General features: G+C 61.7%; 51 protein-coding genes and 1 pseudogene. 16 read left to right on the forward strand and 36 right to left on the reverse strand.

Annotation, left to right across the window (positions count from 1 at the left end):
• Positions 1-81 precede the first annotated feature (81 nt).
• The 4 genes from NKI39_RS27540 to NKI39_RS27555 all read right to left on the reverse strand — a co-directional run bounded on the left by NKI39_RS27540 (position 82) and on the right by NKI39_RS27555 (position 4,276).
• On the reverse strand, positions 82-1,119 hold the full coding sequence (locus NKI39_RS27540) for a phosphatidylglycerol lysyltransferase domain-containing protein (RefSeq protein WP_352766549.1): 1,038 nt from the start codon (positions 1,117-1,119) through the stop codon (positions 82-84).
• Positions 1,120-1,394: 275 nt separating this feature from the next.
• A complete protein-coding gene (locus NKI39_RS27545; protein WP_352448862.1) occupies positions 1,395-2,117 on the reverse strand; it encodes a glycosyltransferase in 723 nt (240 codons plus the stop codon).
• A 108-nt stretch (positions 2,118-2,225) separates the two neighbouring features.
• Positions 2,226-2,999, reverse strand: a complete 774-nt coding sequence (locus tag NKI39_RS27550) for a glycosyltransferase family 2 protein (RefSeq protein ID WP_352502417.1) — start codon at positions 2,997-2,999, stop codon at positions 2,226-2,228.
• A 113-nt stretch (positions 3,000-3,112) separates the two neighbouring features.
• The gene (locus NKI39_RS27555) at positions 3,113-4,276 is read right to left on the reverse strand and encodes a glycosyltransferase family 4 protein (protein ID WP_352766553.1); all 1,164 of its coding nucleotides are present in this window, start codon (positions 4,274-4,276) and stop codon (positions 3,113-3,115) included.
• A 221-nt stretch (positions 4,277-4,497) separates the two neighbouring features.
• On the opposite strand from NKI39_RS27555, the gene NKI39_RS27560 reads away from it, so the two are divergent.
• On the forward strand, positions 4,498-5,478 hold the full coding sequence (locus tag NKI39_RS27560; RefSeq protein ID WP_352835810.1) for a glycosyltransferase family 2 protein: 981 nt from the start codon (positions 4,498-4,500) through the stop codon (positions 5,476-5,478).
• Positions 5,479-5,508: 30 nt separating this feature from the next.
• Here the strand turns inward: NKI39_RS27560 and NKI39_RS27565 are convergent, their stop codons facing one another.
• From NKI39_RS27565 to NKI39_RS27615, 11 genes are all read right to left on the reverse strand, one after another.
• Complete coding sequence (locus NKI39_RS27565) at positions 5,509-6,204, reverse strand: sulfotransferase family protein (RefSeq protein ID WP_352471922.1); 696 nt, start codon at positions 6,202-6,204, stop codon at positions 5,509-5,511.
• A gap of 14 nt (positions 6,205-6,218) precedes the next feature.
• Positions 6,219-6,998 (reverse strand): sulfotransferase domain-containing protein, encoded by a 780-nt coding sequence (locus NKI39_RS27570; RefSeq protein WP_352471923.1) that lies wholly within the window; start codon positions 6,996-6,998, stop codon positions 6,219-6,221.
• Positions 6,999-7,299: 301 nt separating this feature from the next.
• Complete coding sequence (locus tag NKI39_RS27575) at positions 7,300-8,478, reverse strand: glycosyltransferase family 9 protein (protein ID WP_352766560.1); 1,179 nt, start codon at positions 8,476-8,478, stop codon at positions 7,300-7,302.
• Complete coding sequence (locus tag NKI39_RS27580; protein ID WP_352766563.1) at positions 8,468-9,655, reverse strand: glycosyltransferase family 9 protein; 1,188 nt, start codon at positions 9,653-9,655, stop codon at positions 8,468-8,470. The genes NKI39_RS27575 and NKI39_RS27580 overlap by 11 nt, the downstream gene beginning before the upstream one ends.
• A 9-nt stretch (positions 9,656-9,664) precedes the next feature.
• Complete coding sequence (locus tag NKI39_RS27585) at positions 9,665-10,846, reverse strand: glycosyltransferase family 9 protein (RefSeq protein WP_352766566.1); 1,182 nt, start codon at positions 10,844-10,846, stop codon at positions 9,665-9,667.
• 6 nt (positions 10,847-10,852) lie between these two features.
• Positions 10,853-12,640, reverse strand: coding sequence for an ABC transporter ATP-binding protein (locus NKI39_RS27590; RefSeq protein WP_352685742.1), 1,788 nt, complete (start codon positions 12,638-12,640; stop codon positions 10,853-10,855).
• A gap of 237 nt (positions 12,641-12,877) precedes the next feature.
• Positions 12,878-13,420 carry a class I SAM-dependent methyltransferase gene (locus tag NKI39_RS27595; RefSeq protein WP_352502411.1) on the reverse strand — a complete coding sequence of 181 codons (543 nt, stop codon included), beginning with the start codon at positions 13,418-13,420 and terminating at the stop codon, positions 12,878-12,880.
• 388 nt (positions 13,421-13,808) lie between these two features.
• Positions 13,809-14,063 carry a DUF6894 family protein gene (locus NKI39_RS34350; protein WP_502896501.1) on the reverse strand — a complete coding sequence of 85 codons (255 nt, stop codon included), beginning with the start codon at positions 14,061-14,063 and terminating at the stop codon, positions 13,809-13,811.
• A 215-nt stretch (positions 14,064-14,278) separates the two neighbouring features.
• Positions 14,279-14,503 (reverse strand): hypothetical protein, encoded by a 225-nt coding sequence (locus NKI39_RS27605; protein WP_352502409.1) that lies wholly within the window; start codon positions 14,501-14,503, stop codon positions 14,279-14,281.
• A gap of 261 nt (positions 14,504-14,764) precedes the next feature.
• Positions 14,765-15,013 (reverse strand): hypothetical protein, encoded by a 249-nt coding sequence (locus tag NKI39_RS27610; RefSeq protein WP_352835815.1) that lies wholly within the window; start codon positions 15,011-15,013, stop codon positions 14,765-14,767.
• Positions 15,014-15,317: 304 nt separating this feature from the next.
• Positions 15,318-15,755, reverse strand: coding sequence for a hypothetical protein (locus NKI39_RS27615; protein WP_352766574.1), 438 nt, complete (start codon positions 15,753-15,755; stop codon positions 15,318-15,320).
• Between the two features lie 19 nt (positions 15,756-15,774).
• Between NKI39_RS27615 and NKI39_RS27620 the strand changes: the two genes are divergently transcribed.
• A complete protein-coding gene (locus NKI39_RS27620; protein ID WP_352835818.1) occupies positions 15,775-17,100 on the forward strand; it encodes a methyltransferase family protein in 1,326 nt (441 codons plus the stop codon).
• Positions 17,101-17,132: 32 nt separating this feature from the next.
• Here the strand turns inward: NKI39_RS27620 and NKI39_RS34355 are convergent, their stop codons facing one another.
• Positions 17,133-17,705, reverse strand: coding sequence for a DUF982 domain-containing protein (locus NKI39_RS34355; protein ID WP_502893790.1), 573 nt, complete (start codon positions 17,703-17,705; stop codon positions 17,133-17,135).
• On the opposite strand from NKI39_RS34355, the gene NKI39_RS27630 reads away from it, so the two are divergent.
• The 4 genes from NKI39_RS27630 (at position 17,691) to otsB (ending at position 23,682) form a co-directional block, all read left to right on the forward strand.
• The gene (locus tag NKI39_RS27630) at positions 17,691-18,752 is read left to right on the forward strand and encodes a glycosyltransferase family 4 protein (protein WP_352766576.1); all 1,062 of its coding nucleotides are present in this window, start codon (positions 17,691-17,693) and stop codon (positions 18,750-18,752) included. The genes NKI39_RS34355 and NKI39_RS27630 overlap by 15 nt on opposite strands.
• A gap of 48 nt (positions 18,753-18,800) precedes the next feature.
• Entirely contained in the window at positions 18,801-20,963 is a 2,163-nt protein-coding gene (locus NKI39_RS27635) for an amylo-alpha-1,6-glucosidase (RefSeq protein WP_352540550.1), read from the forward strand.
• A 179-nt stretch (positions 20,964-21,142) separates the two neighbouring features.
• The gene (locus NKI39_RS27640; RefSeq protein WP_352835821.1) at positions 21,143-22,924 is read left to right on the forward strand and encodes an alpha,alpha-trehalose-phosphate synthase (UDP-forming); all 1,782 of its coding nucleotides are present in this window, start codon (positions 21,143-21,145) and stop codon (positions 22,922-22,924) included.
• Entirely contained in the window at positions 22,921-23,682 is a 762-nt protein-coding gene (gene otsB / locus NKI39_RS27645; RefSeq protein ID WP_031211298.1) for a trehalose-phosphatase, read from the forward strand. Before NKI39_RS27640 ends, otsB begins: the two co-directional genes overlap by 4 nt.
• Before the next feature lie 17 nt (positions 23,683-23,699).
• On the opposite strand, the pseudogene NKI39_RS27650 reads toward otsB, so the two are convergent.
• Positions 23,700-23,909 (reverse strand): annotated as a pseudogene (locus NKI39_RS27650) (ABC transporter ATP-binding protein); the annotation flags it as partial.
• Between NKI39_RS27650 and NKI39_RS27655 the strand changes: the two are divergent.
• Both NKI39_RS27655 and NKI39_RS27660 read left to right on the forward strand, forming a co-directional pair.
• The gene (locus NKI39_RS27655) at positions 23,905-24,297 is read left to right on the forward strand and encodes an MmcQ/YjbR family DNA-binding protein (protein ID WP_352766579.1); all 393 of its coding nucleotides are present in this window, start codon (positions 23,905-23,907) and stop codon (positions 24,295-24,297) included. The pseudogene NKI39_RS27650 and the gene NKI39_RS27655 sit on opposite strands and share 5 nt — an antisense overlap.
• Positions 24,298-24,489: 192 nt before the next feature.
• Entirely contained in the window at positions 24,490-25,947 is a 1,458-nt protein-coding gene (locus NKI39_RS27660; RefSeq protein ID WP_352835824.1) for an NCS1 family nucleobase:cation symporter-1, read from the forward strand.
• 30 nt (positions 25,948-25,977) lie between these two features.
• On the opposite strand, the gene NKI39_RS27665 is transcribed toward NKI39_RS27660, so the two are convergent.
• The 5 genes from NKI39_RS27665 to tpiA all read right to left on the reverse strand — a co-directional run bounded on the left by NKI39_RS27665 (position 25,978) and on the right by tpiA (position 31,009).
• Entirely contained in the window at positions 25,978-26,517 is a 540-nt protein-coding gene (locus NKI39_RS27665; protein WP_352766583.1) for a DUF1697 domain-containing protein, read from the reverse strand.
• An 11-nt stretch (positions 26,518-26,528) separates the two neighbouring features.
• The gene (gene pyrG, locus NKI39_RS27670) at positions 26,529-28,157 is read right to left on the reverse strand and encodes a CTP synthase (protein WP_352448839.1); all 1,629 of its coding nucleotides are present in this window, start codon (positions 28,155-28,157) and stop codon (positions 26,529-26,531) included.
• Positions 28,158-28,304: 147 nt separating this feature from the next.
• Positions 28,305-29,426, reverse strand: a complete 1,122-nt coding sequence (locus tag NKI39_RS27675) for a L,D-transpeptidase (protein ID WP_352448838.1) — start codon at positions 29,424-29,426, stop codon at positions 28,305-28,307.
• 199 nt (positions 29,427-29,625) lie between these two features.
• Positions 29,626-30,078 (reverse strand): preprotein translocase subunit SecG, encoded by a 453-nt coding sequence (secG, locus tag NKI39_RS27680; protein WP_254817294.1) that lies wholly within the window; start codon positions 30,076-30,078, stop codon positions 29,626-29,628.
• A 163-nt stretch (positions 30,079-30,241) separates the two neighbouring features.
• Positions 30,242-31,009, reverse strand: a complete 768-nt coding sequence (gene tpiA / locus NKI39_RS27685; RefSeq protein WP_352835827.1) for a triose-phosphate isomerase — start codon at positions 31,007-31,009, stop codon at positions 30,242-30,244.
• A gap of 142 nt (positions 31,010-31,151) precedes the next feature.
• On the opposite strand from tpiA, the gene NKI39_RS27690 reads away from it, so the two are divergent.
• The 5 genes from NKI39_RS27690 to NKI39_RS27710 are packed head-to-tail and all read left to right on the forward strand — an operon-like array spanning position 31,152 to position 36,582.
• Positions 31,152-33,044, forward strand: a complete 1,893-nt coding sequence (locus NKI39_RS27690) for a SurA N-terminal domain-containing protein (protein WP_352835829.1) — start codon at positions 31,152-31,154, stop codon at positions 33,042-33,044.
• On the forward strand, positions 33,041-34,051 hold the full coding sequence (gene trpD / locus NKI39_RS27695; RefSeq protein ID WP_352835832.1) for an anthranilate phosphoribosyltransferase: 1,011 nt from the start codon (positions 33,041-33,043) through the stop codon (positions 34,049-34,051). Before NKI39_RS27690 ends, trpD begins: the two co-directional genes overlap by 4 nt.
• A 4-nt stretch (positions 34,052-34,055) precedes the next feature.
• Positions 34,056-34,868: an indole-3-glycerol phosphate synthase TrpC gene (gene trpC / locus NKI39_RS27700; protein WP_352835835.1), complete on the forward strand. Its 813-nt coding sequence runs from the start codon at positions 34,056-34,058 to the stop codon at positions 34,866-34,868.
• 2 nt (positions 34,869-34,870) lie between these two features.
• Positions 34,871-35,377: a cyclic pyranopterin monophosphate synthase MoaC gene (gene moaC / locus NKI39_RS27705; protein WP_352448833.1), complete on the forward strand. Its 507-nt coding sequence runs from the start codon at positions 34,871-34,873 to the stop codon at positions 35,375-35,377.
• The gene (locus NKI39_RS27710) at positions 35,377-36,582 is read left to right on the forward strand and encodes a molybdopterin molybdotransferase MoeA (RefSeq protein WP_352540557.1); all 1,206 of its coding nucleotides are present in this window, start codon (positions 35,377-35,379) and stop codon (positions 36,580-36,582) included. Before moaC ends, NKI39_RS27710 begins: the two co-directional genes overlap by 1 nt.
• A gap of 7 nt (positions 36,583-36,589) precedes the next feature.
• On the opposite strand, the gene NKI39_RS27715 is transcribed toward NKI39_RS27710, so the two are convergent.
• Both NKI39_RS27715 and kynU read right to left on the reverse strand, forming a co-directional pair.
• Positions 36,590-37,420, reverse strand: coding sequence for a hormone-sensitive lipase (locus NKI39_RS27715; protein ID WP_352540558.1), 831 nt, complete (start codon positions 37,418-37,420; stop codon positions 36,590-36,592).
• Positions 37,421-37,515: 95 nt separating this feature from the next.
• Positions 37,516-38,763, reverse strand: coding sequence for a kynureninase (kynU, locus tag NKI39_RS27720; protein ID WP_352540559.1), 1,248 nt, complete (start codon positions 38,761-38,763; stop codon positions 37,516-37,518).
• 447 nt (positions 38,764-39,210) lie between these two features.
• Here kynU and lexA point away from each other — a divergent pair, with 447 nt between their 5' ends.
• Positions 39,211-39,945 (forward strand): transcriptional repressor LexA, encoded by a 735-nt coding sequence (gene lexA, locus NKI39_RS27725; protein WP_023674949.1) that lies wholly within the window; start codon positions 39,211-39,213, stop codon positions 39,943-39,945.
• Here lexA and NKI39_RS27730 read toward each other — a convergent pair.
• The gene (locus NKI39_RS27730; RefSeq protein WP_352474271.1) at positions 39,939-42,404 is read right to left on the reverse strand and encodes a ComEC/Rec2 family competence protein; all 2,466 of its coding nucleotides are present in this window, start codon (positions 42,402-42,404) and stop codon (positions 39,939-39,941) included. The genes lexA and NKI39_RS27730 overlap by 7 nt on opposite strands.
• A 96-nt stretch (positions 42,405-42,500) precedes the next feature.
• On the opposite strand from NKI39_RS27730, the gene gltX reads away from it, so the two are divergent.
• Both gltX and gltA read left to right on the forward strand, forming a co-directional pair.
• The gene (gene gltX / locus NKI39_RS27735; protein ID WP_352540560.1) at positions 42,501-43,922 is read left to right on the forward strand and encodes a glutamate--tRNA ligase; all 1,422 of its coding nucleotides are present in this window, start codon (positions 42,501-42,503) and stop codon (positions 43,920-43,922) included.
• 179 nt (positions 43,923-44,101) lie between these two features.
• Entirely contained in the window at positions 44,102-45,430 is a 1,329-nt protein-coding gene (gltA, locus tag NKI39_RS27740; protein WP_023674946.1) for a citrate synthase, read from the forward strand.
• A 106-nt stretch (positions 45,431-45,536) separates the two neighbouring features.
• Here the strand turns inward: gltA and lpxB are convergent, their stop codons facing one another.
• The 11 genes from lpxB to pyrH all read right to left on the reverse strand — a co-directional run bounded on the left by lpxB (position 45,537) and on the right by pyrH (position 56,932).
• Entirely contained in the window at positions 45,537-46,703 is a 1,167-nt protein-coding gene (gene lpxB / locus NKI39_RS27745; RefSeq protein WP_352835838.1) for a lipid-A-disaccharide synthase, read from the reverse strand.
• Positions 46,693-47,595: an LpxI family protein gene (locus NKI39_RS27750; protein WP_352540562.1), complete on the reverse strand. Its 903-nt coding sequence runs from the start codon at positions 47,593-47,595 to the stop codon at positions 46,693-46,695. Before NKI39_RS27750 ends, lpxB begins: the two co-directional genes overlap by 11 nt.
• A gap of 6 nt (positions 47,596-47,601) precedes the next feature.
• Positions 47,602-48,435, reverse strand: coding sequence for an acyl-ACP--UDP-N-acetylglucosamine O-acyltransferase (gene lpxA, locus NKI39_RS27755; RefSeq protein ID WP_352540563.1), 834 nt, complete (start codon positions 48,433-48,435; stop codon positions 47,602-47,604).
• Between the two features lie 13 nt (positions 48,436-48,448).
• Positions 48,449-48,913 (reverse strand): 3-hydroxyacyl-ACP dehydratase FabZ, encoded by a 465-nt coding sequence (gene fabZ, locus NKI39_RS27760; RefSeq protein ID WP_352502391.1) that lies wholly within the window; start codon positions 48,911-48,913, stop codon positions 48,449-48,451.
• Positions 48,906-49,964 carry a UDP-3-O-(3-hydroxymyristoyl)glucosamine N-acyltransferase gene (lpxD, locus tag NKI39_RS27765; protein ID WP_352474278.1) on the reverse strand — a complete coding sequence of 353 codons (1,059 nt, stop codon included), beginning with the start codon at positions 49,962-49,964 and terminating at the stop codon, positions 48,906-48,908. The genes fabZ and lpxD overlap by 8 nt, the downstream gene beginning before the upstream one ends.
• Positions 49,965-50,143: 179 nt before the next feature.
• Positions 50,144-52,507 (reverse strand): outer membrane protein assembly factor BamA, encoded by a 2,364-nt coding sequence (bamA, locus tag NKI39_RS27770; protein ID WP_352474279.1) that lies wholly within the window; start codon positions 52,505-52,507, stop codon positions 50,144-50,146.
• 217 nt (positions 52,508-52,724) lie between these two features.
• Positions 52,725-53,867 carry an RIP metalloprotease RseP gene (gene rseP, locus NKI39_RS27775; RefSeq protein ID WP_023674938.1) on the reverse strand — a complete coding sequence of 381 codons (1,143 nt, stop codon included), beginning with the start codon at positions 53,865-53,867 and terminating at the stop codon, positions 52,725-52,727.
• Between the two features lie 104 nt (positions 53,868-53,971).
• On the reverse strand, positions 53,972-54,805 hold the full coding sequence (locus tag NKI39_RS27780) for a phosphatidate cytidylyltransferase (protein ID WP_352835842.1): 834 nt from the start codon (positions 54,803-54,805) through the stop codon (positions 53,972-53,974).
• Positions 54,806-54,808: 3 nt separating this feature from the next.
• Complete coding sequence (locus NKI39_RS27785; protein WP_023674936.1) at positions 54,809-55,531, reverse strand: isoprenyl transferase; 723 nt, start codon at positions 55,529-55,531, stop codon at positions 54,809-54,811.
• A 32-nt stretch (positions 55,532-55,563) separates the two neighbouring features.
• Positions 55,564-56,118 carry a ribosome recycling factor gene (gene frr, locus NKI39_RS27790; protein WP_084640965.1) on the reverse strand — a complete coding sequence of 185 codons (555 nt, stop codon included), beginning with the start codon at positions 56,116-56,118 and terminating at the stop codon, positions 55,564-55,566.
• Positions 56,119-56,209: 91 nt separating this feature from the next.
• The gene (gene pyrH, locus NKI39_RS27795) at positions 56,210-56,932 is read right to left on the reverse strand and encodes a UMP kinase (protein WP_023674934.1); all 723 of its coding nucleotides are present in this window, start codon (positions 56,930-56,932) and stop codon (positions 56,210-56,212) included.
• Positions 56,933-57,124: the final 192 nt, after the last annotated feature.

Below are 57,124 nucleotides of genomic sequence, written 5' to 3' on the forward strand. Positions count from 1 at the left end.
TCGAGAAGACAGCCCGAAACTACCTCGCCATCGTCACCATCGCCGCAACCGTCCTCTGGATCAGATAAGTGTCCACACGACCTAGACGGCCCTGATCAGCCGGAGCAGAGAAAGCGCTTCGAAAAAGGTCCCCTTGCGAAAGGCAAGATAGGTCGGCTCTTCGACACCATGGAACCGGCGCTTGAAGGCCGCCTGCCCCTGCAGATTGAAGCGGGTGCGATTGACCCAGGGCGAGTCATAGGCACGCTGGAAGGCGTGCCGCCAGAAATCGCTTTCGGCAAACCCGCTAGGTCCGATTTCGACAAGCGGCGACAGGCCTAGGGTGACGACGGAAACACCTTCATCGCGAAAGCGGTCAACCGCGAATTTGGTCAGGCCGATCTCGGCATGCGCCGAGGCATCGATGTGCTTGCGCTTGAACGAGGTGGTGTAGCCGATGACCTTGCCGTCGCTGAACAGCGGATCGAAATCCAGCAAGGCCACGAGTTCCCCATCCGGACCGTGCAGGACGAAACGGCGCATATCGACGCCAAGGTGATCGGCAAAGGGCCTGTTGAGAAATCTCATCTCCCAGCGCTTGACAATGCGGTCGGCCCGCCAATTTTGGGAGAGCCTGGCAATCTCGTCGAGGAAGACAGTCCCGTTGTCCTCTGCGAAGGAAAAACCCTTCTTCAAGAGCCAGCGTTCGGAATAGCGCACTGTCTCATTGCGCTTTCCGGAAAAGTCGTGTCCGGGCAGGACAAGCCTGGTATCGACGCCGAGGCGGTTGACCTGATAGCCAAGCCCGGCAAGCACGCGCGCCGTCTGGTCGCCGATCTGCACGAACCACGGGCTGCCGGCAACCTCGATGAAACGTCGGATATAGTCGCGCCAATCGGCCGGGGCAGCCACTGGATCACCGAGCGCGAAATGATGTCGCGTTTTGCTGCCGTAAGCGATGTAGCCCTGGGCATCGCCGAAGTAGTGAAGCCCCTTCTGCACGGCGGTCGAATAGGCAAGGGAAAAATCACCATGGCGACGGACCAGCGCCAGGCGCTCGACATGGTTCAGCTGCAGCCGCGGTATTTTAGGCCCGCGGTTCTCCAGGAAACGATCGAGGCGTCTTCGCAGTGACGGCATGGTCGACTTTCGCGTGCCGGCTAGGCCGATGAAAGAGCTGACGGACCCAAAAAACCGATCATATTGCCGCGAGCTGATCCTTATCTCAGCGCGGCATGTTTACCCGGCCGGAGCCGCCAGATTCGTAGGCGCAATCTGCCCCGGTCCCGCCCCCAAGCGGCAACACGCATTGTTGTCGACGCCCCGCGCCTGACGGCTGGTTGCTGCGCCCATGGCGACACGAAAATCAATGCCACTTTCGGAAGCGCCCAGGTCACCTGCCAAACACGATGTTCTTATCGAACGGCGCTCTGAGAAGATTCCGCTTGATCGGAAGCCAGGAACTCGTCGCGTTCTGCTATCCACAAATCGGCGTAGTCGACATTCTGCCATTCGGCAAACCACGGGCCGCCGCTGGTATAGTGGACCGCCTTAGGTGTGCCGACCGCAGGCTTTTCATTCCAACCTTCGAGCCAATTCCACTCTACCGGCAATGAGCCCAAATCTTTGTCGGCAACCCACTGCATTCGGTGAAGATAGGCGCCACTTTCCTGATTCACGACCTCTGGCGTGAGCGATCTGACCGAAGGATGCGCGCAATTGAACAGCATCAGCGACGACCAGTTTTTCCGAGGATAGGACGTCTGGACCACACCATCCATCTTGGTTGTGGCCTTCGGCGTATAGTCATGCTGGACGCAATAGACCGCCTTGTCTGAGTCCGTATATTTCAGCAGGCCTGCGACGTCACCAAGCCACAGGAAATCGCAATCGCAAAACAGGGCCCAACCCGTGTAGTCGGCGAGAAAGGGCGTGAGGAAGCGCGTGTAGGTGAACTCCGTTGAGGCGAGCGGGTCTTTTTCCCGCCAATATAGCCCGCGGGCACGCATCTCGTCCTGTTTGATTGGAATGACGGAGACAGGCGCCGACGCATGTTTGAGCAGCGAGTGTCGCGCGACGTCGTACGCGATCGGCTCACGACTGTCCCATCCGATAAATACCCTAAACGCATCAGTCATATTCACTACCCTGGCTTTCGATTTTTACGGTCGTACACTAACTAGTTGGCGATGGCTCGGCAACAATTGCGGTCAACCAAGCCGGTTTCTCACAGATTTGTCCTGGCCTCAGCCTTGCGTTTTTGGGTGGACCTGGCCTCGCATTCCCAATGCGACACGAGCCCATTTCTGATAGGTGTAGCTGGCCGAATACGCGGCCACCATCGCACCAATGGAACCGTCCAGAAATCCCAGCCGGAAAATATAGCTGCGCACATAGGCCCAGACCGAGCGCAAGACCGCCTTGCCTATCGAGCTTTTTTTGCCCTCGGCAAGCAGTTGCGCGGCGGACGCTTCTGCGTACCGGCCGATCTTGTCGTGGGCATCTGCCAAGTCGGTAATGGAATCGTGCTCGATCGGCTGGGACAATCGGCTGACCTTCCCGTTCACCAATACCTTCTCGTGCACGGTGTCGTCGCTGAACCGCCCGGAGCGGCGACGGAAGAGCCTGAGCACCAGATCGGGCGACCAGCCGCTATGGCGGACAATGTGCCCGCAAAAGCGCGATCTTCTCGGTATTTCGAAGCCGTCATTGGCTTTTGGGTCGGCGATTGCGGCCCTTATTTCCGCGCCGAGCGGCGCCTCCACCCACTCATCGGCATCCAGCGACAGGATCCAATCCCCCGTTGCCGCGGCCAGCGCACGGTTTTTTTGCGCGCCAAAACCGGGCCAATCGACGGTCATCAGAACCTTTGCCCCCAGAGCACCGGCAATCTCCCTGGTTCTGTCGCTGCTGTTGTTGTCGAGAACGACGATCTCATCGGCAAAATGGACCGACTGAAGGCATTGCGCGATGGACGCCTCCTCGTTGCGGGTGATGATAATGACCGAGAGCGCCGGCACGGTCAGAATGCTCCGGCATCAAGGCTGCCACCGTCATTCGAATGCATCTGCAGCATCGGTTCCCGGCCCGTTAGCAAACTGAGGGTACTAACCTAATTCAACAAAGTCGAAAATCATTTCAGATCAAGGCTTTCATAAAGCGCCATCATTCGCTTGATCATGACATTGAAATCATAGTGTTCGGCCGCCGCTCTCACCCGGGCTGCGGTGTCAGGTCGTGACGACAACTGCAGCGCGTGCGCGAGCGCTGCAGCGAGGTCGCTTTCGCTGGCCGCATCGCAAACGAGCGTCGGCTCGAACCGCTCGACAAGCTCGCGCGCTCCACAGCCGGTGCTTACCACGGCGGGCAAGCCGCTGGCCATCGCTTCAATGACCACTGTGCCGAAAGGATCATAGATGGAAGGCAGCACGGCAACATCGGCCGCGCCGTACCACGGCAGCATGTCTTTCTGCGGCCCCAGCATCTTGAGCCGTGTGCCGAGACCGAGCCTGTCACCGGCCTGCCTGAAGGCGTTGGCGCGCGAATCATGGCCGATGACCCACAATTCAGGCCCGCCATCGAGCCTGGCGGCCGCCTTCATCAGTGCAAGCAGTCCTTTTCGCGCAAAGCCCGAGCCGACAAACAGGACGACCGGCCTGTTTTCGTCGGCGTCGAGCCGCGCGCGGATTGTCGCCCGATGCTGCTGGCGCAGCTGCGGGTTGAAGCGGTCGAGATCCACCCCGTTGGGAATATGGTGCACATTTTCCGCCGGATAATCGTAGTGACGGACAATGTCCTCGGCGACCATCTTCGAAATCGCTATGACAGCTTTGAGCCGTGGGCTGGCATAGGTTGCGCGCTCGAGGCGCAGCGTCTGGCGGTGAAAGGGGCTCAGCGCCATTGCCGCCCTGCCAAGCCGCGTTTCGAAACGCCGCCGCTCGGCAAGATAGGCGGCATGAACGCCCTCCCCGGCCCGGAAGACATCGCAGCACGGGAGACGATCGTTGCTCTGCACCAGCGCCGGCGGCATCTCGGCGATCTTGCGGCAGGCAGCTTGAGCAAAGGACGTCGCCCGCAGCGAACGCGGAAACCGGCGGCCGGCACAATGGATGAACTCGATGCCTTCATAACGCGGCCAGTCGCCGGACAGCACGGCCACCCGCCGCTGACGCGCGGCGAATGCGGCCATGATGTTTTCCAGCATGATCTCGCCTCCGCCAAAAGGCGCATAACGCTGGCGCACGAACAGGATCGGCCTGTCGAATTGAATTTCGGTGCCACGAATGCCGGCGTACATAGGGTCTGGGCTCCGGCCTTGTTGCCATCTGACGATGTCTATAGAGGCCAGCTCGCATCGGCAACACTTGGAAAGCTCCCCCGCCGGAACTCAGAACAGGCCTGTGTCCATTGTCCGCAACTGCTTGCGATTTGCCTAACGGTGCTGCATGTAGAAATTAACTGCAAACAGCGGATCAGCGCCAGCTCCAGCCGGTGACCGCCATGAGGGGAATCGATGGCTTGAGCAAAGCAACCTGGCCCGCCATTGTCCGCCGGACGATTACCGACACCGCCATATATCGGCTGAGACACACCTTCGGAAGACGGGCAGAAGTGTCATCGCTGCGGCCGATAACGCCCCTTAAAGCGAATGACCTGCCTTTGATCCTCGTCATCCGCAACGAGGCGGACAGGCTACCCCCGTTCCTGAAGCACTATCGCGAACTCGGCGTCACCAGATTCGCCGTCCTCGATGATCGCTCGACCGACGGCACAGCTGAGCTTCTGGCCGAGCAGCCAGATGTCGATCTATTCAGCTCGCCGATCACCTATTCGCAGTCGGACCTGGGAAACCTTTGGCGTCAGCGGATTGTGCAGATCTATGGTCAGCCTCGCTGGTATCTAACCGTGGATGCGGACGAATATCTTGTCTATGACGGTATGGATCAGCATCCGCTCGGTGCGATGGCCGACTGGCTCAAGCGGCGCGGAATGACACGCCTGCTGGCGCCGATGATCGACATGTATCCGAGCGGAAACATCTGGGACGTACCCTTCGATCCCATCGTGCCGCCATGGCAAGTTGCGGACCATTTCGACGGCAGCGGCTATGAGGTGACGAGGAGCCCCCGGCATCTCAAGATCACAGGCGGCCCGAGAACCCGGCTTTTCGCCAGGCAGCACAAGTTGACCAAGTTTCCTCTGATATATGTTGATCGCCAGACGATTTTTACGTCGATTCACTCACCGCTGCCCTACTGGCGAAACTATATAAAGGGATTGGCTGGCCTGCTTCATTTCAAGTTCTTCGCCGATTTCAACGACAAGGCGCAGGTCGCGGTGGCGGAAGGTCAGTATTGGAACGGCGCTTCCAAATATCGCCAGTATCATGAGGTATCGAGCGGTAAAGCCGCTCTCAGCGCGATGAGCGAACAGTCAATGCTGTACGAAGGCGCTCACAGCCTGTTCAAAACGGGTTTGATCGACAAAATTGATTGGTAGACGGCAGTTCAAGCAGATGCCGAGCCGAGATCATGCATAACCGAATGCTTTCATAAGCTGGGCACCTCGTCCCTGTACCAGGTCCTGTAGCTCGGCGTTTCCAAGTTCGGAGCGCCATCTTCCGCTCCCGTCATAGATCGGCTGATTGACCTGTTGGTTCCGGAGCACCGCATGTGGCGTCTCGCCGCTGGCGTCGGTCGGCTTGAACCACTGCTGCGGGTTCTTGTGATAGTCGAGGAGATCCGGCCTGAAGGTTACATCGAGAAAGCCGCATATCTGCTCGACGACTTTGGCCGGATTCTCGACCAGGTCCTCATAGCGATAGATCAGCACATCCGGCTTTCCCCGTTCCGCAAGAACCAGCGCATTGTCGTTGATCCAGCGGTCGAGAGCCTCCGTTGGGTCGCCAAGTCGTTTGATCAGGGACGCTACGACGTCGCGTCCATCTCGCACCGGCATGACGAAACGCGCGCCGGGCACGAGCCGGCGAATGCGGGCGACACGGCGGATATGCCGCGGTGTCTTTTCAAGCAGCACGTTCTTTCCAGCATCGAGCGCCGCCCGCTTCAGTTTCCAGAAGCGGAACATGGCCAGTGGCGTCCACTTGAAGAAAATGTTGGTTTCCTGGAGCGGCAGGTAGACGTCGGGATGCGACGCAAGGATCGTCGCAATCAACGTCGTCCCGCTATGGCCGCAGCCGCAAATGAATCCGGTCCGCATCACCATGTCGGCAATGCTCCCTAACCCAAGGCGACCCGGGCGCGGTTATCGACGCGAGCGTAGCACAAGCCGTTCGTGCTAAAAACCTTGTCCAGCTTCTCCCAATATTCGAACTTAGCCAACTGCTCGTCACAATAGGCCACATCGTCCTCGGAAAGATATTCGCCGTAACCGCCTATCTTGCCCTTGCGCACCTTGAAGCTTTCGGGATCATTCGCATCGCGCGGCTGTAATATCTTGCCGTATCGATCGGACAGATCACCAGTCGATTCACTCACTTTCATCTTGTCGAACGTTCGGTTGTTCGCCACCTCGACAAGCGTCCGATCGTCAGCCTGCTGGTTCAGGAATCCAAGGATCGCGCGAAGGACACCAGCGGTATCCCGATGCATATCTTCATATTGAAGATACCGGATTTCGCGCATCCGGGGCATGGCCGCGAACCAATGCAGATTGAATCTGATGATCTTTTCAATCCCATGATTGTCGCTTCTGATAAAATCACTGAACGATCCCGCTGGAAGCATGTGGCGCTTCTGAACCTGAAAGTACCCTGAGACCACCGTATCTCTTGGATCGCGAACAAGCATTATTGTTCTTCTCTTTTTATACCGAGATTTATTCTCCTTGAGGCTCGATTTCGGTCGAAGTAACTTGTGGTCGGTTCCGTCGTGAATGTATTGAACTTCAACTCCGAGATCGTCCAGCATGACACGTAGCCACGTGCGCCCCGATTTTGGAAAGGATACGATAAGAGGAAGAGGCGGCGCTTTGGCCTGGAAAAATTTTAGAAAGGACATGGGAGAGACCTCCTTTAGATTATCAGAGCTGGCGCCCGAACCGCTGCCGGCCAGACCAACCCCATTACTGGGCGCCTAAGCCTACGGCTAATTCGAACACAAGGCAGAAATGCCAGCAAGAATTGCGATCCTCTGCGGGGCGAATTGGCCTTTACTATATCCCGGTTCGGAATGCCTTATGTTTTTTGGCCTGTTGCGACGACTGTTCGACACGGGCGCTCCATTCCGCGATCCGTCGGCCGAACCCTTAATGCGGATCGCGTCGAAGCGTCTTCAGTGACACCCTTTCGGACGACAGGCATTAGCCACTCACTTTTGTGAGCCATGGCGCCAGGATGGCCTCAGCCTCGCCCATCACCACGGACCAGGGGCGTTCCCGTTTCGAGACCAGCACGGCCGATGGATAGTAGGGCGTGCGGTCGCCCTCGACCGGCCAGGAGCGCTTGAAGCCGTCGCCCAGAATGAAAATCGAGGGGATGCCGAGCGCGCCCGCCAGATGCGCTCCGGTATTGCTGATGGTCACCACGGCGTCCATCGCGGCAACCTGCGCGGCGAAAAGGTCCATGTCGACGAGCTGATCGACCGATCTGTCATGAAGAATGCGCTTCGGCTCACCGTCGGTCAGGAACTTCAGATCGGTCTCGATCTGGCCGTACTGCAGCGAGACGAACCGGAGGTCCGGTCGGCCTATCAGGTTTCGCCAGGCGGCAAGCGGCGGCAGGTCTTTGCCAGGATTGGAGCTGCCCCATGCGATACCGACCAACGGCCGTCCTTCATGCCGGTAGCGGGCGCGAAGTTCAGCGACCCGGGCCGGATCCGGCTTAAGGGGCACGAAATGCTCGCGGATCGTCGCCTCGTCGGTCTCGAAAACGGCAGTCAGATGCTGGACGCCGGCGAAGGCCTGCGCCTCGCCATAGGCAGCCTTGCCGTCAGCGCCGACCGGCCGCACATCGGCGGTCGGAAAAGTGCGCTGAAAGAGCGGTACCAGGCGGCGCTCGACCAGGACGATCGAACGGGCGGCGCGCCCCAACGCACAGCCGACGGAACTCGCATGATGGATCGCGGTGGCCAGACCCTGCTTTTCGGTTTCCATCAGATCGACAAGCAGTGTCTGGCCCGAAATATCCTGGCCCAGCCACTCGCCATCGACGCGGCCGTTGACGATGTGGCGTCGGGCGATCCTGAGTTCGGCGGCTGCGCCATAGGCGCCCATCCGCATCAGCGCCTTGCTGAGCTCGTCGATCAGGTGGACCTCGCCCCTCGACTTCGCAATGGATCCAAGAGCCAGGGCTTTCGGCAGTGCCGCCGGCCAATCGCGGGACTCGACGCTTCGCCGATAATCCGCCATCTGATCGGCAATGTCGCCGTCGCGCCAGCGAAGGAAGAGCTGCCGCCGGTGACGTCGGAACCAGACCTTGTATCTGTAGCCTGCAAGCGCGACAGCGCGGCGCAACCGGCCGAGAAGTTGGCTACGCTCCATCGCCAGCTCCGCCGATGATTTGCATGACCCGTCCGCCTGCTTCCTGGACTGCCGACGCCCAGGCTCGGCCGCCTTTTCGGACCAGTCGAACGCTCGGATATGCGGCGACGGTCTCACCGAAAGCAGGCCAGGACAGCCGAAATCCATCGTCGAGCATGACAATCGTCGGCACGCCGAGCGCCCCGGCGAGGTTGGCGCCGGTATTGCTGATCGTGACCACCGCGTCGAGCGCCGCAATTTGGGCGGCAAAGCGGTCCATGTCCGTCAACTGGTCGACTGAAGCGTCATGGATGATGCGCCCCGGAGTGTGGCGCTCGAACTCGGAGAGGGCCGGCCCGACATCGCCATATTGCAAGCTGACCAGGCGCCCCGGCAGGCTGCTGAACAGCGTCCGCCAATCGTCCAGAGCCGGCAGATCCTTGCTCTTGTTCAGGCTTCCCCAGGCAAATCCGATCAGGGGACCTGGGCCGCCATCGAGATAGGTGCCGCGCAGCTCGGCAACCAGTCGGCGGTCCGGCTCCAGCGGAACGAAGGGCGCGCGTGCCGCCGGGTCGTCCGGCCAGAAATGCTTTGCGAGTGTCTCGAAACCGGCAACGACATCGGCGTCCACTGCCGCCATGTCCTCTTCCCCTTCAATCCTGACATCAAGCGCAGGATATGTTCTGCGATAAAGCGGTGCCAGTCGCGGCTCGACGAAGACGATGCATCGACCGGCAGCCGCAGCTGCTGGACCAAGCAAAGACGCGAACTGGAAAAAGATCGCCAGGTCGCCTTCGCGACGATCGACGAGAAGCGTGCGACCCGCAAGATCACTGCCATCCCAATCGGGCCTGCCGCGCAGCTGCTTGCTCGCCGCCATCAACTGCCAGATGCGATTTCCTCCGTCGAGACGCCTCAGTCCACGCCCCGCTTTCTTGATCAGGCCGAGATCGCCAAGCTGCTCACCAAGCACGCCAAGCGCCAGTGCATGGTCGCGAGCAGTTTGCCAATCACCACGCTGCACGCTTTCCTCCATCAGCCTCATATGCCGTTCGGCGCTTTCGTCGGCGTGGCGCGAGGGACGTCTAAGAAGTTCCTTTGCCCGCTCGAGGACTTTCTGCAGCCGCTTGCCGACGGCGCCCTGCGGGCGCAGATCGGCGGTTTTTGCCTTCTGAAGGATGGTTCGTCTGTTCTGCACGGCGATGTTCTATCGTCCCCGGGGAGCGTCGGAAAGCGTCGTCAGGATCGACGAGAGCCGCCGGCCGGCCTCGTCGAGCACCAGCGACCAAGGGCGCCCCTCCTTGCGAATGACAATGCCATTCGGATACCAGGGTGTCCGGTCGCCGGTCACCGGCCATGCCGTCTGAAAATTATCGTCGATGAGGAAAACAGTCGGCACGCCAAGGGCTCCGGCAAGATGGGCCGCCGTATTGCTGATCGTCACGACAGCATCGAGTGCAGCGACCTGTGCGGCGAAACGGTCCATGTCGACCATCTGGTCGACGCTGTCGTCAAAGATCAGACGCGCGTCGTTGCCGTTGCGAAGGCGCCGCAACGCCGGCTTGATCTGCCCGTACTGGAGCGAAACGAATGTCGCTGGCGTCTGGGCGATGAACCGTGCCCATTCAGGAAAATCAGGCACGTCCTTGGTATGGGACTTGCTGCCCCAGGAGAGACCGACCAGCGGCAGATCCGTCATCGCCCGATAGCGCTTGCGGAATGCCTCGACGAGTTCAGGATCTGCCCGCAGCGGTACGAAGTCGGCAGCAAGCTTTTCGGCGTCGCGTCCGAACACCCAGGCGAGATCTTCGAAAGTCGCGTGTTTGTCGCCGACCACATCCCGCTGCGCCGGGACCACGGTCGCCTTCGGGAACGTTCGCTGCAGAATTGATACCAGGCGCGGCTCGACCCGAATTGTTGCGCTTTGGGCATAGGCAGCGGCAGCGCCGGCCAGTCGCGCGTGGCGGATAACCCGGCCAAGGCTGCGCGGATCATCCTCCACAAGATCGATCAGCAGTGTATCCGATCCGAGATTCTCGCCGGTCCACTCGTTGGCGCTTTTCCCTTTCCGCAGCCGGCGAGCGGAAAGCCGAAGCTCAGCTGCCCGCGCAAAGTTGCCAAGGCGTTCGAACGCCTGGCCCGCCTTCTGCATCAGCTCCGGGTCGCGATTATGATCGGCCGTGACAGCCATCTCATTGGTACCGACTTCAAGGCCTTTCCAGTCCCTGCGCACGATCAGGGCCTCAACCTTGGCCTGCAGCTCAAGAATGGAACGAGGCTGCCTGGGACTGAAAAACAACCTGCGCACCGCCTTTTTGTACCGGCGCACCTGAAGGCCCAGTCCACCAATTACATACCGGACATAGGAACCGTGATAAAAGCTGGTCATCGGCCTTCAGCGCAATACGCTCTGCCGCAGCTTTTTGCCGCTTTCGACCATCGGATCGGGCGTCTCCAGGTGGAATATCGAACGATATATCTCGCTGTGCTTGGCAAGCTGGTCATGCGTTCCAGCATCGACAAGCTGTCCGGCGTCAAACACGAGAATACGATCGGCCGCCTTGATTGTAGACAGCCTGTGCGCAATGCAGATCACCGTGCGCTGAAATGTGTTGTCGAAGGCTGCCTCCATAACCGCCCGTTCGTTTTCACCGTCAAGCGCGGATGTCGCTTCGTCATAGACGATTACCGCAGCATTCTTGAGCAGGGCGCGCGCGATGGCAACGCGTTGTTTCTGGCCGCCAGACAGGTTGGTGCCGCTTGGCCCGACAAGCGTGTCGAGCCCGTTTTCGAGCGCCGAAGCAAAGCTGGTGACCCGGGCGAGGTTCGCAGCGGACTCGATTTCCTGATCCGTGGCATTCGGGCGGCCGTCGCGAATGTTGTCGCGAATCGAGCCTTCGAACAGGAAGACGTCCTGGGATACCAGTGCGATGTTATCGCGAACGTCGGCCAGGCTGATCTTCGAAATATCCTTTCCGTCGATCAGGATCCTGCCCTTGTCCGGCTCCATCAGACGCAGGATCAGATTGACGATGGTGGTCTTGCCGGCGCCGGAGCGGCCGACGATCGCCAGCTTCTCACGAGGTCGCACGTCGAAGGAAACACCCTCGAGCGCGGGGCTGTTGCCGTCATAGGAAAAGGCCACATCTTCAAAGCGGATACCACCATCGACGTCGGTCAGACGCTCGCCCGCAATCGCGAGTCGCCGCTGCTCGGGCGTGTCGATCAAGTCATACATCTGCTCGACGGCGACCATTTGCTTCTGAATGTCGACATTGACCCGGGCCAACCGCTTGGCAGGCTCATAGGCAAGCAGGAACGCGGTAATGAAGGCCATGAATTCGCCGGGCGTCTTGCCGTTGCCGAGGGTCTGCCAGCTGGCGTACATAACGAAAAGCCCGATGATCACGCCGCCGCCGGTCTCCATCAATGGGCTCATCAATGCTGACGTCCGGTTGATCTGGATGCCACGTCTTTCCATCTTGCGGACGGCCTTTGCAAAGCTGGCGACGGCCTTGTCCTCGAGCTGGAAGGACTTGATGGTGCGGATGCCTTCGACGGCTTCCGTGCCGATCGACTGGACCTGCGCGGCCAATTCCGTCTCGCCCCTCGCCAGCGCCTTGAGCTTCCTGGTTATCGCGCCGACTGACAGGAACAGCATCGGCAGAACCGCCACGGATATCAGCGACATCACCGGGTCCTGCTTGACCATGACGCTGGCCAAGGCAATCAGGGTCAGCAGATCAGAGACGGCGCTGCTCGTGAGGGTGAGAATAACGGTCGCCCCGGCGCGCGCGTTGAACATGATTTTGGAGATGAATTTTGCCGGATGCTGGTTCGCGAAACGGCTGATGTCGAAACGCACCATTCGAGAAAATTGCCGGTTTTGCAGGTCCGAAACGATAGCCCGGCGAATCTTTCCCGTTGTGACGGTCTGGCAGTAGGCAGCTATGCCCTTGACCAGGAAAATGCCGATGATGACGACGCTGATACCCGATACAGCGGCAGCATCTCGCTCGACATAGATGGTGTTGATCATGACTTTCATGATCCAGGCCGTCGCGCCGACCGCGGCAGCAGCAGCGATCGAGCACAGCAAACCTGTCACATACAGCATCTTGTGCGGCGGCAGATTTTCGCCAATCAGACGCTTGATCAGCGGATATGCCGGGACCGTTGACACTCGTTTCTTTGCAATCATCTTGTCGCCGCCCGTTGCGATCCCGTCCGGTCTTCGTGTTGTCTTGAAGCACGAGACGGTTTCGATCACCTGTCTGTGGCTTCGTTCCCGACCGCAGTCAATGCCGAACCGGATCCTTGCACGTCATCGGCTTATGACTGTCGGTTCCTCGCGTCCGAGCATAGCGGATCCCAGCCACGCGGCTCTTGCGCCATTCGCCGTCGGCCGCGCTATGCCTGGTCAGTGTTTCGCGAGGACCATGAGATGGCTTCCAAGAGGCGATGTGTGATTGCTTTTGATTGAAAAGCCCACATCCGAAAGCACCGCGATCATCTCCTTATCCTTGCCAGGAGGGACGCGGGCAACGATCGTTTGAGCACGCCCGGCGATATCGCACAGCACGCGTCGCGCCTTATCCGCGCCGAGGCTCCACTGCATGTGATGGTAGACCGCCAGCAGCATGACGATGTCGTACTGCGGTTTGAGAACATTTTGCAGCTTCCGGCTGCCAAGATCGAGACAATCGAACTGGCTTTGGACCGGACAACCCAGGAAGATCATCCTGGCCGTCTCGATATGCGGCTTGAGAATGTCGATCCCATGGATCGAACTCGGTCCTAGCTTGGATATCTCATAGGCGACAATACCCATGTTGCAGCCAACATCGAGAATGGATTTCCCGGCGTAGTCGACCTCTGCTGAGAATAGGCCGTCCAGTCGGTCGTCCCACGTTCCCTTGAATCTCTTTTGCTTATTTGACCACCACAAATCATTGTTCTCCAAAAACGGCGCCGGACTGGTTTCCTTGACGGAGGGGGACTGTGCGCCCGGCCTAACTCGGTCTAGTAGCTGGCGCGCAAACGACACTGTCCTGAGCGTCCTGTAAACGCAACCGCGGGAGAAAGGAACTCCTGATCACAGCATCCTGCGAAGACGTTTCGGTAAGTTGACGAACACCCGGCCCGACAAATCGACATACTGGTTGGAAATGGCAACGTCGCTTGGCGCCCCCGTAGGCAAGGCAAGCCGTATTTGTTCTTGCTTTGTGCCGGCAGCTATGCTACTAATTTGCCTATGGTGCTCATTTGCACCAACGACCGTCTTGCCGCGACATGCGGTTTTTCAGCCAGGCTCGATCAAAGCTCGCCCGCATCGCGGGGCTTTTGGCCAATCACGGTCGAGCGCCGGCCTTTTCGGCAGCTTCCGAGAATGGAAATCGGAAAAGCAGCTTCCGGTTCTCGTCGCAGATTTCGAAGGAAAGACCTGTCAGGACCGGGCTGCCGCTGAGCAGGCCCTCGGCCAGGATTTCCTTGGCCGAGGCCATTGCGTTATCCTGAGCCGCGGACAAACCGTCCAACTCCTGACCCTCGAAATCTTCCGTCAAGCGGCCCTCATTGTTTCGGAAATGGAAAAAATATCTCGGCATGGCTGCTCCGGTCGGTCGGTTTCTCTAATGCATGTCGCGCAAAACTGTGCAGCGGTTTTGCGGCAACGACATGCACAAAAACAGGCACTTACAGCACATCGCATGAGGCCGATCGACGCGATGCGCATTAGTCGCGAGCGCCTCAGGAACAGCGTCGGATTTGTGCACGACAGCAACGTGCGATTTTGGCGTTGGGATTCATGGCATTTAGGCCTTCATGCGTCAGGTCGATCGAACAGCACCCCCAGCCCGTGTTCGAACGCACATGCCGCAATCATGTCGTCCAGGACTTTTCCGGAGGCCGGGCAATTCGGCATGACAGCCCTGATCGCGATCTCAGCCGCTGCGGTGGAAACCGCATCGTGGCGCCTCTTCCTGGTCTCCATGTATTGCTCGAGCAGAATTTTCAGGCGCCGCGCGGCAATCTCGTCAACGACCATCGTTCTCCCTCGATTCGGCACAATCCGTCTTCCGGGTCTGTCCTCCGGATGAAGGTCCGCTGCCATTGGGTAGCAGCGGACCACTCGGCTGGGTGAGCCAATGACCCGAGGCGGGGGTGTCTCGGACCGACACCACAATAGCTTCGGCAGGCCACTCGTTCCACAGACCGCTGTCGTTGGTAATTTTCGTACACTGAGCATTGCCGCAGACAGTCTGCGACGGTGGGATTTTTGCGTTATGCCCGTAGCCTGATAACCGGATCAGCCTCGGCTTCGATCGACATAGTTGTAGATGCCCGCGCCGATCGCGACCGCTCCTACAGTGATCAGAATCGATGGCACACCCATTAACGTGGCGATGATCCCCCAGACAATGGCGACGGCAATTGCGCCGGCCGTTCCCAGCACCAGTCTAAGCCGTTTCGACATTTTCCGTTTCCCCCAAAGTGCATCTTCCTTTTTTCTGGTCGAAATACCGCAATGCGGCAGCATTGTCTGCGCTTTGTTCAACTTTTTTCGCCGCCCCTGAGCCCGACCGCTGAGGCGTAAGCGATCCGTATGCGGCCTTGTTGCAAATACCCACTCGACAATCAGGAAGCTTGGGCGCGAGCCCGAGAAGCGAGGCGTCAGAAAGCGAGGTATCTATGCAAAATTCTCGGAATTTACTCCGGTTCTCGATCATGGCCATGGCGGCCACGACAACCGCACTAGTCATCACGGGCCTTACCCCCGTGACAACCGAAGCGACTTTGATTTGCCATGGGTCGGTCTGCCAGAAGGCGAGCAATGAAGGCAGTGCCTTCGGCACCAAATATCAGCGCAAGTGCACCTGCGAAAATGTAAACGAGGGCGCCAACAACCATCGCTCCCCACACAACCTCAACAACAGGCCCATCGGCGGCTCAAGCAGCAGCAGTGGTTCGAGCGGCACCAGCAGTTCGAGCGGCAGCAGCGGTTCGAGCGGCAGCAGCGGATCTAGCGGCACCAGCGGTTCCAGCGGCACCAGCGGTTCGAGCGGCAGCAGCGGTTCGAGTGGCACCAGCAGTTCAAGCGGCAGCAGCGGTTCGAGCGGTAGCAGCGGCTCCAGCGGCAGCAGCGGTTCGAGTGGCACCAGCAGTTCAAGCGGCGGCAATGACGGAACAAGCAGCGGCGGCTCAAGCGGATCGAGCAGTAGCAGCGGATCCAGCGGCGGCAACGACGGGACAAGCAGCAGCGGATCCAACGGCAGCGGTGGAGTGTAGCGGCTGCTCAAGTGGCACCAGCGGCGGCGGGTGGGCACACTACGTGACCCGTGGCGGCCGCCGACGACGATCAACCCTCATGACAACGGGAGTAGCAGCTTGACGCTCCAACCGAAATCCGCGACCGCGCCCCTAACCGGCCTTGCAGGACTGTTTGGTTATGCGCTGGCCGTCGGAGTGCTCGTCAACAGAAGCTGGCCTGTGCATTTGCAGGCCATGACTGTCATTGCAGCTACCGCGGCAGCGATGATCGCGGTCGACACGGCCTATTTCCAGACGTTCCGGAGGCGTTCGACGGGATTTCAGGCGAAGCCGATGCGAGCGCTTGAAGTCGAGCGCGTCGTGCGCAAGCTCATCGGCTTCATCGTCACGCTCACGACCATTGCCGCAGTCTACTGGATAGTGCCGGAATACCGGCGCGGGTTTTACGCCCCCTACTGGGCGGCGCTTTACGACACCTTGCCGGCGCTGCTCGTCGCCGCGCCGTTTTATGTTGCCTATGTCGACCGCCGGCAGACCGATCCGGAAGATTCATATGCCGAAATCGGTGCATTCGTCCTCAGCGGCGCCGTGCCGCAAAGGACCGAGCAGATACGCCAGCACGTGCGGGGCTGGATCGTCAAAGGCTTCTTCCTGCCGCTGATGTTCGTCTATCTGTGCTCCACACTGGGTTCGATCCTTGCCGGGCTGGAACAACCGTATCGATTCGACATCATGCGCTGGCACGCTTTTGCAATCGATCTCCTGTTCATGGTGGATGTTCTTGTCGCGGTCGTCGGCTACGTCTTCACGCTGCGCGTCCTCGACAATCATATCCGCACCGTCGAGCCCACCGTATTCGGCTGGCTGGTTTGTCTTGCCTGTTATGAACCCATCAACGCCGCCACCCGTGCCTACCTGAACTACGAAACGGGCGCCAACTGGACGGCGGTGATGCCCTCACCGGCGCTCCAGGTTTTCTGGGGGTCGGCGATCCTCTTCTGCATCTTGATTTTTGTCTGGTCCACCGTGAGCTTTGGCCTGAGATTTTCCAATCTCACCAATCGCGGAATCATCACCTGCGGACCGTATCGCTGGATCAAGCATCCGGCCTATGTTTCGAAAAACCTCTCCTGGTGGCTGGTCTCCCTACCTTTCCTCACCGCCGCAGGACCCGCTGAAGCGCTGCGGCACTCCGCCATCCTGCTCGCGCTCAATGCCATCTACGCACTCCGCGCCATCACCGAGGAATGCCATCTGTCACGCGACCCCGATTACGTCGCCTATCGCGATTACATCAGCGAAAACGGCGCCGTTGCTCAGCTCAAACGACTGTTCGCGAAAGCGAGTCGGTCGCCGATCAGGCGCTCAGGCTGAATGCCCTTGCTCGGACATCTGCGGCAGCTGGCCTATCGCCTCAAGGCGTGATCGCGATGCCGATCCTCGCCGCTCATCGGCAACGGCCGATCGCCCTCGAGCAGGCGGGTGATCCGGGCGAAGCCGGCAAAAGCCTTTCTCGCTTCCTCGGCCGACATCCGGCCGGCCATGGCCGCAGCGCAGCAATTCACGGCGCACTGGTAAACCGGCCCGCGCCGCCCGGCCGGCCATTTTCGCAAGAATGCCATCGCTTCGGCAACGCTGTCGATCTCCTCCACGGGCTGTCCCTGTCCGCGCAAAATCCGCACGGGCGAAAAGAATTGCAAGCGGTCCATCATTTCCTCCCCGTCGACCGGATGCGTGCGATCGAACCCCACTAAACTCGCGAACCCGACTTTGGTTCCCGGCAAAACATGGCTTGGCCTGAAAAATGTTTGCTGGACGAGACGAGCAACGGTCGACGCGCCCGGCAGCTCCAATTGGGTGACATCTTGCCCCAATTGGGTGGCATCTTGCCATTGTACGGGAACGTTAGCGCGGCTGATGCATTTCGATGCCACGAGCAGTCTTTTTGAGGGAAATGCCAAAACATGAGAATAGCCCATGTGGCGCCGCTCCATGAATCCGTGCCACCCCGGTTCTATGGAGGGACGGAGCGCATCGTCTCCTATCTGACCGAAGGATTGGTCGAGCTTGGCCATGACGTGACCCTGTTCGCCAGCGGCGATACCAAGACGTCGGCGAAATTGGTGGCGTGTCGCGAGCGCGCGCTCCGTCTCGATCCGCGCCCGCACAAATCCGAAACCGCGGCGCATCTCTCGATGCTCGCCGAGGTGAGGAGCCGTGCGCAACAGTTCGACATCATCCATTTCCATCTCAGCCACTTCCTGCATTTTCCTTTCTTCGAACACATGCCCGACCGGACGGTGACGACACCGCATGGCAGGCTCGACTATGTCGACCTGGCCCCGGCCTACGAACATTTTCCGCGCTTTCCGATGATCTCGATTTCGTGTAGCCAGAGAACCGGGCTACCCAGGGCAAATTGGCTGGCGACCATCCATCACGGGCTACCGATCAATACGTATGAGCCGACTTTCGAGACGGAGGTGGACGAGCCGTATCTGGCCTTTCTGGGCCGGCTGTCGCGCGACAAGCGCCCGGACCGTGCCATTGAGATCGCCTTGCGCTCCGGGCTGAAACTGAAGCTTGCGGCAAAGATCGGCGACGACGACCGCCCTTTTTTCCACGACACGGTCGAGCCGCTGATCGACGGCGACCGTGTCGACTATATCGGCGAGATCGAAGAGGACAGAAAAGCGGAATTCCTCGGCAAGGCGGCCGGCCTGCTGTTTCCGATCGATTGGCCGGAGCCGTTCGGTCTTGCCGCGATAGAGGCTATGGCCTGTGGCACGCCGGTGATCGCCTGGAAATGCGGTGCCCTGCCGGAGATCATCGACCACGGCGTGACCGGTTTCCTTGTCGATACGGTCGATGCTGCGGTCGCCTCGATACCGGAATTGCTGCGCCTCGACAGGCAACAGGTGAGAGCCGTGTTCGAAAACCGTTTTTCTGCCACGAGAATGGCCCACGACTATGTGGCTGCCTATGCGCGCCTGATCGGTACTCCCGGTGAAGCGAGAGCGTCCTGATCGGCGTCATTGTGGACGTTGGAAACGAAACGACAGAGCTTGTGACGTATGAATCAACTCGACGAGCGTAAGCTTGATCCCGCCGTAGCCCTTGCCTCCCTCGACGAGGTTGCGCCCCGGGAGCCGCACCGGCTGTTCGCCCTCAAGCAAGCCGACTGCTTCGCGGTGGCCGACGCCTATGGCGACATCCGCGGCGCCGGCGATGGCTTTTTCCGAGACGACACGCGTGTGCTTTCGGAATTCCGGCTGACGGTCGGTGGCCGGCAAATGTCGTTGCTCGGCGCCTCGCTCAGCCAGGACAATGTGCTTTTCACCTCGAACCTGACCAATCTGCCGATCCAGAGTGTCGGTGGTCGCGACATTCCGCAGGGCGCGATCCACATAGAACGCGTCAGGCTGCTTTGGCAGGACCGGCTGTTCGAGCGCATCACCCTTTCCAACTACAGCCAGGAATCGTCGGCCATTCGGGTTTCCTTGCATTTCGCAGCAGATTTCCGCGACATGTTCGAGGTGCGCGGTTCGACCCGGCTCAAGCGCGGAATAGCCCACGCCGCCGAGACCAGTCCGACATCCGTGGTGCTTCGATATGACGGGCTGGACCAACTCGTGCGCCTGTCGGCGATCTCGTTCTCGCAGGCGCCGGACAATTTGACCGCCAGCCGCGCGGATTTCCTGGTTGCGGTGACGAAGCGCAGCAGCGAGGTCCTCTATATCGAGGTCGGCCCGGAAGTGGCGGAGACACCCGACCGCGACCGTTTTCGGGCTGCAGCCGCCCGCGCTCGCTTCGGCATGCGCGCCAAACGCCGCCACGGCGCGACGGTGCACAGTTCTGGCCGCGTCTTCAACGACTGGATCGAACGCGCGCGCGCGGACGTGGCGCTGCTGACCACCGAGCTTGCAACCGGACCTTACCCCTATGCCGGCATACCCTGGTTCTCGACGGCATTTGGCCGTGACGGGGTGATTTCCGCATTGCAGATGCTGTGGTTGAATCCTGGGCTGGCGCGCGGCGTACTCGCCTTTCTCGCCCAGCATCAGGCGACCGAAACGTCGCCGTTCAGCGATTCGCAGCCCGGCAAGATCATGCACGAGACCCGCAAGGGCGAGATGGCGGCACTGCGGGAGCTCCCGTTCGGCCGCTATTACGGCGGCGTCGATACCACGCCGCTCTATATTCATCTCGCTTGCGCCTATGCGGATCGTACCGGCGACATGGCGTTCGTCGACAGCCTGTGGCCATCGCTCTGTGCAGCGGCCGAATGGACGGAGGAGACAAGCCGCGCGACCGGCTTCGTTACCTACCAGCGCGGCGCCGAGACCGGCCTTGCCAACCAGGGCTGGAAGGACAGTTTCGATTCCGTCTTCCATGCCGATGGCCGCATGCCCAAGGGGCCGATCGCCCTGGTCGAGGTGCAAGGCTACGTCTTTGCCGCGTTCCGTGGGCTGGCGGCGCTCGCCCGCCGCCGCGGCGAGGACGACAAGGCCGATCATTGGGAGGAACGCGCCGAAACCATGCGCGCCGCGGTGGAACGCCATTTCTGGATGGACGATCTCAATTTCTATGCACTGGCGATCGACGGTGCAGGCGAGCTCTGCAAGGTACGGACGTCGAATGCCGGCCATCTTCTCTTTGTCGGGCTGCCCGAGCCGGAACGGGCGCAGATGGTCGCCGATCAGCTGCTCTCCGCGTCGTTCCACTCTGGTTGGGGCGTGAGGACGCTGGCCGACGATGCGATATTCTTCAATCCGATGTCCTACCACAATGGTTCGATCTGGCCGCACGACACCGCCATGTGCGGTGCAGGCCTGGCACGTTATGGCGTGCGCGACAGCGTGGTCCGGCTGATGAGCGGCACGTTCGAATCGGCTGTCCATTTCAACATGCGGCTGCCGGAACTGTTCTGCGGCTTTACCCGGTCGCCGGGCGAAGCGCCCATCGCCTATCCCGTCGCGTGCCTGCCGCAAGCCTGGTCAGCGGGATCGGCCTTCATGCTGATGCAGGCCTGCCTTGGGCTCGAAATCGACGGCTGGAACAGCGAAATCCGGGTCACCCGCCCAAGGCTGCCGATCGGCATCGACACGCTGACATTGCGGCATCTGGGTGTCGGCTCGACAGTGGTCGACCTCACATTCCAGCGTGTCGGCGACCGGGTCGTCGCCTTTCTTGCCGACCGGTATGAGGGGATGGTGCCGCTCATCGTGCGCACTTGATGCCGCCGCGCTGCGGCGCATCGAAAATGACGCGCGCGTTGCAATCGTCCGGAACCGATAGCCTCTTTGTGCGTTGCAAAAATGGGCGGGGTGGGGACGCTGTCGTTGTCATACGGCGGCGAACCAGAAAACAAATAAAAAAAACGGCTATCGGCCGGCCGGAGGCGAGATCACATTCCATGTCAGATTATACTGTAAACCTGCTCTGGGTTTTGCTGATTGCAAGTTTTGGCTTTTCCGCTTTTGCCATTCTCCTGTCGATATCCCGCCAGCGCCGCGGTCGCGCAACGGCCGCCGCATACACGCCGAGCGAGGATGTCGCGTCGGAAGCGGCACGCAAGGTGCTGCGCGAGTTCGAAAAGAACGGCCAGTCGGCCGATGCGGCACTGGTCACGTGGTCGCCCGACACTTTGCGCAAGATCCTGGCCGACGACCTGCCGGACGCACAGGTCATCGTGGTGTCCAACCGCGAACCCTACATCCACAACATCAAGGATGACGGGGTCCAACTTTTGGTGCCGGCCAGCGGGCTGGTTTCGGCACTCGAGCCCATCACCCGCGCCTGTGCCGGCACCTGGATCGCCTATGGCGGCGGCACGGCAGACCGCCTCACCGTCGACAAGGACGACCGGGTGCAGGTGCCGCCGGGCAATCCGTCCTACACGCTGCGCAGGGTCTGGCTGACGGAGGAGGAATATCAGGGCTATTATCTGGGCTTCGCTAATGAGGGCCTATGGCCGCTTTGCCATATCGCCTTCACCCGCCCCGTGTTTCGCGCCTCGGACTGGGACGCCTACGAGGCCGTCAACCGCAAATTCGCCGATACGGTGGTTGCCGAAGCCCGCAACGAACGGCCGATCGTGCTGGTGCAGGACTATCATTTCGCGCTGCTGCCGCGCATAATCCGCCAGCGCCTGCCGGACGCGATAGTCATCACCTTCTGGCATATCCCGTGGCCTAATTCGGAAGTATTCAGCATCTGTCCGTGGCGTGAGCGGATCCTGGAAGGACTGCTCGGCAGTTCGATCATCGGCTTTCATACCCAATTCCATGCCAACAACTTCACCGAAAGTGTCGACCGCTTTCTGGAGAGCCGGATCGAACGGGCAGACGCGGCAATCTCCTATGGTGGGCAGACCACATTGGTCCACGCCTATCCCATTTCCATAGAATGGCCGGCCCAATTGCTGGCAAAACTGCCGTCTGTGGAGGAGTGCCGCGCCAGCGTGCGCGACAGATTCGGCCTGTCTGCGGATACCAAACTATGCGTTGGCGTCGAGCGCCTCGACTACACGAAAGGCATTCTCGATCGCTTCCATGCCTTGGACGAATTGTTCACGAGATATCCCGAATGGATAGGCAAGGTGGTTTTCCTGCAGATCGCCGCGCCGAGCCGGGGGACATTGCCCGCCTACCAGCAACTCCACGACGAATGCCGCCGCTGTGCCGAGGAGCTCAACCGGCGCTATGGCAGCGAGACATACAGCCCTATCCTGATGGTCGCCGAACATCATCGGCAGGAGCAGGTCTACGAGGTCTATCGTGCCGCCGACATCTGTATGGTCACCAGTCTGCATGACGGCATGAACCTTGTCGCCAAGGAATTCGTCGCAGCGCGCGACGACGAACAGGGCGTGCTTTTGCTCAGCACCTTCGCCGGTGCCTCGCGCGAATTGCTGGAAGCACTGATCGTCAACCCCTACGATGCGGCCATGATGAGCGAGGCGCTGTTGCAGGCGCTGACGATGACGCCGGAAGAGCAGCGCGAACGTTTGCGGCCGATGCGCGAGATGGTCCGCGACAACAATGTCTACCGCTGGGCCGGCAGCATGCTGCTGGACGCCGCGCGCCTGCGCAAACGCGGCGATCTCGACAGGGTGACCGGAACCGGCGAGCGCCCGCCATCGAACACCAACAACGTCATCTCGATGTTCGAGCGGGCTCGGAAGGCAGCGTCGTGAAAAGCTTTGAACAACCACCGGCGTTGAACCTGTCGGAAGGGCAATGGGCGCTCTTTCTCGACATCGACGGAACCCTGCTGGAACACGCTGCCCATCCCGACGCGGTGTTCGTCGGCGAGGAATTGCGCAATCTGCTCGAACGCATCGAGCGGCGGCTGGATGGTGCGGTCGCCTTCATCACCGGCCGATCGATTCCCGCCGTGGACAAGCTGTTCCACCCGCTGAAGCTGCGGATTGCCGGACTGTATGGGCTGGAGCATCGGCTGACGCCGAGCGGTCCGATCGATGCCGCCGACGCGCCGGCCGACATCGCCGCCCTTGCGGACGAGATCGAGGCCGAACTGGGCAGCGGCAAGGTCTATGTCGAGCGCAAGGGGCCGGTCCTTGCCGTTCATACAAGAGCAGCACCGCAACTGCTTGCACCCGCAATCCAGCTCGTCGAACAGGCATTGGCCCGGCTTCCGAAGGGTTATCGGGTGCTTCCGGGAAACGCCGGCGTCGAGCTCATGCCTTTGGAAGCCGTCAAAGGTGCTGCCATCCGGCGTTTCATGGACATTCCGCCCTTTGTTGGCCGGCGGCCGATATTCCTCGGAGACGATACATCGGACGAACACGGTTTCGAGGCGATCAATGAAATTGGCGGCATCTCCATCCGCGTGAAGCCGAACGGACCGACGGCCGCAACCTATGTCCTCGACGACGTGACGGGCGCAATAGCCTGGCTCGAGGCCAGTTTCGAGACGTCGGCGGTGGCCTGATCGCGCCGTGGCCCGGTTCAGCTGATCTTCCCGTCCACCATGTGAATGCGGCGATCCATGCGTGCGGCCATGTCGAGGTCATGCGTGACTGCCACGACCGTCTTGCCGCGTTCGCGCACCAGATTCTGCAGGATTGTGAACACCTGCTCCGAGCTCTTGCTGTCGAGGCTCCCCGTCGGCTCGTCTGCCAGGATAGCCACCGACAGCGATGGAGGAGAGTTGATGAGTAGGAAATCGCGCGCTTCGACCGATGCCGTTCTCAAGGAACTACGCGCCTTCGGCCTCACCTATCCAGGCGCCGAGACAAAGAGTCCGTGGCCTGGTCACGACGATCTCGCGGTGAAAGGCAAGACCTTTGCTTATTTGAGCCTTGAAGGCGAACCGTTCAGCATCTCCCTCAAACTCCCCTACAGCGGCGACGAGGCGAGAAAGCTCCACTATGCGTCGCCGACGGAGTACGGCCTTGGCAAGAGCGGATGGGTGACATTCGAACCAGCACCGGACGAACTGCCACCGATCGGACAACTGAAGTCATGGCTCGATGAGAGTTATCGCGCACAAGCGCCCAAAAAGCTTGCCGTCCTGATCACGTACAAGGTGGACTCGGGAGCTTAGGTCGAGCGATCGGTGTCACCCCCCGAATCGTCGGCGCTAGAAGCTCAACGACGCCACGCCGATAAGCGCGTTTCTCATTGAATGACTTTAAGCCCACGCCGGCAAATCGTCTGCTTGCCGGTTCCCCTGCGTCAGGCTTAACCTGCGTGCCATGCGTGGAGGCGCGTGCGGTAACAAGGGGAGGACATAGCAATGACCATACAAGACGCATCACCGGACCTGTACAATGAGGATCTCGCACCGGCGAAGGTTCGAAACTGGGGACCGTTCTCGATCTTCAACGTCTGGACGTCGGACGTCCACAGCCTGTGGGGCTACTATCTCGCTGCCAGCCTGTTCCTGTTCTGCGGCGGCTTCGTCAACTTCATCATCGCCATCGGTATCGGCTCGCTGATCATCTATGCGTTAATGAACATGGTCGGCTATGCCGGCGTGAAGACCGGGGTGCCCTACCCTGTCCTGGCGCGTGCCTCCTTCGGCATCTGGGGCGCCAACATACCGGCGCTGGTGCGCGCCATCGTCGCCTGCTTCTGGTACGGCGCGCAGACGGCGGCGGCCTCCGGGGCGATCGTAGCCCTGCTGATCCGCTCGCAATGGTTCGCCGACTTCAACCAGAGCACCCATTTCCTCGGCCACTCCGGGCTCGAGGTGATCTGCTTCGCCGTCATCTGGGCGCTGCAGCTCCTGATCATCCAGAGAGGCATGGAAACGGTGCGCCGCTTCCAGGATTGGGCCGGACCGGCGGTGTGGGTGATGATGCTGATCCTGGCGATCTATCTTTGCATCAAGGCAGGCACTTTCGCTTTCACCAGCGACATCCCGATGGATGTGCTGCTGGAAAAGACAAAGGACGCGGGCGTGCCGGGCACGCCGGGCTCCTGGACCTCGCTGTTTGCGGTGGCCGCGATCTGGGTGACCTATTTCTCCGCGCTCTATCTCAACTTCTGCGATTTCGCGCGCTACGCCCCGGACAAGGCATCGCTGCGCAAGGGCAACATCTGGGGCCTGCCGGTCAATCTTATCCTGTTCTCGCTGGTCGCCGGCGTTACGACGATCGCCGCCTTCGACGTCTATGGCGAGGTGCTGCTGCATCCCGACCAGATTTCGGCGAAATTCGACAGCTGGTTCCTGGCGGCGCTCGCAGCCCTGACCTTTGCGGTGGCGACGCTCGGCATCAATGTGGTGGCGAACTTCGTGTCGCCGGCCTTCGACTTCTCCAATGTCTTTCCACGCCAGATCGACTTCAAGAAGGGCGGCTATATCGCGGCGCTGATCGCGCTGGTGCTCTATCCATTCGCGCCCTGGGAAGGCAGTGCCGCCTCCTTCGTCAACATCATTGGCGCGACGATGGGGCCGATCTTCGGCGTGATGATGGTCGACTATTACCTGATCCGGAAGGGCGAGGTCGACGTCGAGGCGCTCTACAGGGAGAATGGCGAATTCCGCTTTCAGGGCGGCTGGCATGTCAATGCCTTCATTGCCGCCGGTATCGGCGCGGTCTTCTCCTCGATCCTGCCCAACTTCACCAGCCTGCTGCCGTCATGGTGGGGCGTCTATGGCTGGTTCTTCGGCGTGGCAATTGCCGGCGTCATCTATTACGTGCTGCGCACGATGGCACTCGGTGCCGGAGCCAGGATAGCCAAGGCCTGAACGGAGTCGGGGTGGCGCAAGCCGCCCCGTTCATTCTGCGACCATCTCGGCCAGGCGGCGCACTGTATTCCAGTTGCGCGAGGTGCCGATGCCCAGGCGTTTGTGACTGACCGCCGCAAGCAGCCGCGAACTCGGCATCTCGCGGGAAAAGACGATCCAGATGTCGCCGCCGACAATCCGCAGCTTCTCGTTCTTGCCGGCATATGCCTCAAGCGCCGCGGCGGTCTCGGCGGGAACGGGCGCCCGCATCACGCGCACCGCCACCTGGTCCGCGGCCTCGGCCGATTCGGCTGGGAACGGATTGCCGGCCGCCAGCCTTAGCCAGCCGTCGGCGCAGCGCACGATGATGTCGACGTGGCGGCCGAAAGTCTTTGCGAACGCCGCCTCCAGCCGCTGCTCCAACGCCGCAAGTTCTGTTTCTTGCGCCTCGAAGACCAGATTGCCGGTCGCCACCAGCGTGCGCGGCTTATTCAGACCCAGGCCTTCGGCCATCGCCTTCAGATCGGACATGACGACCCGCCGCCCCTCGCCCAGGACAATGCTGTAGAGCAGCGCGACGTAAGTTTGCATGGGCGGCTAGTCTAGACCAGCCGCGACTGCTCTACCGCCGCCTCGATGAAGCTGGCAAACAGCGGGTGCGGATCGAGCGGCCGGCTTTTCAACTCGGGATGGTACTGCACGCCGATGAACCAGGGGTGGTCGGGATATTCGACCGTTTCCGGTAGCACGCCGTCCGGCGACATGCCGGCAAACACCAGGCCGCAATCCTCGAGCCGCTCCTTGTAGTCGACATTGACCTCGTAGCGGTGGCGATGGCGTTCGGAAATCTGAGTATCGCCATAGATCTCGGCGATCTTCGATCCCTTGGCGAGGTCGGCCTGGTAGGCACCGAGCCGCATGGTACCACCAAGGTCGCCGGTTTCCCTGCGCTTTTCCAGCATGTTGCCCTTCAGCCATTCGGTCATCAAGCCGACAACCGGCTCCTCGGTTGGACCAAACTCGGTCGATGATGCGTGCTCGACGCCGGCCAGCGAACGCGCCGCCTCGATGCAGGCCATCTGCATGCCGAAGCAGATGCCGAAATACGGCACCTTGCGCTCGCGCGCGAACTTCGCCGCCAGGATCTTGCCCTCCGAGCCGCGCTCGCCAAAACCGCCGGGGACGAGAATGCCATGGACCTTCTCCAGCCACGGCGCCGGGTCTTCCTTCTCGAATATCTCGCTTTCGATCCAGTCGAGCTTGACCTTGACCCGGTTGGCGAGGCCGCCATGCGACAGCGCCTCGATCAGCGATTTGTAGGCGTCCTTGAGGCCGGTATATTTGCCGACGACGGCAATGGTCACTTCGCCTTCCGGATTGTGGATGCGGTTGGACACCGCTTGCCACCGTTCCATGCGCGGCTTCGGCGCCGGATCGATGCCGAAGGCCGCCAGCACTTCCGAATCCAGCCCTTCATTGTGATAGGCCATCGGCACGTCGTAGATATGCGGGACGTCGAGCGCCTGGATGACGGCGCTTTCGCGGACATTGCAGAACAGCGACAGCTTTCTGCGCTCTTCCTTGGGGATCGGCCGGTCGGCGCGGACCAGCAGTATGTCGGGTGCAATGCCGATGCCGCGCAACTCCTTGACCGAATGCTGCGTCGGCTTGGTCTTCAGTTCGCCTGCCGTCGGAATGTAAGGCATCAAGGTCAGGTGGACGTAGACGGCGTTGTTGCGCGGCAGGTCGTTGCCGAGCTGGCGGATCGCCTCCAGGAACGGCATCGCTTCGATGTCGCCGACGGTGCCGCCGATCTCGCACAGCACGAAATCGTAGTCGTCATTGCCGTTGAGGACGAAATTCTTGATCTCGTCGGTGACGTGCGGAATGACCTGCACGGTAGCGCCGAGATAGTCGCCGCGCCGCTCGCGCTCGATGATGTTCTTATAGATCCGGCCGGTGGTGATGTTGTCTTGCTGGTTGGCCGAGCGGCCGGTGAAGCGCTCATAATGGCCAAGATCGAGATCGGTCTCGGCCCCGTCATCGGTCACGAAGACTTCGCCGTGCTGATAGGGCGACATCGTGCCGGGATCGACATTGAGATAGGGATCGAGCTTTTTGATGCGTGCGCGATAGCCCCGCGCCTGCAAGAGAGCCCCAAGGGCCGCTGCAGCAATGCCTTTTCCAAGTGAGGAAACCACGCCGCCTGTGATGAATACATATCGCGCCATGGGAGTCATCGCTTAACGCGGCCGAATTGATTCCGCCAGAGAAAAAACCGCCGCGAAGGCTTTTTCCCAAGAAGGCGCTCTGGTCGTTGGCGTATCAAAACAAAAGGGCCGGCGAGGCCGGCCCTTTTGGCACGATCTGTCAAAGCGTCAGATGATGACGACTTTGGTGCCTACTTTCACCCGGCGGTAAAGGTCCATGACGTGTTCGTTGATCATGCGGAAGCAGCCATTGGAGGCGCTGGTTCCGATCGACTGCGGCGCGATGGTGCCGTGAATGCGCAGGTGGGTATCTTTCTTGCCGTCGTAAAGATAGATGGCGCGCGCACCGAGCGGATTGTCGCCGCCGCCGGGCATGCCGTCCTTGTACTGGCCATAGTGCTTGGGTTCGCGCTTTTGCATATCCAGCGTCGGAATCCAGCGCGGCCATTCCTGCTTGTCGCCGACGGCAACCGTACCCTTGAACTGCAGGCCTTCCCGGCCGACCGCGATGGCATAACGGCGGGCGGTTGACGATGATTCGACGAGGTAGAGACGACGGGCGCTGGTATCGATGACGATGGTGCCGGGGTTGTAGCCGGTGAATTCGACCTCCTGCGGCACGAATTCCGCCTTGACCTTGAACTGCCGCTTGGCCTGCTTCCTTTCGAGCGCGGCGTCGAGCGCGCGTGTTTCCGGAAGCAGCGACATCGACGAAGAGGATGTGCCGCCGAACAGTCCCGCGAACAGCCCGACGCTCTGCGGCTTCTGCCCCACCGGTTCGCTGCGCAACTCGCCATTGTTGCCGGTCAGCGCAACGTTCATGGCCTCGGCCGGGATCGGCTCGGCCGACTGGATCGGCGCAATGGGCGTAATCGGTTCGATGATGTTGACGGTCTTCTTCTTGGCCGGCGTGGCGTCAGCCACCTTGGCCGTTGCGAGCGGCTGGCTCTTCTTGGCAAGGAACGCCTGCCGTTCCGCATCGGCTTTGGCTTTCGCCGCCTCGCGCATCGCCAGCTTCCTGGCTTCGAGTGCCTTGGCGCGAGCGGCTTCCTTGTCGGCTGCGATCTTGGCTTCGATCTTGCGGATCTGCGCAAGGTCGTCCGGCGTCGGATCTTTCTTCTTCTTGAGAAGCTTCAATTGCGCTGCATCGCTTTTGGCAGCGACCTTGACGACGTCGGTTGTTGTTGCGGCTTTGTGGGCCGAGTTTGCCGTCGGCATGGCCGCGTAAGCGGGCGCACCTAGGCTGAGCACGGCACAAAGGCCGGCAAAAATGAAGCTGCGAAGCTGCATGGGGAAGATCCGATCGTTCAATGCTTGTTGCCCACGGCGTCGCCCGGCGCCCCCCAAGGACGCCGAGAATGCCGCGTGCAACGTATAATCGATTAGCCGGAAGCGCCTCAAGCGTGAGGCGCAGTCGAATCTTCGTGATCGTGCGGCATTTGCCGCGACTGTGTTCAAACGACAACAGATCGCGGCATAAGTTGCCCTATTACTGGTTGGGGACCTGCGGTGTGGCCGGCGCGGTGGCGCCGTTTGTCGCTGGCGGCGTCGCCGGAGCGGTTGCCGGCGGCGTCGTTGCCGCGCCATTGCCGGACGGCGGGGTCGGCGCCGTGGTGCCCGACGGCGGCGTCGGCGTCGTGGTTCCAGGCAATTGGTTGAGTACGCCCTTGCCTGCTCCGTCCGAGGTCGCCGGCACGCGATCGAGAATGTCGATCGGCTTCTCGCCATAGCGCGCAACGATCGACAGTGTCAGCGAAGTGACGAAGAAAGCGGCAGCCAGGATCGCCGTCGCCCGCGTCAGCGCATTGGCGGCGCCACGCGCGGTCATGAAGCCAGATCCGCCGCCGATGCCGAGGCCGCCGCCTTCGGAGCGCTGCAGCAGCACCACGCCGACAAGCGCGAGCACGACCATGAGGTGGACGACGATCAGTACGGTTTCCATAATTTACCCTGGCAAGGCCTTGTGCGGCCGCTGATTTGGAGGCGGCTCAATACAATGCTTTAACGGCATTTCCAAGCCCGTGGCCGGAATATGGGAAGCAATGCGTCCTTTGCAACGATTTCGGCGCCGGCCGTCCGCTCAAATGCAGCAACCAGCCCTTGTATCAAGCGATGTTTCGATAGGCTTCCGCGATGCCGAGGAAGTCCGCCGCCTTTAGGCTGGCGCCGCCGACCAGCGCGCCATCGACATTCCTGACGCCGAGCAACTCGACGGCGTTGGACGGCTTGACCGAGCCGCCGTAGATAATGCGCATCTTGGCCGCCGTATTGCCGAGCTTCCGTGCCAGTTCTTCGCGGATATGCGCATGTGCCTCGGCGACGTCGGCGGCGGTCGGGGTCAAGCCGGTCCCAATCGCCCATATTGGCTCATAGGCAATGACGGTGTTGGAAACCGTGGCGTTTGGCGGGACCGAGCCAGCGACCTGGCGCGACAGCACGTCGAGCGTGGCTCCTGCTTCTCGTTCGGCTCTTGTCTCACCAATGCAGATGATGGCCACCAGCCCGGCGCGCCATGCGGCGGAGGCCTTGGCCTGGACCAAGGCATCGTCCTCCTTGCGATCGGCGCGGCATTCGGAATGGCCGACGATGACATGGCTGGCACCTGCATCCTTCAGCATCTCGGCCGAAATGCAGCCGGTGTAGGCGCCGCTTTCCTCGGTGTGGCAATCCTCTCCGCCGGCCCGCACCGGCGTGCGCGACAGAATCTCGGCGGCGTGCGCAAGCAAGGTCGCCGGCACGCAGACCACCGCTTCGGTCTCGGCGTCGAGCCCACTCATGAAGCCGTTGCCGATCATCCTGAGCTCGTTGAGCGAGGCGCTGGTGCCGTTCATTTTCCAGTTGCCGGCGACGAGCGGGCGGATTCCAGGCGTCATGGGATTTGTTTCTCCGGGCAATTTCCAGCTGGCCCTCACTATCAAAATCAGGCCACAAAGCAATCGACAGTGGGCAGGAAGGGCGCTATTGCGCTTGTTTCAGACTCGGCGCATGCGAAATGCGCAAAAATCGGAAGTACTCATGCTTGGTATGTTGAGAAGCGCGGCGGGGACCTGGGTCGCTAAACTGCTGCTGTCATTGTTGGTGTTGAGCTTCGCCGTCTGGGGCATCTCGGGCCGCCTGATGGGCGGTCTTGCCGGCCATGATGCCGTGATCACGGCCGGAGGCACCAAGGTCTCGATCAACGAATACCGCCTCGCCTACGATCGCCAGCTCAGCGTCATGTCGCAGCAATTCGGCCAGCGCATCAGCCGTGAGCAAGCGACGGCGCTCGGCATCGACAACCAGGTGCTGGCGCAACTCGTGTCGGGCGCCGTCCTCGACGAGCAGGCCCGCAAGCTCGGACTCGGCCTGTCAAAGGACCGGCTCGCCGAACTGACGCGTGAAGACCCGGCGTTCAAAGGGCCTGCCGGAAGCTTCGACAGGAGAACCTTCGAGTACCTGCTTCGGCAGATCGGAATGCGGCCGGAAGACTATTTGAAGAACCGCGCCCAGGTCGCGGTCCGCCAGCAGATCGTCGAGGCGGTTTCGGACGGCCTCAAGGCCCCGGATACTTTCTTCAAGGCGGTCGCGCTCTATCGCGGCGAAGATCGCACCATCGACTACCTGACCTTGCCGAAATCGCTGGTCGAACCGATAGAAGCGCCGTCCGACAGCGCGCTTTCGGCCTATTTCGAGGAAAACAAGAAAACCTACGCCGCGCCCGAATACCGTAAGTTCTCCTATGTCAGGCTCGAACCGGAAGACATCATGGATTTGAGCGCGGTGACCGACCAACAGGTCAGCGACGACTACAATAAGAACAAGGCGCGCTACACCACGCCGGAGATGCGCACCATCGAGCAGCTTGTGTTCAAGACACCTGATGCCGCAAAGGCGGCGCTCGATTCGCTCAGGACCGGCGCGACCTTCGACAAGATCGTCGCTGCCGAAGGCAAGACGCCGGCCGACACGCTGCTCGGCACGCTGGCCAAGGACAAGATCGCCGACAAGGCGGTCGCCGACGCTGCCTTCAAACTAAACGTCAATGAGGTCAGCCCGGTCGTACAGGGCGCCTTTGGTCCCGTTCTGCTGCGCGCCACCGAGATCAAGCCCGAAGTGGTGAAGCCGCTGGCCGAAGTGTCCGAGCAGATCCGCAAGGACCTGGCACTGGGCGAGGCAAGCCGCATCTTGCTGGACGTGCACGACAATTACGAGGATACGCGCGCCTCGGGCAGTTCGCTCGCCGAGGCAGCCGCCAAATTGAAGCTGAAGGTCGTCACCATCGATGCCATCGACCGCACCGGCCAACGGCCGGATGGAAGCATCGTCAAAGACCTGCCGGAATCGCCGGCACTCATCAAGGCGGTGTTCGAATCCGAACCCGGAACCGACAATGAAGGCCTCACCACCGCCGATAACGGCTTCGTCTTCTACGACGTGAGCGCGATCACGCCTGCCCGCGACCGCACATTGGACGAAGTCCACCAGAAGGTCGTGGCCGACTGGACCGCGGCGGAGACCACCAAACGGCTCACCGCAAAAGCACAGGAGCTCGAGAAGCGTCTCAAGGCTGGCGCCACGCTCGAGGTGATCGCCGGTGAGCTCAAGCTCGAAAAGCAGACCAAGCGCGGCGTCAAGCGCGATGCGGACGACGTCGATTTCGGCAAGGAAGGCGCCGCCGCGATGTTCGGCGTCGGCGAAGGCGGCACCGGGCTGATCCCCTCACCTACGGGCGACGGACAGATCCTGTTCAAGGTTGCCGAGGTGTTCGAGCCTGCCGGGGCCGATGCCAGCTCAGTGCCCCAGGACGCACAGAAGTCCTTCACCTCCGGCATGTCCGACGACCTGCTCGACCAGTTGGTGGCGCAGTTGCAGACGCAATATGACGTCCGCATCGATCAGGCGGCCGTAACCCAAGCCCTGGCCAGATGAGCGCGCTGAAGATCCACATCGCCAAGGTCGCCGCCGGCAGCGCTCTTTCCTTCGAGGAGGCGCGCGAGGCCTTCGACATCATCATGTCGGGCGATGCTACCCCCGGCCAGATCGGCGGCTTCTTGATGGCATTGCGCGTGCGCGGTGAGACCGTCAGCGAGATCGCCGGCGCCGTCGCCACTATGCGCGCCAAGATGCTGCGTGTCGAAGCCCCCGAGGGCGCCATCGACATTGTCGGCACCGGCGGCGACAATTCGCACAGCGTCAACATTTCGACCGCATCCGCTTTCGTCATCGCCGGCAGCGGCGTGCCCGTCGCCAAGCACGGCAATCGCGGACTGTCCTCGCTGACCGGCGCCGCCGATGTGCTGATCGCATTGGGCGTCAAGATCGACATCCCTCCGGAGACGATCGGCCGCTGCATCCACGAGGCCGGCGTTGGCTTCATGTTCGCGCCGGCGCATCACCCGGCGATGAAGCATGTCGGCCCGACCCGGGTCGAGCTCGGCACCCGCACCATCTTCAACCTGCTTGGTCCACTTTCCAATCCGGCCAGTGTCAGACGGCAGATGGTCGGCGTGTTCCTGCCCGAATGGATCATGCCGGTGGCAGAAACGTTGAAGGAACTTGGTGCCGACCATGCCTGGATCGTCCATGGCGACGGCTATGACGAGATCACCACCACCGGCGAGACACTTGTCGCCGAACTGGCCGGCGGCGAGATCCGCAGCTTTACGCTGACCCCGGAAGCCGTCGGACTGAAGCGGCACACCAAGGACGAGTTGCGCGGCGGCGACGCCGCCCACAACGCCCAGGCACTGCGCGACATGCTGGCCGGCGCAGCCGGCGCCTTTCGCGATACGGTGCTGATGAATGCCGGCGCCGGGCTGGTGGTGGCCGGCAAAGCGACGACCCTCGCCGACGGCATGGTAACGGCGGCGCAGGCCATCGACAGCGGCCGCTCGCTGAAAGTGCTCGACAGGCTGATCGAGATTTCGAACGGTTAAAACCATGTCCGACATCCTGCGCAAGATCGAGGCTTACAAGCGCGACGAGATCACGGCGGCCAAGGCGCGCGTGCCGCTCGCCGAGATCAAGGCGCGGGCGACGGATGCCGACGCGCCGCGCGGCTTTCTTTCCGCCCTTGAAGCAAAGCGCAAATCCGGCAGGTTCGCGCTGATTGCCGAAATCAAGAAGGCTAGCCCATCCAAAGGCCTGATCCGCGCCGATTTCGATCCACCGACGCTGGCCAGGGCCTATGCGAAGGGCGGTGCCGCCTGCCTTTCGGTGCTGACCGACGCACCCTCCTTCCAAGGCGCGCCCGAATTCCTCACCACTGCGCGCGCTGCCATCGAGCTGCCTGCATTGCGCAAGGATTTCCTGTTCGACCCCTATCAGGTCTACGAGGCCAGGGCATGGGGCGCCGATGCCATCCTGATCATCATGGCCAGCGTCGACGACGCGTTGGCAAGAGAACTCGAAGCGACAGCGTTCGGGCTCGGCATGGACGCGCTGGTCGAAGTGCATGACGAGGCTGAAATGGAACGCGCGCTGCAGCTGTCGTCGCGGCTGATCGGAATCAACAACCGCAATCTCCGGACCTTCGAAACCAGCCTACAGACCTCGGAGCGGCTGGTAGCGATGGTGCCGGCCGACCGCCATCTGGTCAGCGAGAGCGGTATCTTTTCGCACGACGATTGCCGCCGGCTGGAGCAGAGCGGCATTGCGACTTTCCTGGTCGGCGAGAGCCTGATGCGCCAGCAGGACGTGGCCGCGGCAACGCGCCTGCTGTTGACGGGCAAGGCGCCGGCAGAGGCCGTTTGAGGATGGCGGCCGCCCTCACCCATCTTGGCGCGCAGGGCGAAGCCAACATGGTCGATGTCGGCGACAAGGCTGAGACGGTGCGCACGGCAGTCGCAGAAGGTTTTGTCGCGATGCGGCCCGAGACGCTGGACATGATCCTCGCCGGCGACGCCAAGAAGGGCGACGTGCTGGGCACCGCGCGCATTGCCGGCATCATGGCGGCCAAGAAGACGCATGAACTGATCCCGCTTTGCCATCCGCTGCTGCTGACCAGGATATCTGTCGATATCGAGGCGGACGCCGCGCTGCCCGGCCTGAAGGTGACAGCATTGACCCGCGTCACCGGCAAGACCGGCGTTGAGATGGAGGCTCTGAGTGCCGTCTCGGTCGCTTGCCTGACCATCTACGACATGGCCAAGGCGGTCGACCGCGCCATGGTCATCTCCGGCATCAGGCTGGTCGAAAAGACCGGCGGCAAATCCGGCGACTACAAGATCACCGGAGACGGGGCCACCGAGGCAGGCCGATAATGGCGCTGGTCCCAGTTGCCGAGGCGCTCGAGCGCCTGCTGGACGGCGCAGCAGCGCTGCCGGGCGAACGCGTCGCACTGCTGGATGCCGCCGACCGCGTGCTGGCGGAGCCGGTTGTGGCGCTCCGCACCCAGCCGCCGTTCAACGCCTCCGCCATGGACGGCTATGCCGTGCGGGCGGCCGATATCGCGTCCGTACCGGCAAGGCTTTCGGTGGTCGGCATGGCGCCGGCCGGACGCGGCTTTGCCGGAACGGTGCAGCAGCGGCAGGCCGTGCGCATCTTTACCGGCGCACCGCTTCCCGAAGGCGCCGACACTATCGTCATCCAGGAGAACGCCCGCGATCTCGGTGGCAGCAGCGTCGAAGTGACGGAACCGACGGTGCAGGGGCGCAACATCCGCCGCCTCGGGCTCGATTTCGCCAAGGGCGATGTCCTGCTGCCCAAAGGCCGCCTGCTCGACCCGGCGGCCTTATCGCTGGCGGCATCGGCCAATCACCCCGAGGTGCGCGTGGTCAAACGGCCGCTGGTCGCCATCATCGCCACCGGCGACGAATTGCTGCCGCCGGGCAGCGATCTTGGCCCCGACCAGATCATCTCCTCCAACGCCTATGGTGTCGCCGCTGCCGCACAGTCGGTCGGTGCGCGCGCGCTCGACCTTGGCATCGCGCCGGACCGCAGGGAGGCGATCGCTGCGCTGGTTGAAAAGGCCGTGAAGGCTGGCGCGAACGTCATCGTCACGCTGGGCGGTGCCTCGGTCGGTGACCACGACTTCGTCCATGAGGTGCTGACCGGGCAAGGCATGACGCTCGATTTCTGGAAGATCGCCATGCGGCCGGGCAAGCCACTGATGTTCGGGCGGCTGGGAGACATTCGCTGCATCGGCCTGCCCGGCAATCCGGTGGCAAGCCTGGTCTGCACTCAGCTCTTCCTGAAGCCGCTGCTGGCGCGGCTCGGCGGCCGCGCCTTTCAGCAGGATATACGTCGGGCACGGCTCGGTGCCGCCATGCCGGCCAACGATCTCAGGCAAGATTATGTGCGGGCTGTTGTCATTGATGACGCCGGTACGCTCGTGGCGACGCCGTTCGGCATCCAGGACTCCTCGATGCTGAAAATGCTGGCCGATGCCGACGGGCTGATCGTTCGCGCGCCGTTCGCGCCTGCCGCGGCGGCGGGCTCCCCCTGCGACGTACTGATGCTACGCTGAACCTGCCTCACTCCGAAATCAAGGTCCGGGTCAGCGGATGGTCTGGATCGGCCAAACCGTCGATGATGTTGAAATGATGCCGGTCAGGCTCGACCACCGAGCTGGTCGCGGTACCCAGGCCGATCCAGATGTTGGCCAGCAACGCGCTCTGACGCAGGAATTCAGCGCGCTCGCCGCCGCCGGCCCAGCAGGTCAGGCGGGCCTTGTCCATCGGGCGCAGCAGCACCGGGCTTTCGGCCTGCGCCTCGGCCTCATCGATCGCCAGCGTCTCGTTCATGCCGGTGCGCATGATCGGGCGCAAATCGTGCACCCCCGAGATCGACACTACATGACGAACGCGCCGGACGACTTCGGGCGCCAGCGGCGTCGTCGCCGTAACCATCCGGCTAACAAGATGGCCGCCGGCCGAGTGCCCGGTCAGCATCAGCGGCCCTGCAACGATCGCCGCCGCCTTGCCGATCGCCGCGCCGACTTCCTTGACGATGCCGCCAATGCGTATCTGCGGACAGAGCGTGTAGGACGGCATCGCCACCGCATAGCCGCGATCAACAGGGCCAGCGGCAAGATGCGACCAGAAATTCTTGTCGAATTCCATCCAGTAGCCGCCATGAACGAACACCACGAGTCCCTTGGGCTTGATGGCCGGCAGGAAAAGATCGAGCCGGTTGCGTGGATTGTCGCCATAGGCCATGTCGAGCCGCGCCCTGCCCTCGGTCGAAAGCACGTCGCGGAAAACCCGCGCGGGCTCGATCCAGGCCGCCGGCCAGCGATCGCTGCCGGCTATGTTGGCGCTGTTGGCATAGGCGTTGTCCCAATCGGCAATGTGACGTTCGAACACCCTGCGCCCTCCCTGGCATATGGCCCTGCAGCGTAGCCGTAAGCATCGCGCGGCGCGTCGTCGCCAGCCTCACGATTCCAGCTCTCGCATCAATCTCAAGTGACAGCTGCTTTGATGGCGAAGCGCGCATCCTTCCACGCACCGGTGTGCAGGATGTCCTCAAGCACTTTGGCGGCCTGCCAGACATCGGCATAGCCGACATAGAGCGGGGTGAAGCCGAAGCGCATGGTCGATGGCGCGCGAAAATCGCCGATCACGCCACGTTCGATCAGCGCGCGCATGACCTGGTAGCCATGCTCATGCATGAATGAAATCTGGCTGCCGCGTTTTTCCCCATCGCGCGTGCTTTCGAGCGTGAGCCCGTAAGTGCCGCACTTTGCCTCGACAAGCTCGATGAACAGATCCGCCAGCGCGATGCTCTTCTTGCGCACCGCCGTCATGTCGACATCGTTCCAGATGTCGAGCGCGCCCTTCAGCGTGCGCATCGACAGGACCGGCTGTGTGCCGCACAGAAACCGGCGGATGCCGGTGCCGGCCGCATAGCCTGGCTCGAAGGCGAAGGGCCGTGCATGGCCCCACCAGCCGGTGAGCGGCTGCTGGATGTCGGAAAGATGCCGCTCAGCCGCATAGATGAAGGCAGGCGCGCCCGGGCCGCCATTCAGATATTTGTAGGTGCAGCCAACGGCAAAATCGGCGTTTGCCTTGTCGAGTTCGACTGGCATCGCGCCGGCGGTGTGGCAGAGATCCCAGACGATCATCGCCCCGGCTTCCTGAGCCCTGCGCGTCAGCGCCGGCATGTCGCGCAGTTCGCCCGACTTATAGTTGACGTGGTTGACCAGCACCACAGCGGTGCGTTCGTCGATCAGCTCTTCGATGGTCGGCGCGTCGACTCCCGAGAGGCGCAGCAGCGTATCTTTTCGCGTCGAAACCACACCCTCGGCCATGTAGAGGTCCGTCGGAAAACTATCGCCCTCGGCGACGATGACCTGCCGCTCCGGTCGCATGGCCATGGCGGCGTGCAGCAGCTTGTAGATATTGACCGATGTCGTGTCGCAGACCACTGTCTGGCCGGCCGCGGCCCCGATCAGGCGCCCGAGCTGGTCGCCAAGTTCAAGCGGCATGTTGAACCAGCCGGCCGTGTTCCATGCGCGGATGAGATCATGCGACCATTCTTCGGTCGCGGCCTTGTGCAGTTCATCGAAAGCGGCACGTGAAGCAGCTCCTAGCGAATTGCCGTCGAGATAGATCACTCCTTGCGGCAACACAAAGCGGTCGCGCATCGCGCGCAGCGGATCCGCGGCATCCATCGCCTTTATGGCCACGAGATCGGGAATTCCTGTCATGATTTGTCTGCTCCCCCAAGATCCAACGCAACGCCGGACACGCATCGACTGTTCTTCCATTACTTGGTTGCGCGCAGCAAGGCTCCACCGGCGAGAAGCAGCCTGACCAGGCGGTGGAAACCGGGACTTAACCCGAGGTTGGCGTTTTGAGTTCGTTTCGTTCACGGTGCATTGACCAAACCGCACAGTCGATACGGGTTCAATTCCGTGCCTTTTGCCGACCGACGGCCGATGCCAGTGCCGCCTTCTAGGAGGCCAGAAGGGCGCAAACGAAAGCAGAATCAAGGCGATGAGGCTCGCGGCGGTGAAAATGCGGTACGCCGGTAGGGGACGTCGTTTGTTTCCCGAGCCTTAACGCATTCATTAAACTTTAAACAGTTGCGGAACACAACTGGAACAGATAGTGTTTGTTCTGGGTTTGTTTTTCTGATTCTGTTGGGGGTCGCTATGCTGACACGCAAACAACACGAACTGCTTATGTTCATCCACGAAAGGTTGAAGGAAAGCGGTATCCCGCCTTCATTCGACGAGATGAAGGAAGCGCTCGACCTGGCTTCCAAATCCGGAATCCACCGGCTGATTACGGCGCTGGAGGAGCGCGGCTTCATTCGCCGTTTGCCCAACCGGGCCCGTGCGCTGGAGGTGCTACGCCTGCCTGACTCGATCGCCCCCGGCCTCAATGCGGCACGCAAGTTCTCGCCGAGTGTCATCCAGGGCAGTCTTGGGCAAGGCGCCCCTCGGCAAGGCAAGCCGACATCGTCGCGCGTGCCCGCAGCCGGAAATGACGACGATGTCGTCGCCGCCGTTTCGATCCCAGTGATGGGCCGCATCGCTGCCGGTGTGCCGATCGACGCCATCCAGCACCAGACGCATTCGATTTCGGTGCCGCCGGATATGATCATGGGCGGCGAGCATTATGCGCTTGAGGTCAAAGGCGATTCGATGATCGAGGCCGGCATTTTCGACGGCGACACGGTGATCATCCGCAATGCCGATACGGCGAGCCCCGGTGAGATCGTGGTGGCACTGGTCGACGAGGAGGAAGCGACGCTGAAGCGGTTCCGCCGCAAGGGCGCCTCGATCGCCCTGGAAGCCGCCAATCCGGCCTACGAGACGCGCATCTTCGGACCAGACAGGGTCAAGGTGCAGGGCAAGCTCGTCGGACTGATCCGCCGCTACTGAGCTCCGCCCTTGGCGCCGGCTTTGGGGTTGTCGGCCCGGCGGTATGGCGGCAGGCCCCGTGCCGCGCGTGAAAATTTCCGCTGCACGTGCCAGGGCCGGTATGATTTTTCGACGGCGAAGCGGATCTCGGCGCGTGTTGCCGCTTGTGGATCGAAATAGACGGCGGCACTTCCCGCGCGCGCCAGTTGCCGTTTGGTGACGACGAGGACCAGCCGGTCGTAGTAGCAGGGGTTATGGGCGGTGGCGTCGTCGATGACGATCAAGCTGGCAAAGGCGCAGGCTGGCCGCGCAGTATCGCGGTCCTTGGCTTGCGCGATGATCGCGCCGGATGGATGCCTGGCAAGGCAGAGGCCGTCCGTGCAAATGAACGGCATGCCCGGCGGTAGGTCGGCCGGATCGGCAATGTCGAATTGCGGGTCGTTCTTTCCAGGTGTTTCCGGCGCGACGATAGCCTCTGATGTGAGCGCGCGTTTCCAGTTGTCGATGGTGAACTCATTCGGGCGTGCCCGGTTGACCGCGAGTTCACCGCTGCCGATCGGCAGCGCGACCAGCCGTGCGTCCTCCGAGACCAATACGTCGGGTATGCGTGTCTGCGTTGTCGTCAGCAAGCCGGCGAGCGCAAAAGGAAGTGCCGCCAGCCGCAACCACGTCGTCGCCATGCTGGCAATGACGAGGGCGATCGTCACCAGAAGGACGGATCTCAGCGAAATCAGCCCGACCGCATCGATCGGCGAGCGCTCCGAGATCCACCCGGACAGGGCGATCATCGCCGTCAGCCCCTTGCCCATGACATAGAGAAAAGGGCCATCCGCACCGAACGGCATCGCCAGCGCGCTGAGAACGGCGAAGGGCATGACGACCAGTGACACGATGGGCATGATGGCCAGATTGGCGAACAGGCTGAGCGGCGCCACGCGCTGGAAATGCCATATGGCGAAAAGCGCCGTGGCGCTCCCTGCAATGATCGAGGTCATCGCCAGACCGCACATGCCCAGCAGGACCTTTCGAGTGGCAAAGCGTAGCGGCGACTGCCGCGGCGGCGGCGTGGTGGCCCTGCCGGCGCGGTAATCGGACCAGCCTGCATAGGCGCCGACAAGGGCCGCCGTCGCGGCGAAGGACATCTGGAAACTCGGACCGACCACCTCGTGCGGCGACACCAGGATGACCGCGATGGCCGAGATCGCCAGGTTGCGCATGGTGAGCGCGGCCCGGTCGAACAGCACGGCGATAAGCATCACCGCCAGCATGATGAAGCTGCGTTCGGCCGCCACGACAATGCCGGAAAAGACGAGGTAGGCCGCAATCGAAAAAAGCGCGGCGGCCGCGGCATATTTCTTGACCGGCCGTCGCGATGAGAAATCGGGAAACAGCGCGAAGGCACCCCGCAGCAGCGCCATGATGGTGCCGGCGACCAACGCCATATGCAGCCCCGAGATGGAGATGATGTGGTAGATGCCGGTGCGCCGCATCGCTTCGTTGATCTCCTCGGGAATGCCGGCGCGCACGCCGACGATCAGCGCAGCAGCAATCTCGCCCTCGGCACCGCCGATGCGGCTGCGGATATGGTCGGCGATGGATTCACGCGCGTCTTCGATCGCGGAAGAAAGCTGCGCGGCAAGCGGCATGCTGTCCGACGACACGATTTTCGGATTGCCGAGAAAAAAGCCGCTGCCGCCGATACCGGCGAAATAGCTGTCGAAGGAGAAATCATAGCTGTCGGGCCGCACCGGGCCGGTCGGCGGCAGCAGCCGCACATAGCCGGTGATCTCGGAACCGGCGGTCAGCTCAGCCGGTATCTTCATCGCCGAAACGCGGACCCGTTCCGGCATGTAGCGCAGTGTCGGCCTGGCGGTTGAGATCACATCGATTGTCAGCCTGATGCGGCCGCTCGCCATGGGCTCGTACGATACGACGCGACCCGTCAGCCGCGTCGAGATTTCGGAGCCGAGCATATGCGTTCCGACACGCCATGTTTCGAACTTGGCGGCAAGTACGCCAAGCGCGCAGAGCAGCGCCACCATGAAGCACAGGCGCGTCCTGGGCCATGACCGCGAGACGACGGCACAAAGGGTCGCGAGGAGCGCGATTGCGATCGGCTGTGGAAAGGCCGGCTCCACCGACAGCCCGAAATAAACGACCACCCCGCATGCGAGGAACACCGGCACCAGCAGGAAGGCGATGCCGCGGTCGAGTTCCAGACCGGCCGCTGTGGTTACGCTGTTGCGGATACGGGACGGTGACGGGAGGCGGAAACGCCTGCGCAGGCGTACGATAGGCTCGCCCGCGGGCACGAGAACCGTTGCTGGGTCGCTGGCCGGCAGCGACGGAGCATCGAAGCGCGGAGCAGGTAGCAATGCCGGTGCCGGCAGGACAGGCGGGGGAGCGGCAAACAGCAAGCGTTCGCTGACGTCGCTGCCAACGTCCTCGCCCTCGCCCGCACCACGGCCTCGCACAGCCATCGGGTCTGCCCCTTGCGCCCTCGACCTCCTATGCTACATGAACGCGCAACGCGCGAAAGTCCGCAAACCCACTTCCTTCGCCCGCCTGAGAGTTCCATGCCCGATAAGGTCGTCACCCGTTTTGCCCCCTCGCCCACCGGCTATCTGCACATTGGCGGCGCGCGCACGGCGCTGTTCAACTGGCTGTACGCCAAGCACACGGGCGGCACGATGCTGCTGCGTATAGAGGATACCGACCGTGAGCGGTCGACGGATGCGGCGACGGCAGCCATTCTCGACGGGCTTTCCTGGCTCGGACTCACCTGGGACGGCGCGCCTGTCTCGCAGTTCGAGCGCGCGCCGCGCCATCGCGAGGTGGCCGAGGAGCTGGTGCGCGTGGGCAAGGCCTATTACTGCTACGCGACGCCGGCGGAGCTGGAGGCGATGCGCGAGGCAGCGCGAGCCAAGGGGCTTCCGCCCCGCTATGATGGGCGCTGGCGCGACCGCGACCCGTCGGAGGCGCCGCCCGGCGCCAAGGGGGCGATCCGCATCAAGGCGCCGACAGACGGCGAGACGGTGGTGCATGACCGCGTCCAGGGCGACGTGCGCTTTCCCAACAAGGATCTCGACGATTTCATTATTCTGCGCTCGGACGGCAATCCCACCTACATGCATGCCGTCGTCGTCGACGATCACGACATGGGCATCACCCACATCATCCGCGGCGACGATCATTTGACCAACGCCGCACGCCAGACCGTAATCTATCACGCCATGGGCTGGGAGGTGCCGTCGATGTCGCATATCCCGTTGATCCACGGTGCCGACGGCGCCAAGCTGTCGAAGCGGCACGGTGCGCTTGGCGTCGAAGCCTATCGCGCCATGGGCTACCTGCCGGAGGCGCTGCTCAACTATCTGGCGAGGCTTGGCTGGAGCCACGGCGACGATGAGATCATGTCGATCGCCGACATGATTACATGGTTCGACATTGGCGACGTCAACAAGGGCGCCGCCCGTTTCGACTTCGCCAAGCTCGAGGCGCTTAACGGCGTGCATATGCGCCGGATGAACGACGCGGCGCTGCTCGACATCTTCATCGCCACTCTGCCCTATCTAGAAGGCGGCCCGGCAATCGCCGCTCGCCTCGACGACAGACGCAGGGCGCAACTGCTTGCCGCGTTGCCGGGCCTGAAGGAGCGCGCCAAAACGCTGGTCGAACTTGTTGAAGGGGCTGAATTCCTTTTCGTCGAACGGCCGCTGCCGGTCGACGAGAAGGCGGCGGCGCTGCTCAGCGGTGAGGCACGCGCGATCCTGCGGGGCGCTCATGCGGCACTAGCCACGGTTTCGGGGTGGTCTGCCGCCTCAGCCGAAGCCGCGATCCGCGACTATGCGCAGGCCGCCGGCTATAAACTCGGCGCCGTGGCCCAACCTTTGCGCGCCGCGCTCACCGGCAAAAGTACCTCGCCAGGTGTCTTTGATGTGCTTGCCGTGCTTGGCCGCGAGGAAAGCCTGGCGCGGATCGCTGATCAAATCGATTAGCAAACTGGCCCAAGAAGATTGGCATTGAAAGGTGTGTTTCGCAGTGCAACATTGGGTCTTGGCCTAATCTGCCGCGCAGATTCAATTGCGGGCGCAAATGTGCGTATTCCGATGCTTTTGACGTGTTGGGTTCAGATATTTTGCCTTTGCCGGCCTGAGGAAACAAAAAGGAGTTTGCTATGACCGAACCTGCGACAAAAATGGAATTTGGCGGCAAAACCCAGGCATCGACGGCCAAGCTGGAACTCGGCGGCAAAACCCATGAATTCAAGATACGAAGTGGTTCGGTAGGACCTGACGTCATCGATATCGGTTCGCTCTACAACACCGCCGGCGTCTTTACCTACGATCCCGGTTTTACGTCGACGGCGAGCTGCGAATCGGAAATCACCTTCATCGATGGCGATGCCGGCATTCTTTTGCACCGCGGCTACCCGATCGACCAATTGGCCGAGCACGGCGACTTCCTCGAAGTCTGCTATCTCTTGCTCTATGGTGAACTCCCGACCAAGGCGCAGAAGGACGATTTCGACTACCGGGTGACGCGCCACACTATGGTGCATGAGCAGATGTCGCGCTTTTTCACCGGCTTCCGCCGTGATGCGCATCCGATGGCGGTGATGTGCGGCGTGGTCGGCGCGCTGTCGGCCTTCTATCACGATTCCACCGATATCTCGGACCCCTATCAACGCATGGTCGCGTCAATGCGGCTGATCGCCAAGATGCCGACGATCGCGGCGATGGCCTATAAATACCACATCGGCCAGCCATTCATTTACCCGAAGAACGAGCTGAATTTCGCAGCCAATTTCCTGCATATGTGCTTCGCCGTGCCTTGCGAGGAATACAAGATCAATCCGGTGCTGGCCCGCGCGATGGAGCGCATCTTCATCCTGCACGCCGATCACGAACAGAACGCCTCGACTTCGACCGTCCGCCTGGCCGGCTCGTCGGGCGCCAATCCTTTTGCCTGTATCGCTGCCGGCATCGCCTGCCTGTGGGGTCCCGCACATGGCGGCGCCAACGAGGCAGCCCTGAACATGCTGGGCGAGATCGGTCATGTCGATCACATCCCGGAATTCATTGCGCGCGCCAAGGATAAGAACGATCCGTTCCGATTGATGGGATTTGGCCACCGCGTTTACAAGAATTACGATCCGCGCGCCAAGATCATGCAGAAGACCGCGCACGAGGTCCTGGGCGAGCTCGGCATCAAGGACGATCCACTGCTCGACATCGCCATGGAGCTGGAAAGGATCGCACTGACCGATTCCTATTTCATCGAGAAGAAGCTCTATCCGAACGTCGATTTCTATTCCGGCATCACGCTGAAGGCGCTGGGCTTTCCCACCACCATGTTCACCGTGCTGTTCGCGGTCGCCCGCACCGTCGGCTGGATCGCGCAGTGGAAGGAGATGATCGAGGACCCGCACCAGAAGATCGGTCGCCCGCGCCAGCTCTATACCGGCGCGCCGGAACGGGACTACGTGCCAATCGCGAAGCGGTGAAGGTGGTGAATGGTGAATGGTGAATGGTGAATGGTGAATGGGAGTAGCGAAGCGTCGCTCCCTGTCCATAGAAACCGCTATTCACAATTCACAATTCATAATTCACTCACTTCCTCACCATCCCCATCACCACCCCCGCGGCAATCTCGCCTGACGGCTTGGCGGTTGCCATACGCCCGGCAATGTCGGCAAAACCGTGCTTCTGCCAGGTGCGGTAGGCGGTATCGGAGAACAGCGCTTCCAACTGCCGCGCCAGATAATGCGGCCGCACATATTGATTGTAGTGTTCCGGCACAACCGGCCGGTCGGCAATGAGATTGGGCAAGGCTGCGCTCCATACTTTGATCAGCGGCTGCGCCATGCGCATGACCGGATCGAGCCGGTAGCAGGAGATCATCGGCACACTCGCCAGTGCCAGTTCCAGCGATACCGTCCCCGACGCGATCAGCGCCGCATCCGCCTTGCCGAAGGCCTGCCATTTGCGTTCGGCATCAAGGATGATCTCCGGCTTCTCGTCCCAGCTCGCGACCGAGGTCCTGACCAGGTCGGCGACGTGCGGCACCGTCGGCAACAGCAGGCGCAAGCGGTGCCCGCGCGCCCGCAGGATCGACAGCGTTTCGCCGAACGGCCCAACCAGGCGCCGCACCTCGCCGCGACGCGAACCCGGCAATACAAGCAACGTTTTCACACGGTCAGCGGCGAGGTTACGCGGCTGCGCCTGCGCCCTTGCGGCACTGACTATGCCCGGATCGTGTGTAAGGCGATGCCCGACATAGGTGCCGGGCGGCCCGCCCAGGCGAGCGAGTTCCTTCACCTCGAACGGCAGGATGCAAAGAATGTGATCGACATATGGCTTCATCGCCGCCGCCCTGCCCGGCCGCCAAGCCCACACGCTCGGGCAGACATAGTGGACGATCGGGATAGTCGGATCGGCGGCACGCACCTTCTTGGCGACGCGCAGCGAGAAGTCCGGACTGTCGATGGTGATAAGGCAATCGGGCTTTTCACCGGCAAACGCGTTTGCCGTCTGGCCGATCCGCCGTATCAGGCGCGGCAGGTCGCGCAGGATGGCGCTAAGCCCCATCAGTGCGATCTCGCTGCCGTCGAACAATGGCGCCAGGCCGAGCGCCTGCAAATGGCGGCCGCCGATGCCGACAAGCCGAACTTCGCGCCCGGTCATGCGCTTGAGCGCCTGCACAAGGTCGGCGCCAAGCAGGTCGCCGGACTCCTCGCCGGCGACGATGGCTATCTTCAACGGCCGCTCATTCGCCATGCGCCGGCTCCGCAGCAGGCAGGCCGATCACGAACAGGCCGAGCGTATTGGCACGTCCGATGGTGGCGGGACCTTCGAGCACTAGCGAGCGACCGGCTTCGACGGCAATGCCGGCCAGTCCGGCGGCATGCGCGGCCTCGACTGTCAGCGGGCCGATGGAGGGCAGATCGGCACGCAGTTCCTGACCGGGCTTGGCGCATTTGACCAGAACACCGCGGCTCCCGCCGGCCAGCCTGCCGTGCCCGCGCAACTCCCTTGTCCGCTCGAGCAGCCCGTCGGTGCCTTCGACGCCTTCCAACGCAATGGCGCGGCCGCCGACCGCAACAGCCGCTTGGCCGATATCCAGCGCGCCGATGGCTTTTGCCGCCGCGTGCGCCGCCTCGATGTCACGCCAGTCGGATTTGCGTGGCGCCGCCTTGGTCAGCAGGCCTTCGGCGGCGACCAGCTCCGGCACGATCTCGTGAGCGCCGACGACCTTGATGCCGCTGCGCTCGATCCTGCGCACGAACAGTTTCAGCACCGTATCGTCCCCCCGGGTTACACCGACGAAGAGGCTGGGTAGCCACGCGAGCAGGCCCAAATTGAGGCGCATGGCGCTCAGCCTGGGGCGGCGCGTGATATGACCCGCGGTTACGAGATGCGTGACGTGGTGCCGCTTAAGGATCGGCAGCAGCGAGCCGACGTCTTCCAGCCTCAAGGTTGCCTGCTCATAGGGCTCGAAATCGGCTATGCGATCGACCTCGCCGGCCGCCATCACGACGAAGGGCAATTTGCCTTGCCGGGCGAGCGCTCGGGCAATTTCGACCGGGAGACTGCCGCCGCCGGCGATGATGCCGACCTTGGCATCTGGCGCGAGATCAAGGCCTTTTCCGGCAGCCTCAATCTTCGTCATCTGCCCTCAGTCTTCATCATCGGTATCGTCGCCGTCGCTACCCTTGAGGGACGGCACGGCGTAGTGCCGCTTGCCGCGACCGGCGATGAAGTCGACGATCTTCATGGCAGTCGGCGACGAGGCGAATTCCGCCTTGGCAAATTCGATGTTTTCGCCGACGGTCCGGGAGCGATCGAAGATCGTCTTGTAGGCTTTGCGCAGCAAGTGGATCTCCGTACGCGGCAGGCCGGCGCGCTTCAGGCCAATGATGTTGAGGCCGCGAAGGCTGGCACGGTTGCCAACGGCGATGGCGTAAGGAATGACGTCGCCGACGATCGCCGAGCAACCGCCGAGAAAGGCGTTATCGCCGATGCGGACAAACTGATGAACTGCGGTAAGGCCGCCGATGTAGACATTGTCACCGACTTCGCAATGCCCGCCTAACGTCGCTTGATTGGCGAAGGTGGCGTTCTTGCCGACCACGCAGTCATGGGCAATATGGGCATAGGCAAGGAAATTGCCGTTGTCGCCGATCGTCGTCTCGCCGCGGCTGGAATCGGTGCCGACATGCATGGTGACACCTTCGCGGATCGTGCAGTTCTCGCCGATCACCAGCGTGGTACGGCCGCCCTTGTGCTTGGTGTTCTGCGGCGGCCCGCCCAGTATCGCCATCGGATAGACCTTGGTCGATGCACCGATGGTGGTCGCGCCAATCACCGAGACATGGCTGACCAGTTCGACGCGGTCGCCGATCACGGCGTCGGGGCCGACGTGACAGAAGGGCCCGATGCGGGCGCCTTCGCCGATTTGGGCGCCTGCCTCGATGACCGAGGATGGATGGATGACTGTCTGGATTTTCATTAGCATTCGTTTGTCAGCCGCTTGCGACCATCATCGCCGAGATCTCGGCTTCCGCCGCCTTGGCGCCATCGACGAGGGCCTCGCAAGCGAATTTGAGAAGATTGCCGCGTTTCTTGATTTTCTTCACATGAATTTTCAGCTGGTCGCCTGGAACGACCGGCTTGCGGAACTTGGCATTGTCGATGGTCAGGAAATAAACCAGCGACGGCTTTTCCGTACCAAGGCTGCGGATGCAGATGGCGCCGGCCGTCTGCGCCATCGCCTCGATGATCAGCACGCCGGGCATGACCGGCTGGTCGGGGAAATGACCTTGGAAATGCGGCTCGTTTATGGTGACGTTCTTGATGCCGACGGCGGATTCGTCGCCATCTATGTCGACAATACGGTCGATCATCAAGAACGGATAGCGGTGCGGCAGGAGCTTCATCAGCCGCATTATGTCAACCGCTTCGAGCGTCGCCGCTGCGATGTCAGCCATTTCCCCCCTCACCCTGTTTGCGCGTCCGTGCAAGTCTGCGCAAGGCCGCTATCTCGCGCATGGCTTCCGCCATCGGCTGCGCCGGATATCCTCCCCAAATCTCACCGGCAGGCACATTGCTCATAAACCCGCTTCTTGCCGCAAGCTTGGCCCCGGACCCGATGGTCAAATGATCCGCAAGGCCGACACCGCCACCCATGGTGACGTTGTCGCCTACCGTCACGGAACCGGAAATACCCGAAAGCCCGGCTATAATGCAATTGCGGCCGATGCGAACGTTGTGCGCGATCTGCACCAGATTGTCGATCTTGGTGCCCTGGCCGATGATCGTGTCGGACATGGCGCCGCGATCGACGGTCGTATTCGACCCGATCTCGACGTCGTCCTGGATGATGACGCGGCCGATCTGCGGAACCCGCTCCGGACCCTTGGCGCCGGCCACGAAACCGAAGCCATCCTGGCCGATCCTGGCACCGCCATGGATGATGACGCGATTGCCAATCAACGCATATTGCACGCTGGCACCTGGACCGACATAGCCGTCGCGGCCAATCTGCGAGGACGGACCGATGACCGCATGCGGGGCAATGACGGTCCCGCTGCCGATGGCAGCGCGAGGTCCGATGATCGCACCCGCTTCGATGATCGCGCCGGCCTCGACATGGGCGGTCGCATCGATATGGGCGTGCGGCGAGATACCGGTTTCGCCGGTCATCGGTCCAGGCGTTGCAGCCGCCGGAAAAAGCAGACGCCCGACCATTGCGAAGGCCTGCTGCGGGCGCGGATGCACCAGCACCGCGATGCCCGCCGGCGCCTTGCCGGCAAATTCGGCAGGGCAGAGAACCGCCGCCGCCCGCAGTGACTGCATCAGGGCGAAATTGCGCCTGCCATCGACGAAGACAAGGGCGTTCTCGCCGCCTTCGTTGGCGGGCGCCAGAGCCTCGATCGATACATCGAAGAGACCGGAATCAACAAGCGTCGAGCCGGTCAGATTCGCGACTTCGCCGGCCGTATACCGGCGTGAGGGCGCGAAGAACACCGGATCGGTCATTCCAGAAGCAATATCCAGCTAGCGCATGACCCCGAAATCGGAAATCGACCCTCGGAAAGGATCATGCGCAAATCAAAATGCTACAACGTCCTTTGCGCGTCCGATAGGACGCGCTGCGCTGTAGTGTCGGATCACTGCCATCCGGATCCAAACGAGCCGGAAGCATCATTGCCCGCACATCAGAAGCGGGTCGATATGCCGAAGTTGAATTCCTGCACGTCGTCGGTCTTTTCCTTCTTGACCGGGATCGCATAGTCGATGCGGATCGGGCCGAAAGGCGATGCCCACATCAAACCGACACCGACGGAAGCGCGCCATTCCATGCCGGTTGTCGAAGAATTGACAAGGCCACTTGCGATTTTGCTGCCGTAGAGCGTTGCCGCATCGGCGAACACAGCGCCACGCAAACCGAAGCTTTCGGGGATGACCGGCAGCGGGAACTGCGCTTCCGCCGAGGCATTGAAGTAGGTGGTGCCGCCGAGATGGTCATTGCTGTTGTCCGAAGCAACCGGGCCGATGCCGCCGTATTCGAAACCGCGGATCATACGGTCGCTGCTCTGGAAATGGTCGAAGACGCGCAGATCGCCGTTGCCATAGCCTTGGACATGGCCGGCGCCGCCCGAAATGAGGCCCACCAGGTCCAATTGTTCGGACAGCGTCTGATAAATGCTGCCGCGCGCCGTGACCTTGATGAACTTGGCATCGCCGCCGACGCCGGCCACTTCGGTGCCGACATTGGCATAAATGCCGTCATGCGGGTTCTTCATGTCGTCGATGGTATTGTAGATCAGGCCGAGGCTGACCGAGGACTTGAGCCATGGGCTCTCTTCAACGCCGTTTACGATCGCCTGGGAGACGTCGCAGGTGCCACCATTGATAACGGGAACGCAGCCCTCGTCGAACTCGTACTTCTCTTGCGCAATATTATAAGCCAGCTGCGTTGAGATGTTGTCGGTGATCGGCAGACCGAAGCGGACGGTCGCGCCTGTCGTGTCGCTGTCGTAATGGTCGTAGTTTCGGCTCTGCTTGTAGATGTCGAAGCCGGCCGCGATCCGGCGGCCGAGGAAATAGGGTTCGGTGAAAGAGAAGCTGTAGTCGCGCGAGTTCTTGCCACCGCCCGCCGCCACCTTGATGAATTGGCCGCGACCGAGGAAGTTGCGCTCACTGACGGAACCTTCGACGGACGGACCTGACGTTTCACCGCCGCTCGAATAACCGGCGCCGACCGTGAACTCACCGGTCGATTTCTCGACCACATCTACCACCAGCACAACCTGGTCCGGCTCAGAACCCGGAACGGTGGAAATTTCGACTTTTTCAAAATAATCGAGCGCTTCCAGCCGCCTCTTCGCGCGCTGGATGAGCACCTGATTGAAAGCATCGCCTTCGCTGACATCGAACTCGCGGCGAATGACGTAGTCGCGCGTCCGATCGTTGCCGCGAATCTCGATGCGCTCGATATAGGCCTTGGTCCCCTGATCGACCGTATAGACGACCGAGATCGTGTGGTTCTCGAAGTTGCGGTCGCCGCGCGGCGTCACCTGGGCGAAGGCATAGCCGGATCCAGCGACCTTTTCGGTCAAGGCGATGATCGTGTCCTCGACGTTCTTGGCGTTGTAGACATCGCCCTTGTGGGTCTCGACCACCGATTCAAGTGACTTGGCGTCGACCTCGGGGATCGTGCTTTCGACGCTGACATCCCCGAACGTATAACGCTCGCCCTCCTGTACCGTGATGGTGACGGTGTATTTGTTGGTGGTGTCGTCGAGTTCGCCGACAGCCGAGACGACCTGGAAGTCGGCATAGCCGTGATTATAATAGAAGCGGCGCAGCAGCTCCTGGTCGGCGCGCAGCTTGTCCTCGTCATAGACGTCGTCGCGCAGCACGAACGACAGGAAGGACGAACGCTTGGTGGAGATGATGTCCGACAGCCGGCGGCTCGAATAGGCGCTGTTGCCGACGAAATTGATCGCTGCGATCTGGGTGCGGCCGCCTTCGTTGATGTTGAAGACCACGTTTACCCGGTTGTCGCCGAGATCCATGATCTGGGTGGTCACGGCGGCATCGTCGCGGCCGATACGCCGGTATGCGGCCTTGACCGCCTCGACATCGGCATCGAGCTGCTGTTGCGAGAAGGTGCCGCGCGGCTTCAATTGCACCGCGGCCTCAAGCGCGTTGTCCTTGAGCTTCTTGTTGCCCTGGAACAGCACCTGGTTGACGACCTGGTATTCGGACACCTTGATGACCAGCGTCGATCCGACCTGGTTGATCTGCACATCCGAAAACAGCCCGGTGCCAAACAGCGCCTTGACCGCATCGTCGATATCCGAACTGGAAAACGCCTTGCCGGGCTTGATCGTCACGTAATTGCGGATGGTGTCCGCGTCGACACGCTGATTGCCGGTGACTTCGACTCTGGAGACGACAGCCGCCTCGGCGGCCGATGTGGCAACGAACTGCACTGCGAGCGCGCCTGGTACAACCAGAGCGGCGGACATAGCCACCGCGGACGCGGCGCTCAGAAACTTGGATGCTGCCTTCATCGGGCTTTTGTACCTTTTCTCGAAGTCCCCACGGCGAGAAAACCGGACGTGCGGTAATTTCCCCTACCGTATTAACCGGATTTTCCCTACACGCAAGGCTTCTGGTTAATTTGTATTTACTTAACCCTGCGGCGTGGCTTTCGCGTCACGCATATCCCCACGCATGGTAAACGGCGTCTCAACATTGCTCGTGCCGAAGCCAAATTCCTTCATGATTTCAGCACCCAAACAGATCGTTCCAGAAAACAAAGCCCATGAACCCGAGCACCAATATGAGGCCGCTTCGGTAAGCCATTTCCATCATGCGTTCGGACACCGGCCGCCGGATGACAGCCTCCACGCCGTAGAACAGAAGATGCCCTCCGTCGAGGGGGGGAATCGGCAAAAGATTGAGAATCCCTATCCCGACTGACAGGAATGCAACAAGCTGCACGAGCCATTCAAAGCCGAGCTTTGCCGCCTGACCCGACATCTTGGCGATCTTGATGGGGCCGCCCAGCTGGCACTTGTCCTCGCGACCGACAACGAAACGTTGCAGGAACTGGCCGGTACGCTGGATGACGTGTCCGGTTTCCTGGACCGCTGCCCCGACCGCCCCGGCCGGACTATAGGTGATCAGCCGTGGCTGGCCGAGTTCCTTGTTGTTGACGACGCCGATCACGGCCACCTGGACCTTGTTGCCCAGTGCGTCTTGTTGTTCCATCAAGCGCGGCGTCGCCGTGACGGTGATTTCCTTGCCGGCGCGTAGCATGACGAAGGTGATGCTGTCGCCGGCGCGGCCAGAGACCAGACGCTGGACGTCGGCGAAGGTCTCGACCTTGCTGCCGTCGACGCTGACGAATCGGTCGCCGGGCATGATGCCGGCCGCGGCGGCCGGACTGCCGACAGTGACCTCAGCCACCATCGGCTCCAGCACGGGCCGGCCATGGACGGAAAACAGCACGGCAAAGACGGCGATCGTCAGCAGGAAGTTGAACAGCGGCCCCGCCACGACGGTCGCCGCCCGCTTCCAGATCGGCTGCGTGTGGAAGGCGACCTTGCGTTCCTCGTCGCTCAGCGCCTCGATCTCCTCGGAGCTGGGCTGGCTCGACGTCGCGTTCATGTCGCCGACGAACTTGACGTAGCCCCCGAGCGGTATGGCGCAAAGCTTCCAGCGCGTGCCGCGGCTATCGTTGAAGCCGATGATCTCTGGGCCGAAACCGATCGAAAAGGCTTTTGCGCCGATACCGCACCAGCGCCCGACGAGGTAATGGCCCATTTCGTGGACAAAAACGACCACGGTCAGCACGAACAGGAAAGGCACCAGCGTGCCGAGGACAAAGCCCTCTGTGCTGAAAACCGCGTGAAAAATCTCGTTCAATTCATGCCCTCAAATTCATCCACGGCACAGATCACGCCGCGACTGTGACATCAATCCAGGCGAATCCATGACGCAGCCCCGCGCCGGCCCACCGACGATGCCGTTCAAACCGGAAACAGACCCTGTGCCGGATGGTCGGCGGTCGCGGAAATCCAGCCGATGACGTATAGGGCGAAAGCCGCCGCGACAAGCCCATCTACCCGATCCATGATGCCGCCATGGCCGGGTATCAGCGTGCCGGAATCTTTACGGCCGTGGCGTCGCTTGACCCATGATTCGAACAGGTCGCCGGCCTGCGCGACAATCGAAAGCACCAGTGCGACCACGCCAAGCACGACGAGGTTGCCCGTTCCGGCTACGGCGGCCAGAAGCAGCCCGGCCACTACGCCGCCGACCACCCCACCGAGCGCCCCGCTCCGCGTCTTGCCCGGCGAGATCGACGGCGCCAGCCTTGGACCACCGATGGAGCGGCCGACGAAATAGGCAAAGATATCGGTCGCCCAAACCACGGCGAATAGGAACAGAATGGCCAGCAGCCCTGAATGGTCGCCGTCACGCAAGAAGGCCAGCGACAAGCCGGACACGGCCGCATAGGCAAGGCCGGATGCTTCCCACGGTCCTGCCCTGCGCATGGAAGAAGCGACGGCAGTGACAGCAACCAGAGCCGCGACGAGCGGCAGCAGCAAAGACGCAGGCAGGCCGGCGACGAGGGCACCAATAAAGATCACGATCAGCGCCTCGGGCAGAAAGCCGAGACCTGCCGTAGCACCAGCACCTGCCGGGGCAACGGGGCGGCTCATCCGCGTCCACTCGTAGAAGATGACCGCCGCCATGGCAGCGCAAAGCAACCGGAAGGACAGTCCGCCGAGCCAGGTCAGGGCAAGCGTGACGATGGCAAGCACGACGGCCGAAATGACCCGGAGTTGGAGGTTGCTCATTCCTCAGCCTGAGGCGACATCTTGGGCGGCAAGTCCGCCGAAGCGGCGCTCGCGGCCGGCGAAATCGCGCAGTGCATCGGACAGGTGCTCGCGACTGAAGTCGGGCCAGTAGCAAGGCAGGAAAACGAGTTCGCTATAGGCTGCCTGCCATAACAGGAAGTTGGACAGCCGAAGCTCGCCGCTGGTGCGGATGACAAGTTCCGGGTCTGGAATGCCCTCTGTATCGAGCGAGCTGGCAAAGGAATCGGCCGTGATCGCCTCGCTCTCGATCTCACCGCGCGCCACCGCCGCTGCGAGCTTGCGCGCGGTGCGCACGATCTCGTCGCGCCCGCCGTAATTGAAGGCAATGACCAGTGTCAGCGCCTCGTTGCTGAGAGTGAGCGTTTCGGCTTCCTCGAGCAGCCCCCTTATGTCGGGCTGCAGGCCTGCCCTGTCACCGATGACCCTGATCCGCACCCCACTCTGGTGCAGCTCGGCGAGGTCACGTCGGATGAAAAGCTTAAGCAGGCCCATGAGGTCGCTGACTTCGGATTTCGGCCGTGACCAGTTTTCCGACGAAAAAGCGTAGACGGTCAGGAAGGAGATGCCGAGGCCGGGGGCGGCGCGCACTGTCTTGCGCAGCGCCTCGACGCCGGCGCGGTGACCGGCCAGCCGCGGCAAGCCGCGCGCCTTGGCCCAGCGTCCGTTTCCGTCCATGATGATCGCGACATGCGCGGGCGTTGCCATATTCTCGCTTCCGGGCCAGGCGTGGCCAGACCCTAGACCTGCATGATTTCCGCTTCCTTGTCGGAAAGCAGGTGGTCGATGGTGCTGATTGTCTCGTCGGTCAGTTTCTGAACCTGGTCGGCCCGTTTGCGATGGTCGTCCTCACTGATGTCGCCGTCCTTTTCCGCCTTTTTCAGAAAGTCCATGCCGTCCCGGCGAACGTGGCGTGCGGCGACGCGGGCATTCTCGGCATAACCGTGCGAGATCTTGACCAGCTCCTTGCGGCGCTGTTCGTTGAGCTCGGGCAGCGGAATCCTGAGATTGGTACCGTCGACGATAGGATTGAAGCCGAGATTGGCTTCACGGATGGCGCGGTCGACTGCGCTGACCATCGACTTGTCCCAGACCGAAACCGAAATCATGCGCGGTTCCGGCACCGACACTGTTGCCACCTGGTTGATCGGCATGGTGGTGCCATAGGCCTGCACCTGGACGGCATCGAGCAGGTTGCTCGACGCGCGGCCGGTGCGCAGCGAAGCCAGATCATGCTTGAACGCGGCGATCGCCCCGTCCATCCGCCGTTTGAGATCGTCGTACTCGCCACTCATCATCGTCTCCTCGACCCGTTAACCCGGGTTCACTGCTTAGGCCCTGTTCGAGCCTCATCCGCAACCGGTCCCTTTCGGGTTCATGGTCCGGTCAATCGTCTGCGACAACCGTGCAACGGCCGCCGCCCCTCAGGATATCGCCGAAGCCACCCTTCTCGTGGATCGAATAGACGATTATCGGAATGTTGTTTTCGCGCGCAAGTGCAATCGCCGCCGTATCCATGATCGAAAGCCCGCGTTTGATGACTTCGTCATGGCTGATCCGCTCGAAACGTGTCGCATGCGGGTCCTTCTTGGGATCAGCCGAATAGACACCATCGACCTGGGTGCCCTTGAACAGAGCATCGGCGCCGATCTCGGCGGCGCGAAGGGCTGCAGCCGAATCGGTGGTGAAGAACGGATTGCCGGTGCCGCCGGCGAAGATGACGACCTTGCCCTGGTTCATGTAGGCGGTCGCCTGACGCTGCGAAAAACTTTCGCAAAGCTCGGGCATGGCGATCGCCGACAGCACCACGGCGTCGACGCCGATCTTGTTGAGCGAGGTGCGCAGCGCCAGCGAATTGATAACCGTGGCAAGCATGCCCATATGGTCGCCGGTGACGCGGTCTCCGCCTTTTGACGCAACCGCGACGCCACGGAAGATGTTGCCGCCGCCTATGACGACACCGACTTCGATGCCCAATGCGCGGGCCTCGGCGATGTCGGCGGCGATGCGGTCGACCACCGATACGTCGATGCCGAAATGCTGCTCGCCCATCAACGCTTCGCCCGACGCTTTCAGCAAGACACGTCGGTAGAGGGGCTTCACCGTCATCTGGTCCTCGTCATCGTGCGTGTGACGCGTTTCGGTGCGCCCCGAAACACTGGGCGTTCCGATACACGAAGGGCCCCGCGGAGTAACGCCGCCGCCCCGCCCGCGCTTTGGAAAGTTGAGCAGGGAACCCCGCAGCAAACCCCCGCCAAAATTGCTAGCAATAGCCAAGGCCGCCGATATCTAGACGGCGTT

Source organism: Mesorhizobium sp. M0664 (genome assembly GCF_040320565.1).
Classification (GTDB): Bacteria; Pseudomonadota; Alphaproteobacteria; order Rhizobiales; family Rhizobiaceae; genus Mesorhizobium.

What these genes read in the sequence shown, in the direction of transcription:
- NKI39_RS27575 (WP_352766560.1), bottom strand. Translation starts at nt 8,478, where the DNA reads ATGGAGCGTAGCCAACTTCTCGGCCGGTTGCGCCGCGCTGTCGCGCTT.
- NKI39_RS27630 (WP_352766576.1), top strand. Translation starts at nt 17,691, where the DNA reads ATGAGAATAGCCCATGTGGCGCCGCTCCATGAATCCGTGCCACCCCGG.
- NKI39_RS27565 (WP_352471922.1), bottom strand. Translation starts at nt 6,204, where the DNA reads ATGGTGATGCGGACCGGATTCATTTGCGGCTGCGGCCATAGCGGGACG.
- NKI39_RS27570 (WP_352471923.1), bottom strand. Translation starts at nt 6,998, where the DNA reads ATGTCCTTTCTAAAATTTTTCCAGGCCAAAGCGCCGCCTCTTCCTCTT.
- gltA (WP_023674946.1), top strand. Translation starts at nt 44,102, where the DNA reads ATGACCGAACCTGCGACAAAAATGGAATTTGGCGGCAAAACCCAGGCA.
- NKI39_RS27635 (WP_352540550.1), top strand. Translation starts at nt 18,801, where the DNA reads ATGAATCAACTCGACGAGCGTAAGCTTGATCCCGCCGTAGCCCTTGCC.
- moaC (WP_352448833.1), top strand. Translation starts at nt 34,871, where the DNA reads ATGGCGGCCGCCCTCACCCATCTTGGCGCGCAGGGCGAAGCCAACATG.
- frr (WP_084640965.1), bottom strand. Translation starts at nt 56,118, where the DNA reads ATGAGTGGCGAGTACGACGATCTCAAACGGCGGATGGACGGGGCGATC.
- fabZ (WP_352502391.1), bottom strand. Translation starts at nt 48,913, where the DNA reads ATGGCTGACATCGCAGCGGCGACGCTCGAAGCGGTTGACATAATGCGG.
- NKI39_RS27785 (WP_023674936.1), bottom strand. Translation starts at nt 55,531, where the DNA reads ATGGCAACGCCCGCGCATGTCGCGATCATCATGGACGGAAACGGACGC.
- NKI39_RS27665 (WP_352766583.1), bottom strand. Translation starts at nt 26,517, where the DNA reads ATGCAAACTTACGTCGCGCTGCTCTACAGCATTGTCCTGGGCGAGGGG.
- NKI39_RS27640 (WP_352835821.1), top strand. Translation starts at nt 21,143, where the DNA reads ATGTCAGATTATACTGTAAACCTGCTCTGGGTTTTGCTGATTGCAAGT.
- trpD (WP_352835832.1), top strand. Translation starts at nt 33,041, where the DNA reads ATGAGCGCGCTGAAGATCCACATCGCCAAGGTCGCCGCCGGCAGCGCT.
- NKI39_RS27555 (WP_352766553.1), bottom strand. Translation starts at nt 4,276, where the DNA reads ATGTACGCCGGCATTCGTGGCACCGAAATTCAATTCGACAGGCCGATC.
- lpxA (WP_352540563.1), bottom strand. Translation starts at nt 48,435, where the DNA reads ATGAAAATCCAGACAGTCATCCATCCATCCTCGGTCATCGAGGCAGGC.
- NKI39_RS34355 (WP_502893790.1), bottom strand. Translation starts at nt 17,705, where the DNA reads ATGGGCTATTCTCATGTTTTGGCATTTCCCTCAAAAAGACTGCTCGTG.
- lexA (WP_023674949.1), top strand. Translation starts at nt 39,211, where the DNA reads ATGCTGACACGCAAACAACACGAACTGCTTATGTTCATCCACGAAAGG.
- NKI39_RS27605 (WP_352502409.1), bottom strand. Translation starts at nt 14,503, where the DNA reads ATGGTCGTTGACGAGATTGCCGCGCGGCGCCTGAAAATTCTGCTCGAG.
- secG (WP_254817294.1), bottom strand. Translation starts at nt 30,078, where the DNA reads ATGGAAACCGTACTGATCGTCGTCCACCTCATGGTCGTGCTCGCGCTT.
- tpiA (WP_352835827.1), bottom strand. Translation starts at nt 31,009, where the DNA reads ATGACGCCTGGAATCCGCCCGCTCGTCGCCGGCAACTGGAAAATGAAC.
- NKI39_RS27730 (WP_352474271.1), bottom strand. Translation starts at nt 42,404, where the DNA reads ATGGCTGTGCGAGGCCGTGGTGCGGGCGAGGGCGAGGACGTTGGCAGC.
- NKI39_RS27780 (WP_352835842.1), bottom strand. Translation starts at nt 54,805, where the DNA reads ATGAGCAACCTCCAACTCCGGGTCATTTCGGCCGTCGTGCTTGCCATC.
- NKI39_RS34350 (WP_502896501.1), bottom strand. Translation starts at nt 14,063, where the DNA reads ATGCCGAGATATTTTTTCCATTTCCGAAACAATGAGGGCCGCTTGACG.
- NKI39_RS27585 (WP_352766566.1), bottom strand. Translation starts at nt 10,846, where the DNA reads ATGACCAGCTTTTATCACGGTTCCTATGTCCGGTATGTAATTGGTGGA.
- NKI39_RS27710 (WP_352540557.1), top strand. Translation starts at nt 35,377, where the DNA reads ATGGCGCTGGTCCCAGTTGCCGAGGCGCTCGAGCGCCTGCTGGACGGC.
- NKI39_RS27655 (WP_352766579.1), top strand. Translation starts at nt 23,905, where the DNA reads ATGAGTAGGAAATCGCGCGCTTCGACCGATGCCGTTCTCAAGGAACTA.
- NKI39_RS27750 (WP_352540562.1), bottom strand. Translation starts at nt 47,595, where the DNA reads ATGACGAAGATTGAGGCTGCCGGAAAAGGCCTTGATCTCGCGCCAGAT.
- lpxD (WP_352474278.1), bottom strand. Translation starts at nt 49,964, where the DNA reads ATGACCGATCCGGTGTTCTTCGCGCCCTCACGCCGGTATACGGCCGGC.
- NKI39_RS27540 (WP_352766549.1), bottom strand. Translation starts at nt 1,119, where the DNA reads ATGCCGTCACTGCGAAGACGCCTCGATCGTTTCCTGGAGAACCGCGGG.
- NKI39_RS27690 (WP_352835829.1), top strand. Translation starts at nt 31,152, where the DNA reads ATGCTTGGTATGTTGAGAAGCGCGGCGGGGACCTGGGTCGCTAAACTG.
- pyrH (WP_023674934.1), bottom strand. Translation starts at nt 56,932, where the DNA reads ATGACGGTGAAGCCCCTCTACCGACGTGTCTTGCTGAAAGCGTCGGGC.
- pyrG (WP_352448839.1), bottom strand. Translation starts at nt 28,157, where the DNA reads ATGGCGCGATATGTATTCATCACAGGCGGCGTGGTTTCCTCACTTGGA.
- gltX (WP_352540560.1), top strand. Translation starts at nt 42,501, where the DNA reads ATGCCCGATAAGGTCGTCACCCGTTTTGCCCCCTCGCCCACCGGCTAT.
- bamA (WP_352474279.1), bottom strand. Translation starts at nt 52,507, where the DNA reads ATGAAGGCAGCATCCAAGTTTCTGAGCGCCGCGTCCGCGGTGGCTATG.
- NKI39_RS27675 (WP_352448838.1), bottom strand. Translation starts at nt 29,426, where the DNA reads ATGCAGCTTCGCAGCTTCATTTTTGCCGGCCTTTGTGCCGTGCTCAGC.
- NKI39_RS27545 (WP_352448862.1), bottom strand. Translation starts at nt 2,117, where the DNA reads ATGACTGATGCGTTTAGGGTATTTATCGGATGGGACAGTCGTGAGCCG.
- lpxB (WP_352835838.1), bottom strand. Translation starts at nt 46,703, where the DNA reads ATGGCGAATGAGCGGCCGTTGAAGATAGCCATCGTCGCCGGCGAGGAG.
- NKI39_RS27660 (WP_352835824.1), top strand. Translation starts at nt 24,490, where the DNA reads ATGACCATACAAGACGCATCACCGGACCTGTACAATGAGGATCTCGCA.
- kynU (WP_352540559.1), bottom strand. Translation starts at nt 38,763, where the DNA reads ATGACAGGAATTCCCGATCTCGTGGCCATAAAGGCGATGGATGCCGCG.
- trpC (WP_352835835.1), top strand. Translation starts at nt 34,056, where the DNA reads ATGTCCGACATCCTGCGCAAGATCGAGGCTTACAAGCGCGACGAGATC.